Here is a 57,671-nt window from a genome sequence, read left to right as displayed (position 1 = left end):
CCCATGGGATTGGCAACACAACGGCTAATAGCACCGACAATAAATTGCTGTCGTGATGGATTAGTGACCAGTAGCTAAATGAAAATAAATCCGGCCCAGCAATGCCGCAATAACCGCAGCGCAGGGCTGAATAAAAATATTTAAGCCCTGCCTAAAAGCAGCTAGAATGCCTGCTCTTTTTGTTTGCTTGAATTGACTTAAAATACAGATGGGATTTTTAACATGACCACGGCCAATACCGCGCGCCTTCTGATTACTTGTGCTGACCGCTCTGGTATCGTTCAGGCAGTATCCGGGTTTTTGTATCATCAGGGCGCCAATATTACCGCACTGGATCAGTACGCCACGGAAGCACAGGGCGGCACTTACTTTATGCGGGTTGAGTTTGAAGTCAACCAGCTGGCAGCCCGCCGTGAAAGTTTAAGTCAGTCCTTTGCCGATACTGTGGCCGGACGGTATGAGATGACTTGGCAGCTCAGCGCAGTCAGTGACATCAAAAAAGTGGGCATTCTGGTGTCCAAGTATGACCATGCCATGCTGGAGCTGCTGTGGCGGCATGCGCGTGGCCTGTTGCCGTGCGAAATTACCCATGTGGTGAGCAACCATGAAGACCTGCGCGATGCGGTAGAAGGCTTTGGCATTCCCTTTACCGTGATCAAGGTGACCAAGGATACCAAGGCTGAAGCCGAAGCCCAGATTCATGAAATCATGGCAGGTAATGATCTGCTGGTGCTGGCACGCTACATGCAGATTTTAAGCAGTGACTTTGTGGAAAAATGGCCGATGAAGGTGATTAATATTCACCATTCCTTCCTGCCGGCGTTTGTGGGGGCAGATCCATACCGTCAGGCCTATGATAAAGGCGTTAAGCTGATTGGCGCCACAGCGCACTATGTGACGGCAGAGCTGGATCAGGGACCAATTATTGAACAGGATGTCGAGCGCGTGAGCCATCGCTATAGCGTGGCAGACTTGCGTGAACTGGGCGAGGATGTCGAGCGCAATGTGCTGGCCCGTGCCGTGCGCTGGCATCTGGAAGACCGTGTGATTGTGCATGGTAATAAAACAATAGTATTTGATTAAACACTTTTTATAGACTAAATAGAGGTCACTTAAAGTATTTTAAGATGGCCTCATTTTTACTTTGATAAATAATTTTTATTGCTTAATAGTTGATGGGAAATAGCTATTTTAATAAAAAAAACAGAAAATGGAGGTGCGAAATGGCTATTCATGCACAATTAGATATTGAATTTACATCAGCAATAATGCAATTGGATTTGATAAAACAGCTTATTGCTATTGGATGGACGTTCAATGATTATAATAATCAGCAAACATATTTACCTGTTCATGATGCTGATAATTATAACTGGCAAAGTGACACGCTAGATCAGGACACTTTATTTCAGATTTTCCAGAAAAAGTACGGGCTAAAAGAAAACATTGGAATTGTAATGACGTGGAAAGATACACAAGTAGGTGGAGAGTTTATATTTTCCATTAATGATGGAGTGCAAATATCACCTAGTATAAATAGACAACTCATCGCAGATTCCAGTATTACAAATATAAGTTGGTATCTTGAAAGAACAATTTACTTGCTTCACAAAAAAGGAATAAGTTTTATATCATTTAGCTATCTTGAGCATCTTTAAAAATTTGCTCTGCGTTTGAATATTTAACCTTTGGACATCGCATCACATCAACAAATAGCTTGATGTATGGTTTTCTTATCCAGCGCTTGCAATATGCATGCTATCAGGCCTAATTTATAGGCAGTGGATTGCATATCAACTGAATAATCAAGGAATGAGAAATGTCAGAGATCAAGCGGCTACATGTGGGCAAATGCTATTGCGATGTGACCATCTATCGGGATGTGGTGTATCTGGCTGGACAAGTGCCCCGGCATAGCGCAGATGAACAGGGTAGTGATATTGGGGTACAGGCACAGGAAGTCTTTGCACAGATTGATGCGCTATTAACAGAAGCTGGTTCCGACAAGCACCGGATTCTGTCCTGTCAGATTTTTCTGGCCAGTATGGCCGATTATGATGGGTTTAATCAGGCGTGGCGCGCGTGGGTATCACCACGCAATCCACCGCCGCGCGCAACGGTGCAGGCCCAGCTTGCCAATCCGGACTGGAAGCTGGAGATTGTGATTACTGCAGCCATTTACTAAGCCTGCTGTTTATTCTAGGGATAAGCTGATGGCTTGGTCTTAGCCTGATGCAGCTCGTCTATCAGGGTATGCATCAGTTCAGTGGCATTCAGCCTACGAATGCGTGCTACGTTGCTACCTGCCCAGTAGGCGGAAAAGTCATGGTTGCCCTGCTGGCTGGCCAGTGCATTTAACTGCTTGGCCAAGTCATACAGATAGGAGTAACTGCTTAAGGCCGGACGCTCCGGCTGGTCTACCTGCGTGTGCCATGCGCTCATCAAGCCACGTGCGGGCCGCCCGGAAATACTGGCAGTAATATGGGTGGCCTGAAAAGCAGGGTCTTGCAGGCGCTGGCGATATACCGGATCGGCGGCAGATTCATCACAAATGACAAAGGCCGTGCCCAGCTGGGCGGCACAGGCACCAAGTTCCAGTACATACTGAATGTCATGACCATCCATAATACCGCCTGCTGCAATGATGGGCAGGCTGGTATGAGCTGTAAACAGGCGTACCAGATCATGCGTACCAATTGCCGGATCAATATCCCGGTTAAAAATTCCCCGATGCCCGCCAGCTTCTATACCTTGCGCCACGATGGCATTTATTCCAGCCGCTTCAATGATTTTGGCTTCAGCCAGACTGGTGGCACTGGCCAGCAAAATAATACCTGCCTGCTGAAGCTGCCTAATGACATCCGGCATGGGAATGCCAAAGTGAAAGCTCACCACGGCTGGTTTTTCTTGCAGCAGCATGTCCACAATAGGCTGGTTGTCAATCAGGCTAAAATTCACCGGTTTTAGGGTTTTTGGTGGAAGGGCACCGAATGCCTGAAAATACGGACACATATACTCAAGCCAGACTTGCTCGGTGGCCAAATCCTGCTGTGGGGGCTGATGGCAAAAAAAGTTGCAGTTAAATGGCTTGCTGGTCAGTTGGCGGGTTTGCTGAATGGCTTGCCGGGCTAATTCTGCCGTGGCATTGGCCAGTCCCAGTGAACCCAGTCCGCCAGCATTGCTCACTGCGGCTGCAAGTTCAGGTGTACTGGTGCCTGCCATGGGTGCCAAAAGAATAGGATGCCGGATACCCAGTTGCTGTAAAAATTGCCGGGTTTTTATTGGGTAAGAATGGGCTGAGTCAAATTGATTGTTCATGGCAAATGTTCTCTGAATGTATGGTGCCAAGGAAATATTATTGAGTATTTTTAGCACGTCGTTTAAGGCAGCATAAGCTTGATTTCATGATATTCGTTATTCTTTGGTTGAATACAAACTGCCTATGGAGATTATGGCTTATCGTTTTGAGAAATTCAGATTTAAGAGGCATCGAGCCATAGGTAATGGCTTGCCTGTTTTTTATATGACTCTAGCTTTACTTCAATAGTAGCTTTAATTGGATAATAGCTTGGGCCGGGCACGCTCAAGGGCAGCCAGTAAGGCAGGCTTAAATTCCCCCGCCTTAAATTGCACCAGATCCGAATGTGCTGCACAAAAATTCTGGGTGTCCTGCCATTGATTGGCCAGATGCGTCACCCAGTCGCAATAAATAGCTGCGGCACTGGCTTCTGGTTTTAAGGCCCAGCGTGTGGCAGGGCTGATAAAAATTTCAGGCAGAAATTTTTCCAGCAATCCCCCTTGTGGCGGTGCGGCAAAAGTATCATCGACATGTAGGCTTTTGCTGGCCGGATGATAAGCCAGTAATGAACCAGCATGTACCCCGGGTTTGGCTGAAATGTACTCAATACCCTGAGTTATTGAAAACTCAAGCTCTGGATAACGTGCAGCCACTGCATCACTTTCAATCCGATCCGGTGACCACGGCAACTGGGGCAATTGTTGCTGATGGCGTGCCGAGCCATACAGGGTTGCCTGCGGAAAATCGCGCGCCATGGCTTCACAGTGCAGGGTATGAAACGGATGCAGGTTTAAAATCGCTTCAACCGCCTGTCCCTGACGGGTTAATGCCATGACCTGTTCACGTACTTCACCGCTGAGTTCGTAACTATCCAGAAAAATAAAGCGGTCTGTATCCAGTTGTAGCAGTGAGCAATGGGTTCCCACGTCAATCAGGCCGCCAATCCGGAACGCCCCGCGAATATTCCAGAAACCTTGTCCCAGATCGATCATTGCATGCGCCATATCATTACCTGCCTGTTTACCTGTCCGCGAAGAATTGAACCGTTGTTGACTTTATCTTTAGTTGTAAAGTGCCAAAATTTCAAAAACTGGTGCTTGAGCCTAATCCATTAATTTACCTGTTAAATCAGGAAGGCTGAATGGGATTATGAGTGACAAGTCGTTAGGTTCTGTAATCAGGAGCAGGTGATAACCGTATTGCTGCGGGCAGTGGCATACTTTCTTATACAAAAACAGCGCATAACTTTTTGATGGGTCTTTAAAATCAATGCAGTACCCCGATGTTATTGACAGCTAAACATTAGATATTGAGGCGTATCCATGGATAAAAATTATTACGAACTACTGGGCCTGCAACGTAGCGCCAGTACAGATGAGATTAAAAAAAGTTACCGCAAGCTGGTGCGCAAGTATCACCCGGATGTCAGCAAAGAAGCGGATGCTGCCGACAAGATGCAGCAGATTAATCTGGCCTATGAAACCCTGACTGATGCTGCCAAGCGTAGCGACTATGACCAGATGCTCGATCATCCGCAGGGCTTTGCGGGCGGCAGTGCAGGTGGCGCAGGCAACCAGTACCAGTATTATCGCGGGCAGGAAGGTACAGGCCAGCAGTTTACTGAAGAGGATTTACGCCGCCATTTTGGTCAGGGTTTTGGCAGTACAGGGGCAGGGGGTTTTGGTGGTTTTGAAGACCTGTTTGGTCAGTTTGGGGCTGGTTTTGGTGGGACGCGTGCACAGGGCGGCTATCAGCAAGGCAATTATCAACAGGATTACCGTGGCGAAGACCAGCATGCCAGTATTGAAGTGGATGTGCGGGTTGCCTATGAAGGTGCAACCCAGCAGCTTACCCTGCAAATGCCAGTGATTAATGCCAGTGGCCAGCAGGAAATCCAGCGCAAAACCCTACAGGTTAAAATCCCTAAAGGGATGAAACCGGGTCAGCAAATCCGGCTCTCTGGACAGGGACAGGCCGGGTTTAATGGTGGGCAAAATGGTGACCTGTACATCGAGATCCAGTATCGCAACACTGAGCAGTTGCGCGTGGAAGGCGGTGACGTATACCTGACAGTGCCTGTAGCACCCTGGGAGGCCGCACTGGGTGAAACCATTCAGGTAAGTACGCCGGCAGGTGTAGTGGATGTAAAACTTCCTGAAGGCTTACAAAGCGGACGCCAGTTGCGCCTAAAAGGCAAAGGGATTCCAGCCAAACAACCGGGCAACCTGTACCTGATTTTGCAAGTGGTGCTGCCACCTGCCAATAGTGATGCAGCCAAAGCGCTTTATCGGCAAATGGCCGAAAGCATGGCATTTAATCCACGTGCCTGATGAGTCGAACAACCTCATCGCTTAAAGAAAAATTTGGGAGAACAATATGCGACAGCTAATTATCCGTGATATTGCACTGGATCAGGAGCAACTGGATTGCACCGTGGTGGACAGCAGTGCATGTTTAAGCCTGAACGATTTTGCCCGTGCCTGTGGCCAGCCACATGACTGGGTGATTGCACTGGTTGAGCATAGCATTCTGGAAAAAAACGACACTATGCCGGAACACTGGCAATTTGTGGGTGAGGAACTGGTTCGTGCGCGACGGGCATGGCGTTTGCAGCGTGATTTTGATGCCAGTCTGGCCGCCGTGGCACTAATGCTGGACTTGCTGGATGAAGTTAAACACTTGCGGGCACAGGTGGCGTTGCATGGCCGCTAAAACTGCCCAGCTACACTATTAAAGTCGCGCTAGGCCACAGCTTAGAAAAACCTGATTCAGTGCATGGGTATAAAATGGATAGTGCGCAAGCTTTTGCAAGCGCTGTCATCGTAATTTGGCAGTACAAACGGCATAATCAGCGCAATCAACTACTGGATGCATGCCGTTTTGTTAGCCCCGTCCCAGCAAGGCCCAAGTCCTGATTCTGTACAACGCTTGCCTGTCTATAGCATTGGCCTGCTGCTTAGCCTGTATCTGGCACAGGGTTTGCCGATTGGTTTTTTGACTCAGGCATTGCCTGCCATCTTGCGTAAAAACAATGTATCACTGGCGGCGATTGGCGGTTTTGGCTTACTCATGGCACCGTGGGCACTCAAGTTTTTGTGGGCGCCCGTGGTAGACCGCTATTTTTCGCCACAGTGGGGGCAAAGCCGTAGCTGGATTATTCCAACCCAGTGTTTAACCCTGCTTTTGCTGGTGGTGATTAGTTTTTTAGAACCCACCCAACTGGCCAGTCCGGTTATTTTGCTCAGTTTTTTTATTGTCCTTTTTTTAATTAACCTGATGGGTGCCACTCAGGACATTGCCACCGATGGCCTTGCTGTGCGCTTGCTACACAAACAGCAGCAGCGTTGGGGCAATGCGGTACAGGTGCTGGGTTCGCGGCTGGGTTTTATCTTTGGCGGTGGTGCGGTATTGCTGTTGCTGGACGTATGGTCGTGGCAACTGGTGTTTCTGCTGCTCACCGGGTTTGTATTGCTCAACAGTTTGCCAATTTTATTGTTTAAAGAAACTAAAGTATTTAAGCCGCAAAGTCAGCCACAGCAGGTGCAGGCTGATGTGGTGCACGCCGCTCATGAGCCTGCCTTTGAGTTAAAAAAATGGCGAAAGTTTTTTATCATTGAATTTGCCTATTTCTGGCGTAACCCGCACATGCGGGCATGGTTGCTGGTGTTACTGACCTTTAAGCTGGGCGATAGTTTAAGTGGTGCCATGGTCAAGCCAATGATGGTAGACATGGGCTTTAGTCTGGCCGATATTGGCCTGATGGCCAGCATGCTGGGTTCGGTAGCTTCGGTGATTGGTGCGCTGCTGGCCGCATGGTGGATGAAGCATATGGCACGCAGTACAGCACTGTGGTGGTTTCATTTATTTCAAATTTTTAGTTTTATGCTATATGCCGCGTTGGCCTGGCAATTTGAGCATGGCCACTCAATGGTGGCGTGGCAGGTGTATGCGGTGAATGCCATTGAACATCTGGCTGGGGCCATGGCATTGGTCGCCATGCTCACGCTGATTATGGATTATTCGCGCAAGCAACAGGCGGGCAGTGACTTTACCTTTCAGGTGTCAGTGCTGGCGGTAACTGGTGGCGGCGTGCATATTGTGAGTGGGGTGCTGGCAGAATACTGGGGCTATAGCATTCACTTTGCTTTTTGTGCGTTGTTGGCTGGGGCCTGTTTGTGGCCTATTTTGCGGTGGCGGCGTGTAATGAATGAGTGAAAGGATAAATGATGAGTAAAAATATCAATACAGAAATCGTTTTCACTAAAGCAGAAGTTAGACGATCGGGAGTATTTATTTTCGTGGTTTTTGCTTCTGCTGCATTTGGCGGGCTACTTGTCGATTTTATAACAAACGATTTTTGGCAAGAAAACTTTGAGTATGGTCTTGTTTTTCTGACTATAGTGCTTTGTATTTTATATTTGCATATGATCGGTATAAGTCGTTGGGCAGGAAAATTATGTCAAACCCCAAGCGGTTTTTTAAAGTTATTATTTTTTATACTATTTCTACTGATTGCGAGTTGCTTGGTAAGTTTTCCAATAGTGCTAAAAACCCTGCCATCGTTGTATACAAAATTATTAGGGCAACCTACAGAGTTAGTTTTAGCCGCAAAAAAGCATATATTCAAAACTAACAAAGGTTATCAAGCATTTTTATATTTTGAAAATAATGAAGAACTTAGAATACAGAGTAACCATAATAAATATCCAGATACTGAATTTAAGGCAAAACTAATTGGTAAACAAAGCAAATTAGGATTTTTGGTGCAATCTATTGAGGTAGTAGAACAACCATGATTTTTGAACAACAACGTAGCGCGCACTCGACTCAAAATAAAAAAAAGGCTAAAAAAATTAAAAATTTAAAGCAAAAGAAAAAAAGTATAGGTCTAAATTTATTGTTTTTAATGATTCAAATTATCATTATTTCGCCCTTTATCCTGATATGGTTATATACAATATTTACAGCCGCCGCGCCGTTTTTAACCCATGAATATTGGTATGAATTCTCTAAATTTCCCAGCCTGATTCTTGCCTTGATATTAGGCTATACCATAGTCAGGCTGGCGATTCCGGATTTCTCTGAATTTCTCACTGAGTATACGCCTGCTGTATTGCTCGTTCATGTTGTGTTCTTTTTTGCACTCGGTGGTCTTTTAAGTATATTGATTATGCTGACAGTCCCAAAATCAATCACACAGATATTTGGAAAACCAGTACAGTTGACTGCTCACGCAAAAAAACTCTTTGATCAATACCCCGGTAGGGGTAGCACTTGCTATTATAAAATTTTAATTGATGGCCAGCAATTGAGTGGTGCAATGTGCATCAGCGAAGACTTATATAAACAGCTACCAGAAGGTTCATTTGATCTCAAGGTAAAAGGTAGCCAAAGCCAGTTTGGTATGCTAATTGCCAGTACACAAAGAATTCACATTGAATAATAAAAACAGCGCCGAAACGCTGCTTTTATTACATTTAAAACTTATTTTCCATCCCGCGCGGCCACGGCAGTATCTACAAAATCGGTAAATACACCATCGACACCCAAGTCATAAAACTTTTTATATTCGGCTTTGGGGTCGCCCTTGTAATCACTGGCTAGACGGCGCGGCTCATTGCGAAACGTGTAAGGTACTACTTGCAAGCCAGCCGCATGTGCATGTTTAATAAAATCCGTTGGTGCGCTTAAAGTGCGGTCACGCTCATCAACCAACCCATCACCGTTGACATCATCAGCCTTGCCATCATTGTTTTTATCTACCGCTTTACCGCCCACAATATAATTTTTCCATGGGCCAATAATATCGGCATATTTGGCAGCAGCCACCAGTCCCTCGGCGGTATTGAGTGGTTTTTCAGTAGTAATACCCTGTGCTACTAAATCATACGGGATCACATATTTGGTTGTCCCATCCAGATTGGCCGCCCCATCAATTAGCTGTACCAGCCGCACATCAGTTTTACCGTTTAAATATTTCAGGTTGCTCACTTCAAACGACTGGATAATGACCGGCGACTCTTTTTTGTTGTAGCCATTTTTAGCCAGAATACGCAGCACTTCATCTTCGATTTTATGCTGGCCAAAAATACTGGCATGAAACGTAGAGTGCTTGATTTCAGGAATAATGCCGACAGTTTTGCCCAAACGTTTATTTTCAGCCTGTACCGTGGCAATCATTTCCTCAAAAGTTGGGATTTCAAACTGGCCGTCAAATTCGGTGCTGCGATCCTGCGGGATGGGCTGAATGGCGCGCAGGGTTTTGAGTTCGGACAAGGTAAAGTCAGACACAAACCAGTCGTCTTTCACCATTACACCATCCACCATTTTGCTGGTTTTGCGGCTGGCAAATTCGGGATGTGCCGCCACATTGGTGGTGCCGCCAATATTGGGTTCATGGCGGCAGACCAGTATGCCATCCTTGGTCATTACCAGATCCGGCTCAACAAAATCGGCACCCAGCTCCATGCCTTTTTTATAGCCTTGCAGCGTGTGGTCGGGTAAATAGCCCGCCGCACCGCGATGGCCGTATACCAGCGCTTTTTTGGGTGTAGGGTTAATTACCGCAGGAGCGTCACTGCTATTGTCGTTGTCATCATTACAGCCAGCCAGTGTAGTTGCCAAAATGGAACCAATGACTGCACCAATCATTTTTTGCTTGTTAAACATCATGTTGCTTCCAGACTATTTAGATGGTTTTGCGCTAGTCTGCATTAGCGTGATGACAATCCCATGAATCCGGCACCAAGTTCAGTAGCCGCAAGCGCATTGAGGGCAGGGCCTGACAGATGACTTGCCTGTATAAAATCATTTATTTCAATCCGACAAGCGCCTAGAATAGCCAGCTTCTATTTGCCTGTGCCCAGATCAACACCTCCTGTTGTGTAAGCACTGCACTCATTACTCAATCCTGACGCTGGCCTGTTGTCCGGCCATTTCCAGTAAATTTATCCATGAACTCCTCCACACCCGCAAGCTCTCCGCCAAACCAGTCGACCAATCATCTCAAGCGCAGTATGCAAACCCGTCATCTGGTGATGCTATCGCTGGGCGGTGCCATCGGGACGGGCCTGTTTTTAAATTCCGGCGGCGTCATTGCCCAGACCGGCCCGGTGGGTGCCATGCTGGCGTATTTTATTGGTGGGGTAATTGCCTATCTGGTGATGCTGTGCCTGGGTGAGCTGGCAGTGCATGTGCCGGACAGTGGCGCATTTAGTACCTATGCGACGCGGTTTATCAATCCCGCCACGGGTTATATGATTGCATGGCTGTACTGGCTAACGTGGACAGCCACGCTGGGCACTGAATTTACGGCGGCTGGCATCCTGATGCAGCACTGGTTTCCGCAGGTGTCGGTGTGGATATGGTGCGCGCTGTTTGCGGCGATTATTTTTCTGTCCAATGTGTTTTCTACCCGGGTTTTTGCTGAAACCGAATTTTTTCTGGCCTTTATCAAGGTTGCCACGGTTTTAATTTTTATTATTCTGGGTGGCTGTGCCATTTTTGGTGTAATGCCCGGTTTTCAGCCTGCGCCATTGCTGCATAACCTGACCGCACAGGGCTGGTTTCCCAATGGTTTAATGCCTATTTTGGTGACCATGCTGGCAGTTAATTTTGCTTTTTCCGGTATGGAGCTAATTGGGGTGGCTGCTGGAGAAACAGATAATCCCGGCAAAACCATTCCCAAGGCCATTAATGCTGCGTTATTGCGCTTATTGATCTTTTTTGTGGGCACCATTTTTATTATTGCCGCGCTGATTCCCTTTGAGCAGCTTGGCCTGACGAAAAGCCCGTTTGTACTGGTGTTTGAGCGCATGGGCATTCCGTATGCCGCTGATATCATGAACTTTGTGATTATTACCGCGCTGTTGTCAACGGCCAATTCCGGCTTGTATGCCGCCTCACGCATGATGTGGTCATTGTCCCAGCAAAATATGCTGCCCAAGGCCTTTGGCAAGCTGACCCGGCGCGGCATTCCACTCAATGCACTGATGTTTAGCATGATTGGCGGCTTGGCATCGCTGCTGACTAGCGTGTTTGCAGCAACCACTATTTATACGCACCTGCTGTCGATTGCAGCGTTTACCATGGTCATTGTATGGATGAGTGTAGCCTTGAGTCATTACCGCTTTCGCAAGCAGTTTCTGGCACAAGGTGGCCAGCTCCATGACTTAACCTACCGTGCGCCGTTTTTCCCGGTAGTGCCCATTGCGGCCTTTGTGCTGTGTTTTATTACCTGTCTGGGCATGGCGTTTGATCCCAGTTTGCTGGGCGGGCTTATTGGCTGCCTGCTGTTTATTGCCGGGTGTTATGCCAGTTATTACAAATGGTATGCGCCAGCTCAGCAGTGATAAAATCTGGGTCATCACTGGGTTTGAATCAATAAAATCAGGCTGGAATATGCAGGATCAGTTCCAGTACCAGCTTGCTGCCAATAAAGCCCACCAATAGCAAACCAAAACCCCACAAGGTAAAGCTGATTGCACGCTGACCGCGCCAGCCCAGTCGCCAGTGACCAATCAATAGCGCGCCAAACACCAGCCACGACAAAATACTAAATACCGTTTTGTGCGCCAGATGCTGGGCAAAAAAGCTGTCAATGGTAAAAATCCCAAAACTTAACGCCAGTGTAAGCAGGCCAAAACCCAGTGCAATCATGTCAAACAGCAGTTTTTCCATGGTTTGCAGTGGCGGTAGCAGCGCCACCCAGATGCGTTTATCGGTTTTTTGTTTCAGCTCGCGGTTTTGTGCCCACAGCAAAATGGCCTGAATGCTGGCCATCCACAACACACAATACGCCGCCAGTGACAGGAAAATATGCACATCCAGCCACAACCCGCCCTGACTTAACGACACAAAGGGCCCATGCCAGATCACGCTAATGAGCAGGCCCACACAGGCCACTGGCGTTGCCAGCAGGTTTAATCCTAAAATGGGCCGATAGGTACTAAACAGAAAACTAAACGCCAGCATCAGCCAGCAGGTGAGCGAAATCAGGTTAAAAATATTGTAATTGATACCTGCTGGGGTAATCAGCGCCGGAAACAGCACCGAGGCATGCAGGATCAGCCCAAGGCTCAGCAATACCAGCGTCACCAGCTTGTGAGGTGGTATTTTTTGTAATAAATGAATCAGCAAATACCAGAATGTACTGGCATACGCAGCCGTCGCAAGCAGTGCTATAATCACCGGCAGGCTAGTCATGCCATTCAACCCTGATTCTGATGGTTTGGATTTTCATTATTAACGATTCGACCCTGTTTAACCGTCTGTTGCTGTGTAATATCCTATAGCATCTGGAGCGGTAATTTTCTATTCTAGGCAATATTTTTTGCAAAGTTACAAGCGGAATTCGCAATGTTTGATACTTTAACCGATCGTTTGACGCAAAGCCTGCGCAATGTCACAGGCACCGGGCAGCTTAACGAAGATAACATCAAGGATACCTTGCGGGAAGTACGCATGGCACTGCTGGAAGCAGATGTGGCATTGCCGGTAACCCGTGAGTTTATTGAAAAAGTAAAAGCCGAAGCACTGGGGCAGGAAGTCTTAAAGCAGCTATCGCCCGGTCAGGCTTTCGTCAAGATTGTCTACGACCAGCTCACTGAAATGATGGGCGAGGCCAACCAGAGCCTGAACCTGTCGGCCAAGCCACCTGTAGTGATTTTGCTGGCGGGTTTGCAGGGTGCAGGTAAAACCACCACCGCTGGCAAGCTGGCCAAGTTTTTAAAAGACCGCCAAAAGAAAAAAGTCGTCACCGTATCAGCCGACGTGTACCGTCCCGCAGCGATTGAACAGTTGCGCAGTGTATCGCATGACGTGGGTGTGGATTTTATTCCCTCTTCAGCAGATGAAAACCCGATTGTGATTGTGCAGCGCGCCATTGAGCAGGCCAAGATCAAGTTTGCTGATGTGCTGATTGTCGATACTGCCGGGCGTTTGCACATTGATGAATCCATGATGGATGAAATCAAGGCGCTGCATGCGGCGATTAACCCCACCGAAACCCTGTTTGTAGTCGATTCCATGACCGGGCAGGATGCCGCCAATACCGCCAAGGCATTTAATGATGCGCTGCCGCTAACTGGCGTGATCCTGACCAAAACTGACGGTGATGCGCGTGGTGGTGCAGCGCTGTCGGTGCGTGCCATTACCGGCAAGCCGATCAAGTTTCTGGGCATGGGCGAGAAGCTGGATGCACTGGAACCATTCCACCCTGAACGGATTGCCCAGCGCATTCTGGGCATGGGTGACGTGCTCTCCTTGGTGGAAGAAGTTGAACGCAAGATTGACCGCGAAAAAGCGGAAAAGATGGCGCAAAAACTACAAAAAGGCGGCCGCTTTAACCTGGAAGACATGCTGATCCAGTTTGAACAAATGAAAAACATGGGCGGTATGGCAGGTTTTCTGGATAAGTTGCCGGGCATGAGCGGCAGTGGCATTCAGCAGGCGCTGGAACAGGCCAAGCCGGAAAAAGAAGTGGGCAAGATGGAAGCCATCATTCGCTCCATGACCATTAAGGAGCGCCGTAATCCGGATATTATCAACCCGAGCCGCAAGCGCCGTATTGCTGCCGGTTGTGGCATGGAAATTCAGGACATCAACCGCTTGCTCAAGCAGCACAGCCAGATGGCCAAGATGATGCGGAAGTTTTCCAGCCCCGGCGGCATTGCCAAGATGATGCGCGGCATGAAAGAAATGCAGGGTGGCGGTGGCGGTGGTTTAGGCCCGCTGTTTGGTGGCGGTGGCGAGGGTGCAGACGGCGGTCAGGGTAGAATGCCCGGCAGTATGCCATTACCACCGGGTTTTGGTAAAAAGCGTTAAATAGTAGAAGTGAAAGTAAAAAAACGGCCTTTCGGGGTCGTTTTTTATTGGGTATTAGTTTTGATATTTCCGACGTTCTTCGCAATCTTTAAATATTTTTTCAAGTAAATTTTTATCTTGAATTTTACCAACTAGCCAGTTTGGATCATCGTCCCAGATTGCACCGTGGAAAAGTATTCTTTCAAGTAAGGGAGAAACAACATTTGCATGCTGTGAAAAATGATCAAAACTCGTATATCTATTAATTTTGGTTTTATTAAACATCGTAGTAATATCTTTTTCATTTATCTCACTATCAATAAAACTACTATTTTTCAGGTCTGCACCATCAAAAGTGACATTTTTAAATTTTGCATGTGAAAAATCTGCATATTCTAAATTTGAAGATGAAAAGTCGGTATTAATTAACTCAGCACTAATAAACTCTGAACTATACATATCACATAAAGAAAATTTCACTTCTTTAATTTTAGAAAAATTGAAAATTATCTTCTGCATATCTGAACTAAAGAAATTTGTATAAGTTAAAGAAGCGCCTGATAAATCACTTTTAATAAATCTACTCGAAGTAAAGGTACAATGTGAAAAGTTTGTATAGCATAAGGTCATTCCACAAAAATTTATTTTCTTTGCGGAAAACTGTTCTACGCTTAAACCAGTAAATTTTAAATTTTCTAAAGTAATTTCAAATAGTCTTAAATGATTACCTCCAGCACCAGTCAAGGCTTTATTTAAAGCAGTAATAATTGGATTTTTATGCAGTTGCTCTAGCACGTGCTTAAATTCTTCATCAGAATATCGAGCTTGCTGTTGGGTAATAATAGACTCCCAAATCGAATGAATCAGTAGAAAGGCAGGCTGCATAAACTGCTCACCATATTTGCCAAACATAAAGGCTTCTAGCTGGGCAATCGCACTGGCTTGTAACGCTTCGGCACCTTGACGACGGCTAATACTATTGGAGTTATCTGGCGCAATAAAATCTTCCTGACTGGTTGTGGTTTCTTCTGTGTTTTCCTGTCCATCTTTACCAGTTTTACTCATATTTTTAGTGCTGATAGCATGCTTGGGTTCTGGTAAATGAAAACCGCTTGCCCATTCACTGAGCTTTTGAAAATCTTTTAGATTAGTATCTTTACGGGCATTGGCAATTTGTACACGGTTATTTTTATCTCGAAATACCCATACCGTAAAAATAATCGGTGAGGTAATAATAGTTGTAATTAACGCTACTAAAACTGGGCTACGAGAGTTTTCTAGTAAATTTTTTATTCTGGCGACATTAAATTCCAGCCAGTAAAGTAGAGCAAAGAGAATAAGCAGTGAAAAGATGGCGGCAAAAAACATTTTTGTAATTCGAGATATAGTTTGCTTTCTACTATCAAGATTAGTATCAATATTCCGCTCTTTCCAACCCTTAAAATCTACTTGTTGGTACTCAATACTGGCTTTAACAAACTCATTAACCCGCGCTTTTAAATCAGTGATTTTTGAAAATTCTTCGTCATTCCAGCTAGGGCCTTTGTAATCTTTATCTCTGTTTTTCTTCTGATAGTATCCATAGCGCAAGTCACGATTAATTTCCTGAAATGCTTCTAAATATTCACGTGTGGTATCAGCCAAGGTATTAATGATTAGTGCAATGAGAAAAAGTATTTCAAAGATTAGGGCAATACTAATTAACCCTAAAGAAATAACTGGATTAAGTGATTTTTCGAAAAAGCTATAGATACCAAAGCACAAAGCAAATAAGGTTCCAAAAGCGCAAGTTAACCAAAAACGGTTAACAGGTTCATTCCAAAACTGTTTTAACTTATCTTTCATCTAATTTTTATCTCTATCCATGACCCATTATCTTTATTCAAACAAGTACGTATAAGCTAAGGCTTAATGCAAATCATCCGGCATATAGTGATAACTCGCCCTTAAAAACTTATTCTTAAAAACTCACCATCGGCAAACACATTATGGCCAAAGCCACATTCGCCTTGCGTGGTTTTTAAGGTTACACGTTCCGGTTTAAAAGCCATTTCCACCGTGCAGCCTTCACCAGCCGCCAGCCCTTCAGTTTTGCTTTCTTGCCACACGGCGCGGCCATTGTTAATGGGACTCAGCGTGGTAAATTCGCCCATATTCGGGCCGTAATACATGCTCATCATGCCCATATACAAGCCAGAAAAAGAAATCTCGTACTGCTTGCCTTTTTGCTTCACCCCAACCACATTCCATGCGCCATTGCCCGCATATTGCCAGTATTCACCCACCGGACTTTTTCTTTGGCTAGAGGTGTCCAGTTTGGCCAGCTCGGCTTTAATCAGGTTCAGGTTGTATTGTGATTTTTTATCATCCGGGTTAATCATCAGCCATACGCGGGCCTTGAGATAATCCTTTTGCTTGATATAAGTCATTGCCACATTATTGTCCGCCGTAGCAACTGCACTGTCGGAAATAGAAAAACCAGTTTGCTCACCCTGAAACCAAACCCGGCAGGCATGACTCCATGCAGCCTGATCTTCAAAAGAGGTACGTGCCTTGGCATAATGGCCGGCGTTATAGGCTTTTTGCCCAGCCCGCGCATAGCTGGTTATTTTCTGGCAGTCGGCAATTTGTTGCTGCTCTTGCGTTGCATCTGCTGCTTGTGCTGTGGTTGTTAAAGAAGTTATACCCAACACAACACTGAGTAAGCCAAGTAGTTGAACCGGCTGTGTTTTAATTATGGTTTTGGTTGCCGCTCGGGTCATCATTTTTATGCTCATCTAGAGTAGTTTTAAAATTGTCTGGATCAGTTTGTGTGATTTTAAAAGATGCGGCCAATAGGTTTAAACAGTGATCAATCTGCTGTTATTCAGGTGTCGCAAAAAAACGCATTAAGCCTTTTAATAGCAAATCCGGTTCTAAAATCAGCTCGGTTTTTTGTTGTAAAAAGCTGGCAAATACGCTTGCATCACCACCAGTCAGTACAATCTTGCGCGTGGGGTTATGTGCCATAATTTTTTCAATCGCGCCCAGCAAGCCCAGCAGAATGCCATGATGTACCGCGTCACTGGTATTGCGGCCCGGATACAGGTCACTAAAGGCTTGCTCGGGAATTTTGATGCCCTTGGTGCCTTGGGTGAGCGAATCGCGCTGCAAATACAGGCTGGGCAGAATATAGCCGCCTAAGTGCTGGTTATCGTCCAGCAAATCAATGGTGAGTGCTGTGCCGCAGCCGACAATACAGTATTGGTTCTGTTTACTGGGCTGTTGCCCGGATTGCGGTTGTCCAGCGAGCGCCAGCACCTGTAGCCAGCGGTCAATCCCCAGTTGTTTTGGGTTGTCATAGCCCGTGATCAGGCCCTGATGCTGCGCCTGCACACTGGCAAACCGTACCGGAATGTTCAGGCGTGACAAAATCTGTTGCACGCGCTGGTTTGAGCTGTCATCCAGCACCGAGGAAATACCAATTTCATGCGGGCTAAACTGGGCAAAGCGATCCACCAGCCCCAGCAGCAGGTCTGCCGGGGATTGCAGGTGCAGCTCGGCACCATTGGCCTGCATTTCCCCTTGTGAGGTCAGCCAGTATTTAAGCCGCGTGTTACCAATATCAAGCCAGAGCTGACGCATTAAATCCATTTCCTTTTTCATCAAGGGATAACAGTGAGTCGGGCAGAGTTTAATCATTTCAGCGGCTTATACGGCCCGAACTTGCCCACTATAAATGACTTTTGTACCATTTAAGGTATTTAGCAGCAGCGCACCATCCGGCTGAATGCCGATAATTGTGCCTTGTACATCGGTTTGCGCTGGGCTATGTACCACCACCTGCTGTTGCAGTAGCGCATCAAAGGCAGCAAAGCGGGTCGGCAGCTCCAGACTACCGTGGTCAAACTGCTGGCAGGCGTGAATCAGCGCCAGTGTGGTTTGCACCGCCAGTTCGGTCACATCCAGCGCCTGGCCGGTAATGGCTTGCAGGTCGGTTACCTGCTGGTCACTTACCTGTGCCTGCATGGATTGCAGGTTCAGCCCCACGCCAATGACCACCTGATTGTCATGCAGCGGTTCAATTAAGATGCCGCCCCATTTGGCCCCATTAAAGTACAGGTCATTCGGCCATTTGATTTGCAGGCCCGCATGGTGTGCCAGAATAGGCATATTGACCAGTGCCAGTGCCACTTCCAGCGCCAGACGGCCACTCACCGGGTGCTGGAGCGTCCAGCGCAGTGACAAATACAGGTTGCCCTTGGGTGATTGCCAAGTACGTCCGGCCTGTCCACGTCCGGCCTGCTGCTGGTTGCTGATGACTAAAGCACTAGTGAGGGCATGGCTATTTATAGCCTTGGCCACATCATTGGTAGAGCTGGTGGACGGCAGCCATACAATAGGGTCTAGTCCGGTTACCCCATGCAGCTTAAGGCCATAGCGCAGGGTGTTGCCGCGCGGGTCCTGTTGATCAGACGGCACAAGTGGGTCAGCAGGTATACTCATGATGATTACTCATTAGGCTTATCAAACGCACTGGCTACAAAGCGCAGGTGTCATTTTAACGCTGGATTAAAATGACGGATTAAAACGCCTTGTTAACGCATGACTTATAGGTTGGATCACACTGGCGTTACTGTCAAGTCATGGCTTTGGTTCAAAAATACAGCGTTTTTAGGTTGTTAAGCCTGCCTATTTGGCTAAAATAATGTAAAAATGTCCGACAATGTGACAGAGTACACGTGTAAACTCTGTTATATAAACATGTAGCTGTAAGGGCTGCAACCTGAGCATTTTTTAATTGATAACAACATAACAGGTATCACAATGGCATTTCAGGCGTCGATCAGTTTATCTGAGCAAATTGCAAAGCACATTAGTGAACAGATTATTACCGGTGAGCTGGTTGAAGGGGAGCGCATTCAGGAGTTACGCATTGCCAAAGAGCTGGATGTCAGCCGTGGCTCGGTGCGTGAGGCGCTGCTGATTTTGCAGCGTACTTACCTGATTGAAATTTATCCGCGGCGCGGGGCAGTGGTGTCGGAAATGTCGGCGCAGCAGGTTCAAAACCTGTTTGATACCAGCATGATGATACTGGGTTCACTGGTGCAACGAACCAGTGAACGCTGGCGCCAGCATGACAGCGAACAAATGAATGAGCTCATGCAGCAGCTGGATGAACAGGTACGGCTGGGTGATATTGAAAAATTTTATGATCATGTGTTTTTGTTCCTGCAAACCTGCAACGGGATTGTAGCCAATCCGTACCTGACCGATATTTTTGCCAACCTGTTGCCGTCATTGCGCCGCAGTTATTTTTTAACCTTGAATACCTCTCGGCGGGAGCTACAGGAAGCCTTTGTGCTGTTCCGTCCAGTCATTGATGCCATCCTGATTCGCAAGGGCGAGCAGGCTGCGCTGTTTATGGAAGATTTTTGCCGTCACCTGCGCAATCTGGTGCTGGATTCACTGGCCCGCATGAAACAAATTGAGCTGGCATGGGCACAGCGTTCACGGCGCTAAGCGGATAGTCAGCATCAGCTATATCTCGGCAGGCTAGGTGGGCTACACAGCCCATAATCCGGCAAGCAGCAAGTACAAAGACGCGGTAAATACAGTGATGCGATTTTAAGATATGCGGTTAATTAGTTTAAAACTGGCGGGTTTCAAGTCATTTGTGGACAGTACCACGCTGGTGTTTCCGGATAACCGGACGGCAGTGGTTGGCCCCAATGGCTGTGGCAAGTCCAATGTAATTGATGCCATTCGCTGGGTGATGGGCGAGTCTTCTGCGCGGCAGTTGCGTGGTGGCGCCATGACTGATGTGATTTTTGCCGGAACTGCACAGCGCAAACCCGTGGGGCAAGCCAGTGTGGAGCTACGTTTTGAAAACACACTGGGCAAGCTGGGCGGTGAATACAATGCCTATAGCGAGTTGTCGGTACGTCGACAGGTTAACCGCGATGGCCGCTCGGATTATTTTTTAAATGGTACCCGCTGCCGCCGCCGCGATATTACCGATATTTTTCTGGGTACCGGCCTTGGCCCGCGCTCCTATGCCATTATTGAACAGGGCATGATTAACCGGCTGGTGGATGCCAAGCCGTTCGAGCTGCGGGTTTTTATTGAGGAAGCCGCCGGTGTATCACGCTATCAGGCCCGCCGCCGCGAAACCCTGCAACATCTCGAGCATACCCGCCAGAACCTGAGCCGACTGGAAGATATCAATGATGAGCTACAAAGCCAGATGCGCAGCCTCAAGCGGCAAAGTCAGGCGGCTATCAAGTACCATGAGCTGGAACAGCAGCAACTGGCCCTGAAAGTTAAAGTATGGTCGGCGCATTACCGTCAGGCCGAGCAAAACCAGCAGCATTATACTGAGCAGCTCACTCAGATGGGTGAGCAATACCGCGAGCTGCGTAGCCACCGTAATCAGGCTGAAGCGGACTGGGAAAGCGGTAGCCAGCAACTCTCCGAATTACTGGCGCGGGCTGAACCAATTCAGCAGGCATGGCAGCAGGCCGAGCGTGAAGTGAGCCAGCTTGAAGCACGGGTGCAGCAATACCAGCAGGATCAGGCACAACGCGATACGCAAATCCGCCAATGGCAGGACAGCCTAAAAACCCTGACCAGTCAGATTGCACAGGATCAGGAACGACTCGCTACACTGGCGCAGCAACGGCAATCAGGTCAGCAACAACTGGCGGGGATTGATGAACAGCTTCAACACAAACTGGCACATTTGCGGCAGATAGAACAGCAATATCAGCAAGTTGAGGCCGACTGGCAAGACAGCCAGCAGCAGGCGCAGCAATTTAGCCAGCAACAGCAGCGCCTGCAGCAGCAAATTGACAGTACGGCACGGGCACAGTTAAGGCTGGAGCAGCAAATCCAGCAGGCCAGCGCCCAACTGGAGCGGCTGAAAAACAGTGTGCAACAGATTGAACTGGACGACCTCCTGATTGAGCTGCAAGATAACCAGCTGGAAAAAACCCGGTTGGAACAGCAACAACAGCAGGCACAGGCCACACTAAGTGAGCAACAGCAACAACTGGAAAAAATCCGGCAGGCGCTTCAGCAGCAGCAGGCTGAATACCAGCAGCATGATACCGAGTTGCAAGCCATTCAAAAGCTACAGGCCAATAAAGCCGGGCAGTCTAAACATGAAAACAAGGCCAGAACTGGAAAAAAACAGCCTGAAAAGTCTGGCCCAGCCGCTACTCTACAACTATTGCAGCAATTACAGCTTCAGCCACAGGCCCAGCCGCATTTGCCATTGATTGAAAAATTTCTGGGTGACTGGCTGAATGCCAATTTGCAGGACAGTTTTGCTAACACCTCTACCGTAGCGCGAGTTTATCTGGCGGATGCAGACCCGCTGGAAGACCCATCAGCACCGCATTGCCTACAGCATGAACAGGTCATTCCATTGGCACACTGGGTCACGCCGTGTTTAAGCTGCTGGCATGCCGTTGGTATTGTGGCGGATTATGCGATAGCCCTGCATCTCCAACCGCAGCTCCAGAGCCATCAAAGCCTGCTGAGTATGGATGGCTTCTGGCTGGGCCAAAACTGGCAAATCAACCTGAATATTGATGAACAGGCCGCGCGCCAGCAAGGCATATTGCAGCAGCAACTGCGCCAGCAGGAACTTCAGCAAATCTTGCACCAGTTGCAGCAGCACATTGAGCCACTGGAGTGCCAGCAGCAGGAACTTCAACAACAAGTAACCTTGCAGCAGGATAGTCTAAAACCGATTGAGCAAAAGCTGGCACAGACCAACCAGCAACAGCGCCAGCTCGAACTACAACGTGCCCGGCTGGAAAGCAGCGTGCAGGCCGAACAGCAACAAATGAACCAACTGTTGCGCCAACTGGAAGAATTGCAGCATAGCCAGCAGGATGATCAGGAACAGGTGACCGACTGGCAAATGGAACTGGCTGGCCTGAACTTGCGATTCAACCAGCTAAACCCGCGCCTGCAAGCCCAGCAGGACAGCCGCAACCAGCTGCAACAGGTATTACAGGACGCCCGCATTGCCCATCAGCTCATTCAGCAGCAACACCAGCAATTGCAGGCCAGCCAGCATAGCTTAACGGTACAGTGGCAGGCAGCCGAACAGTCCTTGCAGCGCGCCGAACCGCAGCAACAGCAAATTCATACACAACTGGCACAACTGGAACAAGCTACCCTACAGGCACAGGAGTTATATCCGGCCCAGCTCAAGCAACTGGAAGAATCCCAGCAAAAAGCAGCACAGGCCCATACCAGCTGGAGTCGCTGGCAGCAGCAACTGGAATGTCGCCAGCAGGAACAGCAACGCCTGAGCCAGTTGCGTCAGCAAGGCCAGAGCGGGGAAGACCAGTTGCGCGACAGCCTTGAGCAAACCCGGCTGCATTGGCAGGACTGCAAAAACAAAATGGAACAGGCACTGGAACAACTAAGTGCCTTGCAAACCCAAGCACCGACTAAGCCGCAGACTGAATCAGACAATGCTGAACCTGAGATTATTAAGTTAGAACAGGCCAAACCCGAACAAGTGGATATCAGCCAGCTGGCCAACTGGCAACAGCAACTGGAAAAGGTTCAGCAGCAGATCCAGAAGCTGGGCCACTTGAATCTGGCAGCCCCTGAAGCCTTGCAGGATGTGACCCAGCGCCATGAGGAACTGGCGCACCAGATGCATGACCTGCAACAGGCCGTGGAACAACTGGAACAAGCCATGAAAAGTATTGATCAGGAAACCCGCACCCTGTTTATGAGCACCTTTGATCAGGTTAATGCCGAGCTGAAAATCCTGTTCCCCAAGGTGTTTGGGGGCGGTGAAGCTTCCTTAAGCCTTGAGGATGACTGGCAATCCGGGGTCAAACTGATGGCGCGGCCACCGGGCAAGCGCAACAGTAGTCTGGCGCTGTTGTCCGGCGGGGAAAAAGCCCTGACCGCACTGGCACTGGTATTTGCTATTTTCAGGTTAAATCCTGCCCCATTTTGTGTGCTGGATGAGGTGGATGCGCCACTGGACGATGCTAACGTGCAACGGTTTTGTCATTTGGTAAAAGAGCTATCACAACAGGTTCAATTCATTTACATTACCCATAATAAACTTGCTATGACCATGGCAACGGATTTGTTGGGGGTAACCATGCCGGAACCCGGTGCTTCGCGTCTGGTGGCCGTAAATATTGAGCAAGCTGCAACATATAGTGCAACTTCGGAGTAGGACTCATGGATTTTTTAACCATTGTTGGTTATGTCATTGCTGCCTTGGCAATTGCTTTGGGCCTGTATTTAATGCTTAGAAAAAATGCGGCGAATGAAAATACAACAACGGCAAGCGAACAATTACTGCTGGATGAAAATGACAGCAACCCAGACAATGACCATAATGGCGGACGTATCCCGGTAGTTCCGCGCCATGTGCGTGACCAGATCAGGCAGCCGGAAAGTGCTGCACAGGTTGCCCCGGCAGTTTCCCCTACGCGCAGCACCGCACCGCAGCCAGCAAGCCCGCCAGCGGTCAATACAGCAAGCCCTGACGATGACTTGCTGGCCGAAGCGCCGGCTATCAAGGCTGACCGTACAACTGATTCACTGGCCGATGCGCTCAATGATGACCATGCTGATGCTATCCACAATGCGCCTGAAACAATCAGTAGCCAGCAGACGCAATCCCAGGTACAGGCACTGGCAGAAAGCAGCAAGCCTGATCAGGACCCGGTTGAAGATACCTTTGATCAGGCACTGGCTCAACTGGAAGCTGCCACCTCGGCTGACGATACAATCCTTGACGAAAATACAGGATCAGCTCAGCAGGCAGACACCCTTGCTACGGCTGATGTAGAGGAATGGCAGGGCGAAAGTGCGCTGCTGGATGCCCATCTGGAGGATCAGGAGCGCCGTGATGATGAAAGCGCACTGGCACAGGCCGAGCATATTGTGGCGCTGTATGTAATGCCCAACGCATCACGCACGCTATCCGGTGAACGTACCATTCAATTGTTACGCCAGTTTGGCTTGCGCTATGGTGAAATGTCACTGTTTCACCGTTTTGCCGACTCTGATGGCACTGGCCCGCTGATGTTTAGTGTGCTGCGTTATACCAGTGAAGGCCCATCCGGTTTTGATCTGGAAACCCTGCCCACTGAACAGGTGGAAGGCTTGGCATTTTTTCTGGCCCTGCCCAGCAAGCATGCCGTTGCAGGCTATGACACCATGGTGAGCATTTCTACACTACTGGCGCGTGAGATTCACGGGCAGGTTTATGATGAACACATGAACCAGCTTAGCCCGCAGTTGCGCGAACATTATCGTCATTTTGTACTGGAATACCGCACACCCGCTTAATCCGGCTGGTTGCATTGTGATTGAGCCAGGCGGGTATAGCCTGATAGAGAAGCCTTGCCATTGTTGCGCTGCAATGATGGCATTTTTGTTTTACCATTCCATGTTGGAACTCTTGCGAAACCTCCTTGCGCTTTGCTCATTCCCTGACAAGGGAAAAGGGATTGTTATACTGTCTCAAGTGTTCATTTAATCGTTAATTTTTGATAATTCTGGTTTTTTATATGATGCAGCCATCTACCGATTCCCAGCACGAGACTCAGTCCATGATCCGGCGCATGCGAGAACTGATTAGCATACTGGCCAAGCATAATCATGCCTATTATGTGATGGATGCGCCCAGTATCAGTGATGCAGAATATGACCAGCTGTTTCACCAGCTCAAGGCACTCGAACAGGAACATCCTGATTTGATTCAGCCGGATTCACCCACCCAGAGGGTCGGTGGCGAGGCGCTGGCCAAGTTTCAAAGTGTGCAACATACCGTGCCCATGCTGTCACTGGGCAATGTGTTTAATGAGGATGACCTCAAGGCATTTGACCAGCGTGTGCGTGAACGGCTGCCCAACCAGCCGTATGAGTATGAGGTTGAACTCAAGTTTGATGGCTTGGCAGTGTCACTGTGGTATGAACAGGGTCGTTTTGTGCGTGGCGTTACCCGTGGTGATGGTGAAACCGGTGAAGACATTACCCATAGCGTTAGTACCATTCGCAACCTGCCTAAAGTGCTGTGTGCGACTGACCAGCAGCCATTGCCTGAGTTCCTGGAAGTACGCGGCGAAGTGGTGATGCCCAAAAGTGGCTTCTTAAAGCTTAACCGTGATGCTGAGGCACGGGGTGAAAAAACCTTTGCCAATCCGCGCAATGCCGCAGCCGGTAGCCTGCGCCAGCTAAACCCCGGGATTGCCGCTGCCCGTCCACTGGCGTTTTATGCCTATGGCATTGCCCAGTGTACGCCGCATCATGGCTTTGCCACCCAGTCCGATAGCATGCAATGGCTGACCCGCTTGGGTTTTGCAATTGGCGAGCAGCATTTTGTGGCGGCCAGCGTACAAGAGGTACAGAAAGCCTATGAACAAATCCAGCAGCAGCGGGCGGACTTGTCGGTAGAAATTGATGGCATGGTGATTAAGGTGAATGCCTTAAGCCAGCAAAAGCAACTGGGCTTTTTAAGTCGTGAACCACGCTGGGCCACGGCGTATAAGTTTCCTGCACAGGCTGCACTTACTACCGTTGAAAACATTGAATGGCAAATTGGCCGCATTGGTACGCTCACGCCTGTCGCACGCTTAAAGCCGGTGTATGTGGGCGGCGTAACGGTGAGCAATGTAACCTTGCATAATATTGGTGAAATCCACCGGCTGGATGTGCGTATTGGTGACACCGTAAGCGTGTACCGCACTGGCGATGTCATTCCCAAGGTTGAACGGGTCTGGCCAGAGTTTCGTCCGGCAGATAGTGTGCCAATAGAGTTGCCAGCGTGCTGTCCGGTGTGTGATTCACCTGTCGTCATGCCAGAGGGCGAGGCACTGGCACGGTGCAGCGGTGGCCTGTATTGCCCGGCGCAACGCATGGAAGCCATCCGGCATTTTGTGTCACGCAAGGCCATGGATATTGAAGGCCTTGGCGAACGCTGGGTGGAATCCTTGCTGGAAAAGGGCCTGATTAACAATGTAGCGGATATTTACCACTTGCATGCGCATCAGGACGTATTGCTCAGCCTTGAAAAAATGGGTGAAAAATCACTGCAAAACCTGCTGGCTGCCATTGAAGCCAGTAAGGAAACTACCTTGAGCCGTTTTATTTACGCGCTGGGGATTCGCGGCGTAGGGGAAACCACGGCCCGCATGCTGGCGGATACTTTCCAGACACTGGATAACCTGAAATTTGCCGATCTGGAGGCGCTGAAAAAAGCCCCTGAGGTTGGCGAAATCACTGCTGAATGGATTCATGATTTTTTTCGCGCCGAACACAACATGGAAGTGATAGACCGGTTACTGGCTGCTGGCGTCCACTGGCCATTGCCCGCGCCGCGTACCCGTCAACCCTTAACTGGTGAAAGCTGGGTACTGACCGGCACCCTTACCCAGTTTACCCGTGAAGAAGCCACCCAGCATCTGCAAGCCTTGGGCGCACGGGTGAGTGGGAGTATATCCAACAAGACCCGCGCACTGGTGGCTGGCGAAAAAGCTGGCAGTAAACTGGACAAAGCGCAAAAGCTGGGTGTGCGGATTTTAACTGAAACCGAGTTTGTTGAACTGATGCAAAGTTATGGGCAGGACATTTAATGGTATAAAAGGTTTTATTGGCCAATATTTATTTACAAAATAAATACATTGAGGGTTAATTCAGCAATTAAATTCATGCTTGAAAGATTATGGATGAATCTGGTAGAAACACTGGTATCAAAGGTTTTCATCGTTACAAAAATGGCTGGATAAATTGTAAAAACCAGATGTATTAAAGTTGTAATTGGATATAATCTCGCCAATCAGGAAGCCCTTGCTGAACTGTGGAAAAGGCTATTTTTTCTACCCATCAGCAGGGGTTTTTCTATTGGCTAAGCGCGTGGATGAACTACCGGTTAGCTGGACAATAGGTCTTCTTTCAGGGTGGTGACACGCGACTATGTTACTTTTCAGAACTGCTGGTGTTGACAGCACCGCTCTCTTAAGCGCACAACGGGTTTCAACCCGCTTGAATTTCTTTGCTCTGGGCTTTGGCACAGCGGCGTGGGCGCCGTTAGTACCTTTTGCCCAGCAACGCCTGCATTTAAACCATGCGGACTTTGGCCTGCTGTTGCTGTGTGCCGGTATTGGTTCCATGGTGGCCATGCCTGCTACCGGTGCTTTGGTACAGCGGGTGGGTTGCCGTGTGCTCATTGGCTTTGCCTTGCTGTTGTTGCTGGCAGTGCTACCGGGTCTGGCCATCTGGGGCACCTCACTCATGATGGCCATTTCCCTGTTTTTGTTTGGAGTGGCCGCAGGTAGTTTTGGTGTGGCACTAAACCTGCAAGCCGTTATTGTTGAAAAAAACAGCTTGCGTGCACTAATGTCCAGTTTTCATGGCATGTGTAGTCTTGGCGGGTTGGCAGGCGTGATGACCATGACCTGTTTGCTGGCTGCTGGCGTGTCGCCATTGGTGAGCGCAGTTGCCATTAGTATTCTGTTATTAGCCATTAGTGTAATGGCAGTGCCTGCGTGTCTGGCAGAAATTGAAAAAGAAGAAACACCGGTTGCGCAGAAAAAAACCGGCTGGAAATTGCCTAACCGGGTCATTCTGATGATTGGCGTGATGTGCTTTATTGCCTTTTTGTCCGAAGGTGCTGCCATGGACTGGAGCGGGATTTACCTGACTTCCAAATATCAGGTGAGCACGGCCTATGCTGGTCTGGCATATACCTTTTTTGCCATTGCCATGACACTGGGGCGTTTTTCCGGGCGTTACCTGCTGAAATCACTGGGCGAGAAAAATATTGTGTCCTATAGCGCTGCCTGTGCTGCGCTAGGGCTAGTGGTGGTGGTGACTGCACCGCACTGGTTTGTGGTACTGCTGGGTTATGCGCTGGTTGGCTTTGGCTGTTCCAACATTGTACCGGTAATGTTTTCTCGGGTTGGCCGCCAGTCCTTAATGCCGCGAGCCGCTGCTTTGTCCTGTGTTTCCACCATAGCCTATACGGGTTCACTGACCGGCCCGGCACTGATTGGCATTCTGGGGCATGCCACCAGCTTGACCATCATGTTTGCCATTGTGGCGGCCATGCTGTTAATGATTGCCTTTTTCAATAAATTTACCCGGGTTGATCCGGCTTAACTTCAGCAATATTTTAAATCTAACCAGTAAAACCAGCTTTAGATAATTCACAACAAGCTGGTTTTAGCATTTTTCTTGCTTAAGCCAAATTTATAACTAGCTAAAATGCTGTAGCTTTAACTTTTTACAACAACTGATAGGCTGTATTCACTGCCCGTATGGGTTGCTTAAAATTTTCCAGTTGATGGTTCTTGCGCAAGTCACTCAAAAACTGGTTGCGCCAGTCATTAATATCAAACGTGGTTAAGCCTTGCATCAATTGCTGGTAACGGGAAAGGCGTTCTTCCAGCGGCATATCAATGGCTGTTTTCAGGGCATTCACCATATCTTGGGTATCAGTAGGATCAACAATCAGCGCTTGCTGCATTTGTTCCGCTGCACCGGCATATTTGGATAAAATCAGCACGCCGGGGTTTTCCGGGTCTTGTGCGGCAATGTATTCCTTGGCCACCAGATTCATGCCATCCCGCAGTGAGCTAATCCAGCAAATATCGGTCAGCCGATATAATCCCATCAGGGTTTCATGCGGAACGACCTCGTTGGTACAGTCAATCGGTAGCCAGTCATGCTGGGCAAAGGTGTCATTAATTTTTTCTACTGTCTGGTTCACCTGCCGAAACAGGCGCTGATACGCCAGAATATCCATGCGGCAAGGGCAGGCAATTTGTAGCTCGGTAATGCGCCGGTGATACTGCGGATACTGTTCTAAAAATGCAGCAAATGCATCAAAGCGTTCCAGAATGCCCTTGGAGTAATCAATACGGTCGACCCCAATAATGGTTTTCTGATGTTTTAGGGCTTTAAGGTCAAACACATCCTGCCGGTCATTGGCATGTTTTTTTGCCACCTGCTGAATCTGTGCAGGGTTAATACCAATCGGATAGCATTTAATGGTAGTAATGCGTTGCTGGTAACTGACCAGTGAATGCTGGATTTTTTGTGCTTTTAGCAACGTTGTACAGGCTTGCATGCACAGTGACTGGTCATAATCAGTTTGCAGGCCTACCAGATCATAATGGCACAAGTCCTGTATAAGGCGCTCAGCTGTTGGGATGCATTGCCAGATGGACAGCGGTGCAAACGGAATATGCAGGAAAAACCCGATTTTGTTGTCCATGCCAAGCTCACGGCAGTAACGGGCCACGCTAAAGAAATGGTAGTCATGCACCCAGATCACATCATCGGGCTGGGCAATGGCTTTAAGTTGCCGGGCAAACAGTGCGTTAACCTGCTGGTAGGTTTCAAACTCTGCCGGATTGTATTCAAGCAAGTCCTGCCGTTCATGCATAGCAGGCCACAGCGTATTGTTGGCAAAGCCACAATAATACTGGTCATACTGGTTCTGGGTAAGGGGGCAGGTCAGGTATTCAATCTTGCCATCCACCACCTGCCCAAACTGGGGCTGGTAAGCTGCGTGGCTGGTATTTTCATCTGCACTGGTATCCCTGCTGTCAGGGATGATGTCACCATTCCAGCCCAGCCAGATACCGCCTGTTTCCGTCAGGGCATCCTGTAGCGCTACGGCAAGGCCACCAGCCGCAGGTTTGTCAGGATTTGGCAGGCTGACCCGGTTTGACAATACAATTAGTTTTGACATGTTTCTTCTCCGTGTTGTGCCTGAGCGCGACGTCCAGCCTCATTACTCACAGCACCGCGATACAAAAACTGGTGAAACTGATTTAAAAACTCTGCAACGGTTGCAGTATCTTTTAAGCGGTAAATGGCATCAGTACTACCGGTACCTACCTTAATACTTATCCCCTGTTGTGCATTAACCGCCCTAAAACCGGACTCATCGGTTACGTCATCACCAATAAACAACGGGATAACATGCTCAAGCTGAAGATGGGCCAGAATGGTTTGTATGGCATGGCCCTTGTCAGCCTGCTTTGGCAGGATTTCTACCACACACTTGCCATGGTTCAGCTTCATGTGAGGATAGCTGGCCTGTAACTGCTGCATAATGTCATGGGCTACTGGTTCCAGTTCAGGGCACTGGCGGTAATGCAGGGCAAAAGAATGCTGTTTATCTTCCAGCAACAACCGGGGATATTCAGTGCAGGTGTGTTCAAGCTTCTGCCTTAAGCGAACAAAATCAATATGGCTTAAATCAGGACTCAGGCTGTTATTGCGATCCAGCATAATATCCAGTCCATGCAGGCCCGCTACTGGCAGGCTAATCTGCTTAAATAGCTGCTGTGCCACTTCAATATGCCGCCCAGTCACGGCAATCACTGGCACCTGATAATGCATAATGGCTTCAATGGCCGCCAGCGTACTTTGCGGAATAAAACTTTGTTCCGGGTCATCACAAAAATCAGCCAGCGTGCCATCAATATCCAGAAATAAACAGTATCCGGTGGTATTGGTTTTGAGCTGCTGGATTAATTCGGCTGGCTCATTAAATACGGGTTCATTACGCACTGGTTTATCCAGCCTTGTTGGGCAAGAAGCCATGTTATGACTGGCGGGCGCCGGATGCTGAGACTGCGTGTGATGATGAATCAGGTTGTCAATTGAATCTTTACTGGATTGGCTAGTCATTGTGGCACCCTCGGCTAGGTCTTTTTTTTATCATCAAAATTCATGTTTTTGCCGGAATTTATTATTTGCACTACATAATATTAAGGTTCTACACATAAATTTTTCACAATATTACGTATATTGTTCTGGCCACAAATTTTGCCTGCCTTGTCATTCAAAGAATGCGCTGATATCCATAAGCTTTATCAATAACCAGCCTAATTGGATTATCAAGTTTAACTTTATAAAAAAATTGCAGTCTTTACTTTTATATAACCTGTATTCACCTACGTCGCCCAAGCCACTATGACAACACAGTGCTATAAGCTTTTTTTGTAAAAATGTCTTGGGTAGCAATGCACCTTAATAGACAGGCTGATGCCAAAATGTAGCTTTAAAACAAGATGTTATGGCATCAAAAAATAGTGCGAATGCGTATGCTTCTCATTTTTAGTTGTTAAAAATCATAAACTTACACAATTATTCACTTTGAAAATACAGCAGTCTGCGCCATAATGGCACCAGTTTTGAGGAGAAACATCATGCGCGGCGATACCGAAGTGATTAATTATTTAAATATGCTGATAGGCGGCGAACTTGCTGCGCGTGACCAGTACCTGATCCATTCCCGTATGTATGAAGACTGGGGACTGCATAAGCTTTACGAACGGCTGGATCATGAATCACAGGAAGAAGGTGGCCATGCTGATGCGTTAATTCGCCGTGTGCTGTTTCTGGACGGCACGCCAGATATGTCACGGGATAGCCTGAATATTGGCACCGATGTGATTTCGTGCCTGGAAGCAGATCTTGCGCTGGAATACAAGGTTCGCAAGGATCTGGCCAAGGGTGTACAACTGTGTGAAGCCAAGGGTGATTATGTCAGCCGCGACATGCTGCGTGCGCAAATGGCCGATACCGAAGAAGACCATACCTATTGGCTGGAAAAACAGTTGGGCCTGATTAAGAAAATTGGCCTGCCAAACTATCTGCAATCACAGATGTGACTAGGTAAAGGTAAATAAGCGTTAACTTCATGATTGACGCTTGTTTGTCAATTTTTCAGGTAACTGAATAGAGGAGTCAAGTTGCCAGTGTTTAGCTAAAATTTGTAAAAATTGTTTGGATTGTTTTTTAGAAAATAATCCAAGCCATAGGTACTATAAAGGCTGATTGAGCAAAGTAAAGGACTGCATTTCTGGACTTGCTGCAAAGTAAATACCAAATTTATCTTGCCAGAATTTTTGAAAATCCTGTTTCAACAGTTTTCTTTGCCATTCATATTTTTTAAACGTGTGCGGTGGAATAGTAAGGTAAGGCGAGTGTGCGATTCTGTTTAAGTTAATCGTTCTCGTGATGAGAAAAATTCTTAAAAATATACGCTGGTTAGCAATCGTAATTTTATTAAAACTCTTCAATAGCATGAATAAAATCAGGAAAATATACAGGTTAAGACAAGTATCTAATAGCAAGCTTGTTGGAAAAATAATGATTAAGCCCAGTAGGTTGGCAGCCATATAAAAAATTTTACTTAAAGAATTAAAAGGCATGGCCTGAAATAATATGATTTCATCGGGTGCTAATGACTGCATTGTGAATTACTTGCCATTAGTATTTAAAAATAAGTTGAGTAATTAGGCCAAACGATAGTCGGAATTCTTTCCTCAACGCCAGCAATATAGATGTAAAAAAAGCCTGTTTAACGATTAAAACAGGCTTTTTTGATTCAGCATAAAAAGTTATTTAACGCTGGTATCCCGCTTTTGCTGACGTAAAAATCCACCCCGACGCGCTGGCAGTGGGTTTTCCACCTGACGCTCGGCGCGACGCTTGGCCATGCCATACAAGCCAGTACCAATACGGGGCTTTAGCTCTACCGATTTTACCAGATTATCAATGTCATGCTTGTCCAGTTCTACCCAGCGGCCAGTACGCAGCTCACGCGGCAGAATGACCGAACCATAACGGGTACGCAGCAGGCGGCTTACCTTAAGGCCCTGTGATTCAAACAGGCGGCGTACTTCGCGGTTACGGCCCTCTTTGACCACCACCTGATACCAGCGGTTAATGCCTTCGCCGCCAATTTCACTAAACGATTCAAACTTGGCTGGGCCATCTTCCAGTTCCACACCGGCTAACAGGTTTTTGCGTGCCTCAGCAGTGACTTCGCCCATCACGCGTACCGCGTATTCACGCTCAACTTCATTGGACGGATGCATCAGGCGATTGGCCAGCTCACCATCATTGGTAAACAGCAGCAGGCCGGTACTGTTAATGTCCAGACGGCCTACCATCACCCAGCGGTCATTGGCAATTTGTGGCAGATGCTCAAATACAGTAGGACGGCCTTCCGGATCGTTGCGTGAACAGATTTCACCTTCCGGCTTGTAATACACCAGCACACGGCGGCGCACTTCATCTTCCAGTTGAAACTGAACCTTGCGGCCATCAATCCGCAGCTCATCACCCGGTTCAATACGTTCACCCACTTGGGCAATGCGACCATTAACACTGACACGCCCGGCAGCAATGACTTCTTCCATATAGCGGCGTGACCCCAGGCCAATTCTGGCCAGTACTTTTTGTAACTTTTCACTCATAGCAAACACAACCTTAATAAAAAAACCGCTTTAACCACGCTGGTGTATCTGTCCGGGCCTATCACGATAAAGCATCGTTAAAGGTATCCAGCACTTCCTTGACATCTTCTAGCGGTGGTAAAGCTTTCAATGACACGAGGCCAAAAGCATTTAAAAAATGTTTCGTGGTCACCAGTAAGGCAGGCCGCCCTGGAATCTCACGAAAACCGGATTCGGTAATCCACTGACGGTCAAACAATGTTCTTAAAATCTGACTGTTCACGGATACACCACGAATATGTTCAATATCAGCACGGGTCACCGGCTGATGGTAGGCAATCACGGCCAGTGTTTCCAGCAAGGCGCTGGATAAACGTACCGGACGCTCGGGCCAGACCTTGGCAATCAGGCTGCTGTAGTTTTCACGCACCTGAAAGCGGTAGCCCTGCGCGGTTTCAATCAGTTCAATGGCACGGTTATTCTGGCGCGCTGCCAGCAGTTCCAGCCAGTGCCTGATTTGCGCAGTACTAATACTGTCCTCAAAGGCCTGTTTAAGCTGGGACAAGCTCACAGGCCCTTCACTGGCAAAAATCAGGGCTTCCAGTCGCAGCAGGGCATCGTCAATAATATTGACTGGATGTAGCGAGGCAGGCTGCTGGAGATGCGGATCAGGCAGCATGGCTGTGCCGTCCTTCAACCGCCAGCGGTTGCTCAATCCCGCAACCCCGGATTTCAAGCTCACCCTGACGCACCAGCTCCAGCACCGCCATAAACGTCACCACAATGCCCATGTGACCTTGCGCGGGATTAATGAATTGATGAAACGACAATACGCCACCCTTCATGATCATCTGACGGATAAAGACAATGCGCTCTTCCAGCTGTACCGGCTCTACTTCCACCTGATGGGTTTGCAGGCGTGGCCGCTTTAGCAGCAGGGCCATGGCGTCATGCAACAGGCTGGCCTCAAAGCGCTCATCATCATGGCAATACACAGCAGCCACTGTACTGTTGGCATCAAAGACATCGCGTTCCAGAATCTGGCAGGCACTGAGCCACATGGCACCCTGTTTGACTTTGGCATAGTTTTGCAGACGACTAAGCAAATCCTGACGCGGATCATCTTCAGGTTTGGCAACCTGCGGTTTAGGCAGTAACAGGCGTGACTTAATATCAGCCAAGGACGCCGCCATAACCATGTAGTCAGCTGCCAGCTCAATATTGAGTGCCTTCATGCCCTGAATATAATGCAGATACTGGGTAGCAATTGGCGCAATATCCAGTTCAACCAGATTGAGGCCATTTTTATGGACGAGATACAGTAAGAAATCCAGCGGCCCTTCAAAGTATTCCAGCAATATCTGGAACGCTTCAGGCGGGATATATAAATCATCAGGGATATGGGAAAACCTTTCATCATGAATACGGGCAACCGTAGTCTGAGCAGGCTCACCAGCAGTTTGTTGTTGGTTCATTTAATTAGGCCACGCGAATTTATACAAAAGGCATGAGATAGAGTTACCGTAATCTGAGCAATACCACAGCGCAGATCTGCACACTTCACAAAAAGCCGATGCTTTAAAAAAGCAGTACAAGACTTTATTGATGAAGATAGACAGGCGCGTTTAGAGAGCATTTTTTATGCCAACTTTCTGCATTTACAAAAAGTGACAGTTTTGCAGTCATAATGAGAGGATTGTACAGCAAAGCGGATGCTTAAGTGTGAACGATCAGTCAGTTTTAAAACTATATTACTTATTGGAAAATAATGCTCAGCCTGTGTGCCAATTAATGGCAAACAGGCTGAATTATGAAAATGAAAATAGACAGAGTGGTCTATTGAGTTTTGCGGTTATGCGAATGCGCTCACATTTCCCATGCCTTCACGTACCACCACCGGGTAATCGCCAGATAAATCAATAATACTGGTCACACCACGGCTGCATACGCCGCCATCAATAAATACATCAATTTGCTTGCCCAACTGCATTTCAATGTCATAGGGATCATCAAAAGGCATATCCTGACCTGGTAAAATCAGGGTGCTGGTAAGCAATGGTTCATTCAGCTCTTCAAGCAGTGCCTGACAAATCGGGTTGGTGGGAATACGAATACCAATGGTTTTTTTCTTGGGGTGCAGCAGGCGACGGGGCACTTCACTGGTGGCCGGCAGGATAAAAGTACAAATACTGGGTGTATTGGCTTTCAATAAACGGTAGGTACTGTTGTCTACTTTCGCATAAGTGGCAATATCGGACAAATCCCGACACAAAATGGCATATTGGTGCTGCGCGGGTAAACGCCGGATCATGCCAATTTTTTCCATGGCGGTTTTATCGCCAATATGACAGCCAATGGCATAACAGGCATCGGTGGGATATACCGCCACATCACCGGCACGGAAGCGGTCAACCGCCTGCTGAATCAGACGTGGCTGTGGATTTTGCGGATGAATACGTAAATGCAGCATGTTCATGTTCCTTATTGGTTTATTTAAACAATCCCATGAAGTGGTGTTCTATTACCTTAGCGTAAGCCTGCATGTAGTCTAGGCAGTTTTGATCCATTTCACTTTAAAAAATGTAAATCAGTAAACCAATGAGGATATAAAGCTAAAAAGTAATATGCAATACAGAGGTAAAATAGTTGCGTTAACAGGTCAGCAGTGCTGTATCCTGTTTAATCCGGCTCATAGTATTGAGTGGGGTAGATACTGTGTTCTGGCAGGATTAGTAATGCCAAGCGTTTGTGGTCAATAAGACACTCAGCCTAAGCTGGCAGGCTTAACAGTTCATCGTCTATTTGCCAGCCTGATCTATGAAAATTTACCAATAGCGGTTAAAATTATATCTTATTCTTTGACAGCGCTCTCACAACTTTGTAGAATTGCCGCCCTGTATATGTTAGCAAATCATGTCAGCAAATAATTTTTCATCAAATCAAGGGTCACCGGCTTCTGCGCCATCAAGCGCGTCGCAGTTACCGTCTCGCATTGAGCCCTTCAAGTGGGCAGAGCAAGGCTTTAGCTGGTCGGGGCAGGTGCCGTTAAGCCGTTTTAGGCGTATCGCCAGTGAAGCGACTGTGCCTGCGGGTCAGCCTAACACTGACGAGATTCTGGTGCAGGTTGATTGCCGTCTGTATATGGATGACTATCAGCGTGTGGCATGGCTTGATGGAACGCTTGCTGCCACAGTGCCCATGACTTGCCAGCGTTGTCTGGAACTGGTTGAGGTTCCTGTGGCAACACAGGTTCATCTGGCCCTGTTGACAGATGAAAAACAGGCTGCGCGCCTGGATGAAGATGCTGACTTTGTCGTTCTCAGTGAAGAACAGGTGGTTCATGGGGTGGATGATGCCCAGACCATTGACCTGATTGAGCTGCTGGAAGACGAATTATTATTGTCGGTGCCTATTTCACCACGTCATGAGGCGTGTGAAAACAAGCATCAACCTGTGGTAGAGGATGAACCAGAGTTGATCAAGCGTGATAATCCGTTTGAGGCACTGGCCAGTCTTAAAGGTAAACTGGATTCTTAACATTTTTTAAGTGTCTGGGCCAGATTAAAGTTATTGTCGATCTATTTGATCTATTGTTAAGGAGCCTCTCATGGCCGTTCAGCAAAACCGTAAAAGCCGTGCTCGCCGTGACATGCGCCGTTCGCACGATGCACTTATCGCCAACACTGTATCAGTTGATAAAACAACTGGTGAAACTCACCTGCGTCACCACGTTACCAAAGATGGTTTCTATCGTGGCCGTCAACTGTTTGCCACACCGGCGACAACTGAATAATTGATCCAGGGTGTGCACTTTTATGCCACCGTTGATCACCCAAGTGGGAGCTTAGGCTCCCATTTTTATTGACCATTTATTGTGTTGACTTTAAATCCTGATACTGTCTGACGGTAAATCAGGATAAAAAAGACAAGAGGTCTTAAGGAATCTTGCACATGACAGCGTCTATCAGTCTTCCCAAGCTTCAGGGACATACCGCATTTGTTTTTCCGGGGCAGGGCTCACAAAAAGCAGGCATGCTGGCTGAACTGGCTGAACAGTTTGGCCTGATCCGGCAAACCTTTGATGAAAGCAGCAATGCACTGGGTTTTGATGTCTGGCACATTGCCCAAAGTGGCGAACAACTGGACCAGACTGCTTATACCCAGCCAGTATTGCTTACAGCCAGTATCGCCCTCTGGCGGCTTTGGCAGGAACTGGGCGGGGTCTGTCCTGCTGTGCTGGCGGGTCACTCTCTGGGCGAGTACAGCGCACTGGTGGCTGCAAACAGCTTAAGCCTTAATGATGCCGTCAAGCTGGTACATTTGCGCGGTCAGCTTATGCAAAATGCGGTGGCTGAAGGTCAGGGTGCCATGGCGGCTCTGCTGGGCAAAACAGATAGTGAAGTCGAAGCCCTGTGTAAACTGGTTGCACAGCAAACAGGAAAGGTTGTTGAAGCCGCCAACTATAATGCAGCCGGACAGGTCGTGATTGCCGGGACTAAAGATGCCGTAGCACAGACAATTATTCAGGCCAAGGAACAGGGTGCCAAAGCCATTGTGTTACCCGTCAGCGTGCCATCACACTGTGCGCTGATGCAGCCCGCCGCCGAAAAACTGGCTGAAGCGCTAGCAAATACCCGCTTTAATGTACCGGTTATTCCGGTAGTGCAAAATGTTAATGCCCAGATTGAAGCTGATGTGGACAGCATCAAGACTGCCCTGATTCAGCAGTTGTATCGTCCGGTACGCTGGACGCAAAGCATGCAAATGCTGACCAGCCTGGGTACTGCGTATGTGGTGGAATGTGGTGCTGGCAATGTACTGGCGAATCTGTCCAAGCGCTTGCCCAATGTTAAGGGTGCCTACGCCACCGATACCCGTACCCGTCTGGAAGATGCATTAAGCGCTATTTCTATGGCAGAAGGAAAACTGGCATGAGTATCAGTGTAGACAGCACACAAAACAGCAGAAAAGTAGCACTGGTAACCGGAGCAACCCGGGGTATTGGTGCAGCCATTGCTGGGCAACTGGTACAGGATGGCCTGTTTGTGGTAGGCACGGCAACTACCGCAGAAGGCGCGGCACAAATTCGTGAAAAACTCGGCGAGCAGGGTATAGGCATGGTGCTCGATGTGCGTGACAGCGTGGCCATTGACCAGTTAATAGCGCAGGTTGAAGCCCAGTTTGGCCCGGTTGCGGTACTGGTCAACAATGCCGGGATTACCCGCGATAACCTGTTGCTGCGCATGAGCAATGATGACTGGAGCGATATTTTGTCCATTCATCTGAATGCCGTATTTCAGTTATCCAAGCGGGTGTTGCGTGGCATGACCAAAATGCGCTTTGGCCGTATTATTAATATTAGCTCTGTAGTGGCACAAATGGGCAATGGCGGGCAGGCCAATTATGCAGCTGCAAAAGCGGGCATGGAAGGCTTTAGCCGAAGTCTGGCCCGTGAAATGGGCAGCCGTAATATTACGGTTAACTGCGTAGCACCGGGTTTTATTGCAACTGACATGACTGAAGAACTCAGCGCTGAAGCCAAAGCAAAGATGCTGGCACAGATTGCAGTAAACCGCTTGGGAACGCCGGAAGACATTGCCCGTGCGGTAAGTTTTCTAGCCAGTGACAATTCTGGTTACATAACTGGTACGGTTTTGCCCGTCAATGGCGGCTTATACATGCACTAAAAACCATTTTGGTTCTTTGTAATTGATCAAGTTTAGTCTAAACTAGGCCGGTACATTTAATAACGCCACATGCATGAGGAGAATTCCTGTGAGCGATATCGAACAACGCATTAAAAAAGCTGTGGCTGAACAGCTCGGTATGCGTGCTGAAGACATCAAGAATGAAGCATCTTTCATGGACGATCTGGGTGCAGATTCATTAGATTTGGTAGAACTGGTAATGTCATTTGAAAATGACTTCGGTATTACTATTCCTGATGAAGATTCTAATGCCATTACTACCGTTCAATCCGCCATTGATTATGTTGGTGCGAAGGTAGGCGAAGCCTGATTTGTTGCATTAAGGCTTGCATCAAAACCGCGCTCGTCGCGGTTTTTTATTGCCTGTAAATCTGGTTTGTAGTTTTGGCTTAGTGCTTATGCTACATATAGCATGCTGTGAGTATTACGCTTTTAACAGTAGCATTCATATTGTTATAAATATGAATGCGTGACTTAAAACAACACTCCAATGACTACAACGTGACTTACACACAGCATGGCTAAAAACGCTCTAGGCTGGAAATTCATAAATTTTCTGCCAAAGCGCAAATAGGTTAATCCAGGTTTGCGTCATAAAAGATGGAGAACACAGCATGGGCATTTTTAATTTTACCAAAGGCATTGGTGAGAAACTAAGCGGCCATAAGCAACAGACTACACCAGCAGCCAATCCCAACACCACACAGCAGGCAGCACCTGCGGCACCACAGCAGGCTACACCCCGTGCGCCTGTACATTCCAGCGAACCGAATCCGCAAGTGATTGCCAATGCCCTGTTAAACCGGGTAAATAGCCTGGGTTTGGGCATTGATGGGCTAAGCATTCATTATGAAGGCAATACTGATACAGCCACCATTAAAGGCAAGGCCAAAACACAGGCAGACCGTGAAAAAGCAATTTTAGCGGCTGGCAATGTGGACCACGTGGCTAAAGTAGATGATCAGATGACGGTGCAGGCTCCTGCGCCAGAAAGTAAATTTTATACCGTTAAGTCAGGTGATAACTTATCCAAGATTTCCAAAGAAGTTTATGGAGATATGGATCAGTACCAGAAAATCTTTGAAGCCAACCAGCCATTGCTCAGTAGCCCAGACAAGATTTATCCGGGTCAGGTTCTAAGAATTCCATCCTGATTCATTAAACCTCAAATTTATTCATGTTAGTGAAAAAAGCCCTGAATAATGATCAGGGCTTTTTATTGTTTAGCTCAAGATATAAAAATGAATGACATGATGCTTAGGCCAAGCCCAGACTGCGCCAGATTCGTGGGTTCATCAGGCGCATAGTACGCTGTAAGGTATGTTGTGCCTGCTGTCGGGTCAGCCGCTCATCATTTTGAGTTAATAGCTGTAGCATAATAATGGATTGCCGCTTAAGGGCAGTGCTTGACGTGTGCTGAATCAGTCGGCCTAGCATCAACGGAACCTGAGCACGATGTGGCCCCTCAGTGTTATCTTTTAAATATTGTATCAGCCGCCATGCCGCTTTATTGGCCAGTTTCTCACCAATAATTTCATTAATTACCCGCCATACATCGGGCTGCTGATAGTTGGCGTAATCAGCTTCAATTCTGCTTAGCAGTTGTTGCTGTTGAGACAAGTCTAGGTTTAGCCAGTTATTGGATAAAAAGACATATAAATTAAAAGTGCTGTCCGATTTAACAGCCAGTGGATGCGCCAGTAGCTCAAAAACCGTTTGAGTAAGCTGATTAAAATAAACTGGCTGGGTGTAGTACTGAAACTCTAGTTGATCCAGTAACAGGCTGAAAGCATCCTGCTTCTCTGTGATCAATAACTGGCAAAGCTGATGAAGTTGCTGCTCAAAATAAGACAAAGATTCCATGATCAGAGCAATCCGGTGATTGCGATAAAGGTGGAAGCAATAGTGTAGCAAAATAATAACTGGAGAAAAATTAATCAGCCTGCATTTTTAATTGTTGTTGTTGAATCGCCCAGTCTACATGCACTTGTACCACTTCATCATGCTGGCTGTGCTGCAATGCTGCAATAATGGCCGGGTCAAAATCCGCATTGCCAAGACCAATCGCCACATTACGCATAAATCCCTGATAACCAGTACGCCGGATCGCACTACCTTCGGTTTTACTTAAAAATTCCTGCTCGCTCCATTGCCACAATTCTAGCAAGGTGACCTGATTTAAGTTATGACGCGCCTTAAAGTCATCTTCTTTACTTAACTGGGCAAAACCATTCCACGGGCAAATCAGCTGGCAATCATCACAGCCAAATACCCGGTTACCAATAGGCTTTCGAAATTCTTCAGGAATAATGCCCTGATATTCAATGGTTAGATAAGCAATGCATTTGCGCGCATCCAGACGGTAAGGCGCCACAATTGCTTGTGTAGGACAAATATCAAGACAGGCCGAGCAACTGCCACAATGTGCGGTGGCAGGCTCATCAAACGGCAAATCAAGGCTGGTAAACAGCTCACCCAGAAAAAAGAATGAACCGGCTTTCTTGTTAATGAGCAGGGTATGTTTGCCTGTCCAGCCCAGCCCGCTTTTTTCCGCCAGCGCTTTTTCAAAAATAGGCGCAGAGTCAGCAAAAGGCCGTGATTCAAATGGGCCGATTTGTTCTTCAATCAAGCGCGCCAGTTGTTTGAGACGACCGCGCACTACCTTGTGATAATCACGACCACGGGCATAACGCGCAATAATGGCCTGATTGGGTTCATGCGGCACATAACGGTGTGGCGGTGCTTCCGCCAGATAATCCATCCGTACGCAAATAATACTGCGGGTATTGGGTACTAACAGCGCAGGATTGGCACGTATGGAAAGATTGGCGGCCAGATAATCCATGTCGGCATGAAAGCCATCGTCAAGGTATTGCTGCAAGTGCGGGATCTGGTCACAGGTGTCTGGTCGTGCAATCCCACAATCTGAAAAACCAAGCTGGCGTGCCTGTGCCTTAATCCAGTCTTTTAGTGCCTGTGGATTTTGCCTAAGCGATTCATCAAGCAAAACAATGCTGGCCTTTTTATGTGTCATAAAATCTAACCAAGATGTGCTTGATGCAGGAATGACAAGCGGCCTGAAAAAGTGTCATGATCAAAACAGTTAACAATAAATATCACGATGGAATGGGAGTGGCGCATGCGTGCAAAGGTATTTAGCCGTGAACAGGTGCAGGCGTGGGAGCAGCGCTGGTTTGCTGCCGGAAACAGTAGCTATGGTCTCATGCAGCAGGCCGCATGGCAAATGATGCAGCATATTGTGCAATATATCGACAGCTTAAAACAAGAGCGGTGCATACTACAATCAGGGGCAGACAACAGTATTGGAGTATGGTGCGGGGCAGGCAACAATGCTGGCGATGGCTGGCTGATTGCGGCCTACCTGAAACAGGCCGGGCTGAGCGTTTGGGTGCATGAGGTAGAGCCGCCCCGGAGTAATATGGCCAGACAGGCCAAAGCCTATGCTGTGGCACAGCAAGTCAGGATTTATTATGCCATTAGCCAGTTGCCGTCAGCTACCCTGCATATTGATGCCCTGTTTGGGATTGGCTTAAACCGTGAGGTTGGCGGGTTGTATCAGACGGCAATTCAGCAGTTTAACCAGAGTACAGGTTACAAGGTGGCGGTGGATATTCCCAGTGGTATTGAGGCCAATAGCGGGGCTATGCTGGGCATTGCCTGTGAAGTCCAGTTAACCCTAACGGTACTGGGCCTAAAAGCAGGATTGCTGACCGGACAGGGGCCAGCCTATGCGGGTAAGGTCATTCCACTGGCACTAATTCCGCCTGATGATGATTTGCAGGTATTGGCACAACTGGATCAGCTCAAGCCCCAGCTCACCAAACGCCGTAAAACCGGCCATAAGGGAACTTATGGGCATGTATTGATTGTTGGTGGTGATGAAAATATGGGCGGTGCGGCAATTATGGCTGCTGAAGCTGCACTGGTTGCAGGGGCAGGCAAGGTGACATTGCTCACTCATGAAAAACATCATGGCGCTGCGCTGAGCCGTTGTCCCAATGTAATGACGCTGGCTATGCCAATGCAGGCACAAATCAATCCGGAATTTGCCGCACAAATCAGTCAGGCCATGGATTGTATTGTGATAGGAATGGGCTTGGGACGCCATAAATGGGGCAAAACCGTCTGGCAGGCATTTTTACCGGTGCTTGAGAGAATTGATACAGTAAATCGTGTAGTGATTGACGCCGATGCGCTGTGGCATTTAGCAGCAGAACAGTTGGCTGAGGGGCAGCAAATAAAGCCTGAGTTACATCAGCACTGGTACTTAACGCCCCATTCTGGCGAAGCCGCCCGCGTGCTGGGAACAACGGCGCAAGCAGTAGAGCAGGATCGTATTGCTGCCATTTATGCCTTAAAGGAAAAATTTGGCGGTAACTGGCTATTAAAGGGCGCAGGCAGTTTAAGTCTTGATAGCGTTAATAATTCCGGCTTAAGCATTTGTGGCTTGGGCAATCCCGGCATGGCCACTGCCGGCATGGGTGATATTCTGGCGGGCATGGCTGGTAGTTTACTGGCCCAGCTACCCGATTTGCCACTGCATGAGATTGTGGCCCTGCATGCAGCAGCAGGGGATATTCTGGCACAAAATGGTGAGCGTGGCTTACAGGCCACCGATATGCTTGAGGTGATTAAACAGGTGGTGAATTAAACCGGTTGCCGTGGTTAGTCTTAGTGGTTTTTAAAATAAGCCTAGCGACGTCTGGCACTGCGGCTTCGGCCGCGTGCCATGCCACTGCCAATCAAGTTCATCACTGCAAGCCGGTCAAGGCTACCCGACGTATGCGCATGACAAATGGCACAGGCCAGTGCATCGGCGGCATCGGCTTGCGGCTTGATACTGAGGCTGAGCAAGCGCATTACCATCATTTGTACCTGTTCTTTTTCGGCAGCCCCATAACCCACCACAGACTGCTTGATTTGCCGTGCGGTATATTCTGCCACACTCAAATTCTGATTCACCAGTGCCGTAATAGCCGCGCCACGCGCTTGACCAAGCTTTAAGGCTGAGTCCGGGTTTTGTGCCATAAAAATTTGTTCAACTGCCGCCTCGGTAGGCTTATGGAAGTCAACAATACGACTAATGCCATCAAAAATCCGTTTTAAACGCTCGGGCATGTCCATGGTTTCGGTGCGAATAGTACCGGCATCCACAAACAGCAGCTTGGAACCCTCTTTTTCGACAATGCCATAACCCGTCAGGCGTGAACCCGGGTCAATCCCGATAATTAATGGCATGACGATCCTTTAAAAAACTTAATTCGCCCTTATTTTTACATAGATTGCTGAAGAATTGCTGCACTAATCTGCTAAGGTTTGCCATAAAACGCAGACTAGTCGTTTATATACTGGAAGAAAAACATGTTAAACCCTATATTAATTTTACTTGCCGGCATTGTGCTTGAGGTTCTGGCCTGGATTGGTGTTGCCCAGTTCATGAGTGGCTGGTGGATTTTCCTCTGGACTGCCATTGCCTTTGTATGGGGCTTAAGCATTTTGCGCAGTAGCGTGGGTGGCATTATGCCGCAATTGCAGCAAATGCAAATGACGGGTCAACTGAGCGGTGAGCCGCAGGTTCAGCAAAGTTTGCCCAAGGCGCTGGCTGGTTTTTTATTGCTGCTACCGGGTCTGATCAGTGATGTACTGGCCTTGCTGATTCTGATTCCGGCGGTGCAAACTGTAGTGCGCAATGCACTGACCAATATTATGATGAAGCGCCAGAATGCCATGATGCAAAACATGATGAAAGGCATGGGCGGAATGAGTACAGGTGGTGGCTTTGGGGGCGGTAATAGCAGCGGCCAGCCGGACATGATGGCAGAACTCATGCGCCGTATGCAGGAAATGCAGGGACAAGGCCCAGCCTCTGGTACGACACAATCTGGTCAGGCACACCGTCCTACCGTGATTGATGGGGAAGCCCGGCATGTAAACCCTGAGGTGAAAAAAATAAAGCCAGCCAATGATTAACCCTTAACTCAAGCTGCTTTACGCATCAATATGCATAAAGTGATTGGGGTTGATCAGAGGCGTATCCAATAAGCTTAATTTATCCACCAGAAAATGGGGCAGCAAATTAACTGAAGAAAGCTGATGAATGTTCACCCAGCTAAAAAGATGGATTTTATGATGATCCATCTTTTCAAAGGTGTCTAATTCTAGCAAAGGGCTATTGGGGTCAAGTTCAACCAAATAAAACAGGCATATTTCATGAAACTGCTTTTGCCTGTCAATAAAGAAATTTTCTACCGTCCACAAGAATTGCATGCGTGTAGGGGATTCATGCAATTCTTCAAGTAATTCACGTTGCAGTGCTTGCTCACTGGTTTCATGGAGTTTGATCCGGCCACCCGCTAGATAAGCGTAAGGTAAACTGGGCTAGCTCATGACCAGCAGACGTGATTGATGCAAAATTACCGCAGCAACCCGTAAATTAAAGCTACCAGTTACTGTATCAAAGGTAATATCTATGGGTTTTAACCCTTATTCTGCATCAGCCTGTGGATCATAAATCAAGATCGCCTTGCCTTCGGTTTCAATCATGCCCTGTTCTTCTAACGACTTAAGAACGCGCCCTACCATTTCACGTGAACAGCCTACCAGACGGCCAATTTCCTGACGGGTAATGCGAATCTGGCGGCCATTGGGCAAAATCATGGCTTCAGGCTGTGACGCCAGATCCAGCAGGCAGCGTGCAATACGGCCAGTCACATCAATGAAAGCCAGATCAGTGACCTTGCGCGTGGTATTGCGCAGGCGGCGTACCAGTTGGGCAAAAACCGCATAGCTCAGGTCAGGATAAATCTTGGCCAGTTCATGAAAAGTTTCATAGCTGATTTCTGCAATTTCACACATGGCCCGGGTGCGTACTTCGGCAGAGCGCTGGGATTTTTCTTCAAATAGGCCCATTTCGCCAAAAAAGTCACCCGCATTGAGGTAAGCCACCACAATTTCACGCTCTTCATCTTCTTCAATGATGATGGAAACAGAGCCTTTTAAAATCAAATACAGGGATGATGATTCAGCACCCGCCTGCACGATAGTGGTGCGGTTTGGATAGCGGCGGATTTGCGCATGCTTTAGCAACATTTTCAGCGAGGCTGGTAGCTGCATGGGTGAAAAAACATCGGTGCTTAACGAAGAGCCAGAAGACGCATACATATTTTAAATTCCCAAAAGTTGACGCCTCAAACCATTACCGTCATGCAATGTTGACTAAAAAGTTGATTTGCTTGCACCAATACTGAATATCATCCATGCAGTATTTATGCTAGGGTAGAGGCAAGCCCTAACTTTAAAACCTTTACGCAGGAGTTGCAATGCACGCCAGTGTCCGTTGGCTTGAAAATGTTGCTTTTGAAGCCAAATCTGCAAGTGGTCATTCCATTATTATGGATGGTTCACCCGAATATGGTGGTAAAAACCGTGGTGCACGTCCCATGGAGCTTATCTTAATGGGTCTTGGTGGCTGTGCCTCGTTTGATATTGTAACCATTCTCAAAAAAGCCCGGCAGGACATCACTGATGTGCGTTGTGAATTGCAGGCAGAACGGGCAGATAGCATTCCGGCAGTGTTTACCAAGATTCACCTGCACTTTGTGGTATCTGGTCGCAAAGTGAAGCCCAATCAGGTTGAAAAGGCGGTGCACTTGTCTGCAGAAAAATACTGTTCTGCCAGTAAAATGCTGATGGATGGTGGGGTGGAAATTAGCCATGACTTTGAAGTCATCGAAGTCGAGTAAGCGTTCACAGTTTTAGGGAATAGCGTGCTATAGACTAACTTGTCTAGTTTGTGGTTTTATTATCCGGTGCTGTAGAAATAATAAACCGCACAGAAGTAGATTTATCAAAAGGCTGCCTTTTACGCAGCCTTTTATTTTTTTAGGGTAGAACAATCTAGAAGCGGCGTGGAATGCGCTGACCGTCAGCGTGTGGCATATCGGCGCATTTTAAGGCCCCATGCAGCCACAATTCACCTTGTTGCACGGCATCTTTCAAGGGCGTACCTTGGGCCAGCCGCCCGGCAATATAGCTGGCCAGACTACAACCGGAACCATGAAATTCGGCATTAAGCCGTTGCCAGCGTGATTCTGCTACACACTCACCATTAATATACAGCCAGTGGCGAATCCGGTGCGGTTCATGCTCGTGTGCGCCTTTCACCAATAATGCATTGGCTCCCAGATCAAATAAGGCTTTGACTGCATCAGCAAGCTGCTTCTGGCCAGTCAAGGCACGTAGCTCGACGGTATTGGGGGTGATTAGGCTAGCTTTGGGAATTAAGGCAGCAAAAGCTTTTACCAAAGTAGCCTGATCACCCAAGCTGCCACCGCTATTGGCTACCAGCACTGGATCAAGCACGTACGGAATATCAGGTTTATCCTGTAAAAATTCACCCAGCATGGCAATATTAGTGGTTGTGCCCAGCATGCCAGACTTAAATGCTTTAACCGGCAGATCATGATAAACCGCATTGGCTTGCTGTAATAGCAGTTGACTGGATACGGCTTCAAAGCCATACACCTGCTGCGAGTCCTGTACCGTAATGGCCGTGCAGGCAATGGCCGCATGCGCCCCACTTTGGCCAATGGCTTCAATATCAGCCTGCAAGCCTGCGCCACCCGAAGGATCAAGACCGGAAAAACATAAAACGGTAGGGCGCATGCTCATATCAAAATTACTCATATAAAGTACATTTAAGCTTTTAAAAAGCCTAGTTCATATACCATTGGTCGTAATTTATCACCAAGTTGCTTGTATGCAGCTTCTAAGTTTACAAACGATACGGGTACATAATCACCGCTTGTATTGCGTGCTTTTAAAGCATTGCGGATTTGATACCAGCCAACATCAGCACGATTTAATTTTAATTCATTTCTAACAGTGTGATTATCAGTGTGGACAAAATAGGCTTGCCATAGTTTGCGCCCTTCTTCTAAAACCTTTTTTGCTTCGTTACTTAATTTTTTATCGCGTAAGTATTGCACCATGAAGTCACTTTCAAAGCGTTCTGAGCTGCCGACTTCTTGTTCTGTGAAGGGAATAAAATGATTGACGATAGACCACTTTTGGTTATTCCATTCAAGGTCATTTGCACTGGCGGTTAAGTTGTAGCTGTTGAATAACATCCAGATGAGGCAATCTGCTTTAAATTCGCCACTAAGTGCTTCACTCGGCTGTAAAAACTGGTCGCGGTCATTGAGCCAAGTGGGTTTAATTAATCGACGAACTGAAAAAACTATTGCTGCTTGCCATAGATTATCTAAAGTTATGAATATACCGTGACCGCCATTGAATCCAGAGGAAAAAAGAGCTGTTCTTGCTGCTTGCTGTAAATCATTGCTATTGCACCACATATAAGCAATTGCGCCCTCAGACCAATTTGTACCTCGTAAATCTTTTGTTGCTGTGGCAGGCGTTATAGCATTTTTTAGAGGAATAACTTTAAATTTGTTTGCCCTTGGTCTAGATATCCAATCAGTTAAAAGTAAATAATTTTGTGAGTTAAAATATGTTTTATCTCCGATGGGAGTTGCATTTTTATCAAGAACTTCAGTAGAAATTTCATTAATAACCCATTTTTTATCTCTATTTTGATCCGTTTTCCACAACAGAAATCCAATTGGAAACTCACCTTTTAAACCATCAAATGCTTTACTATGCACCACAAAACCACCTAAATATTGCGCACTCCATACCTGCCGAAAAACTCCAAGTGTTGGTGCATTCACATATTTTAGTGTCGAAAACATTGCTAAAGTAGCCATAGGTATTTCTTTGGCAATGCGTGCTACAAATTGGGTAAATAACTCATTGCTCGCTTTACCATAATTGTTCATTAAATAAGCTGCTGTTTTAGTTTTAGCAACGCCTATTTTACTCGCTGCAGCTTTTCCACCACTAACAACATTATCTGAACTCGTAGCCTCAGCATAAGGCGGATTAATCAGCACCAAAATCTTTTTACCTGATGCAATGGCATCACGCAATGCTTGAGGCAGCTTGTTTGTCAAACTATAATCAATTTTACCATCATCAGTGATGTCATCATTTAAGTAATCATACTGAAAGCGCGTTGCAGCCACACAGGTTTTGGTGGCTTTCATCACGTCAATATCGGCCTGATCCAGCGTACTCATAAAGATGTTACGATGATTAGAGTGTTTCACCTCAAGGTTGCCCACTCCACAACACATATCCCAAATGATGTAATCTTTTTGCCAGTTTTTGCCTAAAGTTTCACTCAATTTATCATAAGCTTTATCCACCACATGTAGCGGCGTATAAAACGCACCCTTAAAGCTGCGCTCATCTATGGGAATTAAACTATCACGACGTTCGAGTAAATAATTGCGGTATTCTGCTTTGGGTGGTCTATCATAAATCGCCCAAAACTGACGATAGCCTTCTTTGTTGCCTAATTCATAAATTTGACCAGCCAACATAAATGCAGGTTTATTATCAACAAAAATTAGTCGGGCGGGTAAATCTTTATGCGTGCTGACAATCCCATCATTCATAATGTCGGCAAAAAACAGCAAGGCATAATCTTCATTTCTGACACCGACCAGTTCTTTGCCAATCATTGTCACCCATTTATCAAACACTTGTTTTAAGTTATCAGGCGTAATTGACGTGCGAATAATATCGCCTGACTTGATGGCAACTTTAACCGTTGAAATGAACTCTTCTTCATGGGTCGCTAGCTTGAATGACACAAAGTATGTGCCAATATAAGCAGAAATAGCTTCTAAGGCTTCTTGGGTATATTGACTGGCAGACTTGCCCCATTTTACAGTTTTCTTTTCTAAAAACGGGATTACATCACTGCTTTTCATAATGGCAGCTTTTTCAGTATCAATTACCGCAAGAAACGGCGGAACAGTTTCGCCTTTATTGAGTGACTGCTGAACATAGTGCAAAAGTTGGGTAAACATGGCGTAGCTGCTGTGCTTGCCTGTATCTTTGGCTTCAAACCAAATTTCTTTTGTTTGGATATCAATCAAGCCTTTGGTATAGCTTTTTAGCCCTAATGCCTTGATATAAAAATCTTTGACGTCTTCTTCGCTTTTTGCTGTTTTAAGTTCCTGATATAAACTCATAATTTCCTTTATAAAGGCAATTGCCTATAATTTTAATGTTTTAAAGCCCTTAAAACAAAGGCTTGACCACCACCAGAATCACAATAATAATCAAGGCGATGGTCGGTACTTCATTAAAGTAGCGCCAGAACACATGGGTTTTGTAGTGGGCATTGCCAATCAGTTGCTTGCGGTAATAGCCACATAGCAAATGGTAAATCACCAAAAAAAACACCAGACTAATTTTTAAATAAAACCACAGCGCGTCATGGTAATGCCGGTAGGGGTCACCAATATCGACCAGAAAATGGCCGGTAATGGCTACTCCAATCAGTGAAGGCCACATAATGCCGCGGTATAGCTTACGCTCCATCACTTCAAAGCGCTGATGGCTCACCGTATCTTCACTCATGGCATGATAAACAAACAGGCGTGGTAAATAAAACAGCGCTGCAAACCAGCAGATAATGGCAATGATATGCAGCGCCTTTATCCACAAAAAGCTTTGCGGCATCACCAGCGTTTCCAGAGCCATGGTTAGTCTTCCCAGCGCTTGATAATCAGGCTCGCGTTAGTACCGCCAAAGCCAAAGCTATTGCTCATGATGGCATTTAGCCTGGCTGGACGTGCCTGCTGTACAATGTCAAATTCTGCTGCTTCTGGATCAAGCTCGGCAATATTAATGGACGGGGCAATAAATTCATCCTGCATCATCAGCAGGCAATAAATAATTTCCTGCACACCTGCTGCACCCAGACTATGGCCTGTCATGGACTTGGTAGAGCTAATGGCCGGGCAGTTTTCACCGAATACTTCTTTGATGGCCTTAAGCTCGGCAGTATCGCCAAGTGGCGTACTGGTGCCATGAGTATTAATATAATCAATTTTTTCAACACCATGCTGGCGTGCCTCATCCAGCGCCATGCGCATGCAGCGTACTGCACCCTCACCGCTGGGGGCTACCATGTCATGGCCGTCACTGCTGGCCCCGTAGCCCACCAGTTCTGCCAGAATTCGGGCCCCGCGTTTCTGCGCATGTTCCAGTGATTCAACCACCACCACACCGCCACCACCAGCAATGACAAACCCGTCACGATCTACCGAATAGGGGCGTGATGCCGTTTGTGGCTGCTCATTAAAATGACTACTCATGGCACCCATGCCATCAAACAAAATTGATTGCGTCCAGTGGTCTTCCTCACCACCACCTGCCAGCATCAAATCCTGTTTGCCAAGCTGGATCAGCTGTGCCGCATAGCCAATTGCATCGGCGGAAGTGGCACAGGCTGAAGAAATACTGTGGCTAATCCCTTGCAGCTTCAAACCAAGCCCAATGGCAGCAGTAATGGTATTGCTCATATTTCGCGGGACTAGCGTTGCCCCGACCTTGCGTGCACCCTTTTCACGCAGCACATCCGCAGCTTCAACAATCGTGGCTGTGGAAGCACCACCAGTGCCAGCAATCACGCCATAGCGTGGATTCTGGCCAACCTCTTCAGGCTTAAGCCCTGCATCTTCAATAGCCGCCAGCGCCGACAGATAGGCAAATGCCGATGCATCGCCCATAAAGCGTTTTAACTTGCGATCAATCAGCGTAAAGTCAGCCACAGCCGAGGCACTCACCTGACTGCGCATTCCCAGTTCGGCATATTTTTCATTAAAGCGGGTACCGGACATACCATTTTTGAGAGAATGCGTCACCGTTTGCCGATCATTTCCTAAGCAAGAATAAATACCTAATCCAGTGATGACAACACGAGTCATATTTTTAATCCCAAGAGTCAATGATTGAAGTCAGCGAGCAGCGCATCCAGCGGCAGTACATCGGTCTACAGGCGCAAGTGGGCTATCATACAAAAACCTATGCTATAAACCAAAAGTGTTTATAAATACACAAGCATCTCTATAGTAACGGCGCTGTAATAACACAGCAATAACGTATCTTGCACAGAATACGACACAAACACTATGGCGCAGGGTTGCGATACAAATAAACTCCTTGCTATTGTGGTTTCAATCAAAACAAATGTTTAGAAACCAATTGCAACGAGGAAATGCATTATGACTGATTCAGTTAATAGTGCGCAGACTAAACAATCTTCGCATGACTTGAAACATGGCTTTGCGCACCATTCACCATCATCCAGAGCCAACGCGTCACCCGATCTGTTTGATAGCTTGCGTAAAGGCAGTAAAAGTTTATCAGATATAGGGCAAAACTTACTTAAACAACTGGCTAAAAATTCAGTAAGCCGTTTATCCGAAATTCCTGCAGCTAATAGTGTGATTAATATGACTACCGATAAGCAAACGCTAAGTACCAATACACCAATCCGTGCCAATCAGCTGTTCCGTCAGCAGTTACCCGGCATTACCAAACAAATTCTGGGCAAGCGCTTTAATACCATCAATAAGCTGGCCAATCTGGTTATGCCAACAGGCAGCTTTGACAAGGCTTCGGACCAGATTCTGGAACTACTGGCCGATTTTGCCTCAACCGTAAGTGCCAGTGATCATATTATCGATGAAGCCGGGGTAAAAACTCTGGCTGAGCTGCAAGGCGATACAGCCCGTTCAGGCCGTCTGGCACGTGCCCTGAATGAAAAAAACCGTTATATCGGGATGGCACAGGGGGCGATTAGTGGGGCAACTGGCGTAGTTGGTGCTGCGGCAGATATTCCACTGTCCATGATTCTGGCTTTGCGTACCGTTTATCTCACTGGCCGTGCCTATGGTTTTGAACTAAACCAGCCAGAAGACCGCGCCATGATTTTTGAAGCGCTCTCGAATGCCGACCTCAGCCTGATTACCGAAAAGCAGGCTATTTTAATTGGCTTAAACAGTGTCAGCGGCATGCTGGGTACAGGCAATATTCAGGGCCTGCAAACCATGCTGGGTTCCAGCAACGATTTTGAACCATTGTTCAAATTGCTGTCTGATGCTAATGGCCAGCTCAAATGGCGTATCAGTGCTGCCTTGCTTGATAAAGTAACTCCCGTTATTGGCGGTGCAGTAGGTGCTATTTATACTAGTCGTTTGCTAAAAGAAGTGAGTGACAGTGCCAAGCAAGTGTTTGAGCATGCCCGTCAGCAGGGTGCAGGTCAGGGTATTGGACAGGACAGCAGCCAGCAAGCGGGCAATCAGCAGCCTTTAACCATTGAAGATAAACTGGTGAATGCTGAAACCCCAGCCACTAAAGAAGAGCAGGCTGCACAGAAAGAAGCCCAGCAAGCACTGCTAAACAATGAAGATATTGCTAAAGTAGAAGTCAGTACCCGTACTGAACATGATGCCCAGCAGGTTGATGAAGCAACCAAGGATGAGCAAATCCATGATCAACTGAGCGCCTTGGCCAATGAAATGATTGATGATAGCAGTGCCGGTGAAGATAGCGATTCTAGCCAGAAGAGCAAAGGCACGAATGCTTCTGCGCAGGAAGGTGATGCTGATGCGTCTGATGAAGATAGCACAGCGCAGAATGCCGCCCCTAAAAAGACTAGCCGCACCAGCAAAGCCAAGGCAACTGATGGGGCTGATGAAAGTGCTGCCACAGCGAGTTCAGCGCAAGACACTGACAGCAAAGCAGACGATAAAACTGATTCTGCCAAACCTGCCCGTCGCTCTACCCGTAAGACTGGTAACACAGCAACCAACAGTGCTGCAACGGCTGATAATGCCCAGTCGAGTGCCAATACCAATCGTTAATACACCTGTTGCGCGTGAACTGCTAAACTTAAAGCATCAGTAATTCATAGCGCAAAGTCTGTTTACTCTCCAGAAAGCCTGATCCAGTGTTCAGGCTTCTTTTTTTACCTGTGGGCTGGCATTGCTTTTTAATCTGGCCCGAATCTGTTGGGCATATTGTCAGCGCTTGATATTGGCCAGAATGCCCCCATTTAGTTTGCCTGTTTAAATCATTTCACTTCAAATTTGGATAGGAAGAAAGGGATAGTCATCAGCAAATACAATAGTGATGAAATCTTGACCCTTCACCGCTTATCCTCTACAATTTGATGCCCTCAAAAAGGGATGAACCTTTTTGAGGTTTTTTGTTTACGGGAGAGAGTGCCATATGGCAACTACGAATCAATTGATCCGCAAGGGTCGCAGCACTTTGGTTGAAAAGTCCAAAGTTCCTGCACTCAAAGCGTGTCCACAGCGCCGTGGCGTTTGTACACGTGTTTATACCACTACCCCTAAAAAGCCAAACTCTGCAATGCGTAAAGTTTGTCGTGTACGTTTGACTTCAGGTTTTGAAGTATCAAGCTACATCGGTGGTGAAGGCCATAACCTGCAAGAGCACAGTGTTGTGTTAATCCGTGGCGGTCGTGTTAAAGACTTGCCAGGTGTACGTTATCACACCGTTCGTGGTTCTTTAGACTGTGCCGGTGTTAAAGGCCGCAGCCAGAGTCGTTCTAAGTACGGTACTAAACGTCCTAAGAAGTAAGTTATTTGACACCGTTGATGCTTGAGACTGACTAAAAGTTTTTAGCCTTGCGGCGTTTTATAGTAAGGCCAGCGTACAGTACAGATGACACTTGTACAATCTGCTGGATTATCCTGAAGTGTCATAAAAGGTTGTTATCATGCCAAGACGTCGCGTCGTCGCCGCTCGTGAAATTCTGCCGGATCCAAAATTCGGTAGCCAAACCATCGCCAAGTTCATGAATCATGTCATGCAGGATGGTAAGAAATCTGTTGCTGAAGGAATCGTTTACGGTGCCCTTGAGCGTGTACAGGAAAAAGCAAAAGTTGAACCTGTTGAGTTTTTCGAAACTACGCTAGAAAAAGTTCGCCCAATGGTTGAAGTTAAGGCTCGCCGTGTTGGTGGTGCTACTTATCAGGTGCCAATGGAAGTACGCCCCTCCCGTCGTACCGCCCTGGCTATGCGCTGGTTGGTAGATGCTGCTGTTAAGCGTTCCGAAAAAACCATGGCACTGCGTCTGGCTGGTGAATTGCTGGATGCTGCTGAAGGCAAAGGCGCTGCCATCAAAAAGCGTGAAGATGTGCATCGCATGGCAGAAGCCAACAAAGCCTTCTCGCACTACCGCTTCTAAGCGGGCAAAACAGGCCGTTGTTGAACAAACAATCAGGAGAAGAATGATGCGTGTTGCTGCTCGTTTTAATATCGCGCTCCTTGCGAGCGGGGGATTTGCCGGCATTTAAGGCAAACGCACTTCTTTTTAGTCGCATTAAACGCCAGCATTTTTACAGGCTCGTTTAATGCGTCCTGTTTTGACTTAATTTTTAGGAAAGCAAGCAATCATGGCTCGTACTACCCCCCTAGAACACTATCGTAACATTGGTATTTCTGCGCACATTGATGCGGGTAAAACAACGACTACCGAGCGTGTTTTATATTACACCGGCGTAAGCCACAAGATTGGTGAAGTGCACGAAGGTGCAGCGACCATGGACTGGATGGAACAAGAGCAAGAGCGTGGTATTACCATTACCTCGGCTGCGACCACCTGTTTCTGGTCTGGCATGGCAAATAACTTTGCTAAACACCGTATCAATATTATTGATACCCCAGGACACGTTGATTTCACCATTGAAGTAGAGCGCTCCATGCGCGTACTTGATGGTGCATGTATGGTTTACTGTGCAGTAGGTGGTGTTCAGCCTCAGTCAGAAACTGTATGGCGTCAGGCTAATAAATATAAAGTGCCACGCATTGCATTTGTGAACAAGATGGACCGTACCGGTGCCAACTTCTTCCGTGCTGTTGAACAAATGAAAACCCGTCTGGGCGCGAATCCAGTACCCATTGCTATTCCTGTCGGTGCCGAAGAATCTTTTGAAGGGATTGTTGACCTGATCAAGATGAAAGCAATCATCTGGGATGAAGCATCTCAGGGCATGAAATTCGAATATGGTGATATCCCGGAGCATCTGGTTGATACCGCTAACGAATGGCGTGAGAAAATGGTTGAGTCAGCCGCTGAAGCGTCTGAAGAGCTGATGAATGAATATCTGGAAAACGGTGACTTATCCGAAGACCAGATTAATGAAGCGCTGCGTATCCGTACCATTGCATGTGAAATTCAGCCAATGCTGTGTGGTTCTGCATTTAAGAATAAAGGCGTTCAGGCAATGCTTGATGCGGTTATTCGTTACTTGCCAGCACCGAACGACGTTGAAGCCATCAAGGGTATCCTTGACGACAAAGACGAAACCGTTGGTGAGCGTATTGCATCTGATGACGAGCCATTTGCGGCCCTTGCATTCAAAATCATGAATGACAAGTTCGTAGGTAGCTTAACCTTCATCCGTGTTTACTCTGGCGTGTTAAAAGCTGGTTCTGCGGTATGGAATCCGGTTAAGGCCAAGAAAGAGCGCGTAGGCCGTATCGTACTGATGCATGCCAATGACCGTGAAGACGTTGAAGAAATCCGCGCTGGCGATATCGCAGCGGTTGCTGGTCTAAAAGACGTAACCACTGGTGATACCCTGTGTGATGAAAACAATGTCATTACCCTTGAGCGCATGCAGTTCCCGAATCCGGTAATTTCTCTGGCTGTTGAGCCAAAGACCAAAGCCGACCAGGAAAAAATGGGTATTGCGCTGGGTCGTCTGGCAAAAGAAGATCCTTCATTCCGTGTTCACACTGATGAAGAATCTGGCCAGACCATTATTGCTGGTATGGGTGAATTGCACCTTGAGATTCTGGTTGACCGCATGAAGCGTGAGTTTGGCGTTGAAGCAAACATTGGTAAGCCAATGGTTGCCTATCGCGAAACCATCCGCAAAGTGGTTGAGCAGGAAGGCAAGTTTGTACGTCAGACTGGTGGTCGCGGTAAATTCGGTCATGTATTCTTACGCTTGGAGCCATTAGGTGACGATCGTGAAAAAGACTACGAATTTGCTGAAGAAGTTGTCGGCGGTACTGTTCCAAAAGAATTCTTTGGCGCTGTTGACAAAGGTATTCAGGAACGCATGAAGAATGGTGTACTGGCTGGCTATCCGGTCGTTGGTGTAAAAGCCGTACTGTTTGACGGTTCTTACCACGACGTGGATTCTGACGAATTGTCGTTCAAGATGGCAGGCTCCATGGCTTTCCGTCAGGGCTTCATGAAAGCTGATCCTATCCTGCTTGAACCAATCATGAAGGTTGAAGTAGAAACACCAGAAGACTATATGGGTGATATCATGGGCGACCTGAACCGTCGTCGTGGTGTGATTCAGGGTATGGACGATCTGCCAGGCGGTACCAAGCAGATTCGCGTTGAAGTGCCATTGTCTGAAATGTTTGGTTATGCAACGTCCATGCGTTCTATGTCGCAAGGTCGCGCAACCTATTCCATGGAGTTTGTTAAATATGCTGAAACCCCACGTAACGTGGCTGAAGGCATCATTTCCAAGTTCCAGAATGGTGGTAAAGCTGGCGACGACGAATAAGTCTTTGCAGCAATAATTTAAAACTAATCTAAAAACCTACCAGTCCACTGTCCATGTTTCATGGCAGTGGGCTGATTGATGAGGAATGACATCATGGCAAAGGCCAAGTTTGAACGTAACAAGC

51 protein-coding genes and 3 pseudogenes (1 of these 54 running past the window's edge) are annotated in these 57,671 nt (G+C 47.5%); 30 read left to right on the top strand and 24 right to left on the bottom strand.

The annotated features are described in order from the left end of the window. From BKE30_RS00875 to BKE30_RS00860, 4 genes are all read left to right on the top strand, one after another. Nucleotides 1–56: the final stretch of a TetR/AcrR family transcriptional regulator gene (locus tag BKE30_RS00875; RefSeq protein ID WP_076876783.1), read on the top strand. 670 nt of this gene lie to the left of the window's left edge; only the last 56 of its 726 coding nucleotides appear in the window; its start codon lies off the left edge, out of view; its stop codon occupies nucleotides 54–56. Nucleotides 57–222: 166 nt separating this feature from the next. Beyond that, nucleotides 223–1,083, top strand: a complete 861-nt coding sequence (gene purU / locus BKE30_RS00870) for a formyltetrahydrofolate deformylase (protein WP_076876782.1) — start codon at nucleotides 223–225, stop codon at nucleotides 1,081–1,083. A 140-nt stretch (nucleotides 1,084–1,223) separates the two neighbouring features. Then, nucleotides 1,224–1,658: a hypothetical protein gene (locus BKE30_RS00865; protein ID WP_076876781.1), complete on the top strand. Its 435-nt coding sequence runs from the start codon at nucleotides 1,224–1,226 to the stop codon at nucleotides 1,656–1,658. A 161-nt stretch (nucleotides 1,659–1,819) separates the two neighbouring features. Beyond that, nucleotides 1,820–2,185, top strand: coding sequence for a RidA family protein (locus BKE30_RS00860; RefSeq protein ID WP_076876780.1), 366 nt, complete (start codon nucleotides 1,820–1,822; stop codon nucleotides 2,183–2,185). A gap of 14 nt (nucleotides 2,186–2,199) precedes the next feature. On the opposite strand, the gene BKE30_RS00855 is transcribed toward BKE30_RS00860, so the two are convergent. Next, a complete protein-coding gene (locus tag BKE30_RS00855) occupies nucleotides 2,200–3,318 on the bottom strand; it encodes an NAD(P)H-dependent flavin oxidoreductase (RefSeq protein ID WP_076876779.1) in 1,119 nt (372 codons plus the stop codon). A gap of 234 nt (nucleotides 3,319–3,552) precedes the next feature. Next, on the bottom strand, nucleotides 3,553–4,302 hold the full coding sequence (locus BKE30_RS00850) for a hypothetical protein (protein ID WP_076876778.1): 750 nt from the start codon (nucleotides 4,300–4,302) through the stop codon (nucleotides 3,553–3,555). Nucleotides 4,303–4,620: 318 nt separating this feature from the next. Here BKE30_RS00850 and BKE30_RS00845 point away from each other — a divergent pair, with 318 nt between their 5' ends. The 5 genes from BKE30_RS00845 (at nucleotide 4,621) to BKE30_RS00825 (ending at nucleotide 8,741) form a co-directional block, all read left to right on the top strand. After that, complete coding sequence (locus BKE30_RS00845; protein WP_076876777.1) at nucleotides 4,621–5,628, top strand: DnaJ C-terminal domain-containing protein; 1,008 nt, start codon at nucleotides 4,621–4,623, stop codon at nucleotides 5,626–5,628. 46 nt (nucleotides 5,629–5,674) lie between these two features. After that, the gene (locus tag BKE30_RS00840) at nucleotides 5,675–6,010 is read left to right on the top strand and encodes a chaperone modulator CbpM (protein WP_076876776.1); all 336 of its coding nucleotides are present in this window, start codon (nucleotides 5,675–5,677) and stop codon (nucleotides 6,008–6,010) included. Nucleotides 6,011–6,178: 168 nt separating this feature from the next. Beyond that, nucleotides 6,179–7,513: an MFS transporter gene (locus BKE30_RS00835; protein WP_319822923.1), complete on the top strand. Its 1,335-nt coding sequence runs from the start codon at nucleotides 6,179–6,181 to the stop codon at nucleotides 7,511–7,513. Between the two features lie 11 nt (nucleotides 7,514–7,524). Next, nucleotides 7,525–8,094: a hypothetical protein gene (locus tag BKE30_RS00830; protein WP_076876775.1), complete on the top strand. Its 570-nt coding sequence runs from the start codon at nucleotides 7,525–7,527 to the stop codon at nucleotides 8,092–8,094. Then, the gene (locus tag BKE30_RS00825; protein WP_076876774.1) at nucleotides 8,091–8,741 is read left to right on the top strand and encodes a hypothetical protein; all 651 of its coding nucleotides are present in this window, start codon (nucleotides 8,091–8,093) and stop codon (nucleotides 8,739–8,741) included. The genes BKE30_RS00830 and BKE30_RS00825 overlap by 4 nt, the downstream gene beginning before the upstream one ends. A gap of 41 nt (nucleotides 8,742–8,782) precedes the next feature. On the opposite strand, the gene BKE30_RS00820 is transcribed toward BKE30_RS00825, so the two are convergent. Next, a complete protein-coding gene (locus BKE30_RS00820) occupies nucleotides 8,783–9,970 on the bottom strand; it encodes a glycerophosphodiester phosphodiesterase (RefSeq protein WP_076876773.1) in 1,188 nt (395 codons plus the stop codon). A gap of 281 nt (nucleotides 9,971–10,251) precedes the next feature. Between BKE30_RS00820 and BKE30_RS00815 the strand changes: the two genes are divergently transcribed. Then, nucleotides 10,252–11,649: an amino acid permease gene (locus tag BKE30_RS00815; RefSeq protein ID WP_076876772.1), complete on the top strand. Its 1,398-nt coding sequence runs from the start codon at nucleotides 10,252–10,254 to the stop codon at nucleotides 11,647–11,649. A gap of 37 nt (nucleotides 11,650–11,686) precedes the next feature. On the opposite strand, the gene BKE30_RS00810 is transcribed toward BKE30_RS00815, so the two are convergent. Then, nucleotides 11,687–12,502, bottom strand: a complete 816-nt coding sequence (locus tag BKE30_RS00810; protein ID WP_076876771.1) for a cytochrome C assembly family protein — start codon at nucleotides 12,500–12,502, stop codon at nucleotides 11,687–11,689. A 153-nt stretch (nucleotides 12,503–12,655) separates the two neighbouring features. Between BKE30_RS00810 and ffh the strand changes: the two are divergent. Next, nucleotides 12,656–14,056, top strand: a pseudogene (gene ffh, locus BKE30_RS00805) (signal recognition particle protein); the annotation flags it as partial. 120 nt (nucleotides 14,057–14,176) lie between these two features. On the opposite strand, the gene BKE30_RS00800 reads toward ffh, so the two are convergent. From BKE30_RS00800 to BKE30_RS00785, 4 genes are all read right to left on the bottom strand, one after another. Then, nucleotides 14,177–15,946 (bottom strand): pentapeptide repeat-containing protein, encoded by a 1,770-nt coding sequence (locus BKE30_RS00800; protein WP_076876770.1) that lies wholly within the window; start codon nucleotides 15,944–15,946, stop codon nucleotides 14,177–14,179. 101 nt (nucleotides 15,947–16,047) lie between these two features. Further along, complete coding sequence (locus BKE30_RS00795; protein ID WP_143253611.1) at nucleotides 16,048–16,866, bottom strand: tetratricopeptide repeat protein; 819 nt, start codon at nucleotides 16,864–16,866, stop codon at nucleotides 16,048–16,050. A gap of 97 nt (nucleotides 16,867–16,963) precedes the next feature. Next, on the bottom strand, nucleotides 16,964–17,725 hold the full coding sequence (locus BKE30_RS00790; RefSeq protein ID WP_076876896.1) for a type III pantothenate kinase: 762 nt from the start codon (nucleotides 17,723–17,725) through the stop codon (nucleotides 16,964–16,966). Nucleotides 17,726–17,791: 66 nt separating this feature from the next. Continuing rightward, nucleotides 17,792–18,586 carry a biotin--[acetyl-CoA-carboxylase] ligase gene (locus BKE30_RS00785; RefSeq protein ID WP_083698375.1) on the bottom strand — a complete coding sequence of 265 codons (795 nt, stop codon included), beginning with the start codon at nucleotides 18,584–18,586 and terminating at the stop codon, nucleotides 17,792–17,794. 321 nt (nucleotides 18,587–18,907) lie between these two features. Here BKE30_RS00785 and BKE30_RS00780 point away from each other — a divergent pair, with 321 nt between their 5' ends. The 5 genes from BKE30_RS00780 (at nucleotide 18,908) to BKE30_RS00760 (ending at nucleotide 28,234) form a co-directional block, all read left to right on the top strand. Beyond that, complete coding sequence (locus tag BKE30_RS00780; protein ID WP_076876769.1) at nucleotides 18,908–19,603, top strand: GntR family transcriptional regulator; 696 nt, start codon at nucleotides 18,908–18,910, stop codon at nucleotides 19,601–19,603. 112 nt (nucleotides 19,604–19,715) lie between these two features. Further along, nucleotides 19,716–23,300: a chromosome segregation protein SMC gene (gene smc, locus BKE30_RS00775; protein ID WP_076876768.1), complete on the top strand. Its 3,585-nt coding sequence runs from the start codon at nucleotides 19,716–19,718 to the stop codon at nucleotides 23,298–23,300. A gap of 5 nt (nucleotides 23,301–23,305) precedes the next feature. Further along, on the top strand, nucleotides 23,306–24,424 hold the full coding sequence (locus tag BKE30_RS00770; protein ID WP_076876767.1) for a cell division protein ZipA C-terminal FtsZ-binding domain-containing protein: 1,119 nt from the start codon (nucleotides 23,306–23,308) through the stop codon (nucleotides 24,422–24,424). A gap of 224 nt (nucleotides 24,425–24,648) precedes the next feature. Beyond that, on the top strand, nucleotides 24,649–26,709 hold the full coding sequence (gene ligA / locus BKE30_RS00765; RefSeq protein WP_076876894.1) for an NAD-dependent DNA ligase LigA: 2,061 nt from the start codon (nucleotides 24,649–24,651) through the stop codon (nucleotides 26,707–26,709). Between the two features lie 340 nt (nucleotides 26,710–27,049). Next, complete coding sequence (locus BKE30_RS00760) at nucleotides 27,050–28,234, top strand: MFS transporter (RefSeq protein ID WP_076876766.1); 1,185 nt, start codon at nucleotides 27,050–27,052, stop codon at nucleotides 28,232–28,234. A gap of 124 nt (nucleotides 28,235–28,358) precedes the next feature. On the opposite strand, the gene BKE30_RS00755 is transcribed toward BKE30_RS00760, so the two are convergent. Continuing rightward, nucleotides 28,359–29,831: a trehalose-6-phosphate synthase gene (locus tag BKE30_RS00755; RefSeq protein WP_076876765.1), complete on the bottom strand. Its 1,473-nt coding sequence runs from the start codon at nucleotides 29,829–29,831 to the stop codon at nucleotides 28,359–28,361. After that, nucleotides 29,819–30,691, bottom strand: a complete 873-nt coding sequence (otsB, locus tag BKE30_RS00750; RefSeq protein ID WP_076876893.1) for a trehalose-phosphatase — start codon at nucleotides 30,689–30,691, stop codon at nucleotides 29,819–29,821. The genes BKE30_RS00755 and otsB overlap by 13 nt, the downstream gene beginning before the upstream one ends. 608 nt (nucleotides 30,692–31,299) lie before the next feature. Here otsB and bfr point away from each other — a divergent pair. Beyond that, nucleotides 31,300–31,764, top strand: coding sequence for a bacterioferritin (gene bfr / locus BKE30_RS00745; RefSeq protein ID WP_076876764.1), 465 nt, complete (start codon nucleotides 31,300–31,302; stop codon nucleotides 31,762–31,764). A 153-nt stretch (nucleotides 31,765–31,917) separates the two neighbouring features. Here bfr and BKE30_RS00740 read toward each other — a convergent pair whose 3' ends face one another. The 5 genes and pseudogenes from BKE30_RS00740 to BKE30_RS00720 form a co-directional block, all read right to left on the bottom strand. Next, complete coding sequence (locus BKE30_RS00740) at nucleotides 31,918–32,349, bottom strand: hypothetical protein (protein ID WP_076876763.1); 432 nt, start codon at nucleotides 32,347–32,349, stop codon at nucleotides 31,918–31,920. A gap of 162 nt (nucleotides 32,350–32,511) precedes the next feature. After that, nucleotides 32,512–33,357, bottom strand: a pseudogene (gene rluB / locus BKE30_RS00735) (23S rRNA pseudouridine(2605) synthase RluB); the annotation flags it as partial. A gap of 61 nt (nucleotides 33,358–33,418) precedes the next feature. After that, complete coding sequence (gene scpB / locus BKE30_RS00730) at nucleotides 33,419–34,015, bottom strand: SMC-Scp complex subunit ScpB (protein WP_076876762.1); 597 nt, start codon at nucleotides 34,013–34,015, stop codon at nucleotides 33,419–33,421. Beyond that, nucleotides 34,005–34,811: a segregation and condensation protein A gene (locus BKE30_RS00725; protein ID WP_076876761.1), complete on the bottom strand. Its 807-nt coding sequence runs from the start codon at nucleotides 34,809–34,811 to the stop codon at nucleotides 34,005–34,007. Before BKE30_RS00725 ends, scpB begins: the two co-directional genes overlap by 11 nt. Before the next feature lie 377 nt (nucleotides 34,812–35,188). Beyond that, nucleotides 35,189–35,806, bottom strand: coding sequence for an L-threonylcarbamoyladenylate synthase (locus BKE30_RS00720; RefSeq protein ID WP_076876760.1), 618 nt, complete (start codon nucleotides 35,804–35,806; stop codon nucleotides 35,189–35,191). A 443-nt stretch (nucleotides 35,807–36,249) separates the two neighbouring features. On the opposite strand from BKE30_RS00720, the gene BKE30_RS00715 reads away from it, so the two are divergent. The 6 genes from BKE30_RS00715 to lysM all read left to right on the top strand — a co-directional run bounded on the left by BKE30_RS00715 (nucleotide 36,250) and on the right by lysM (nucleotide 40,198). Next, nucleotides 36,250–36,873 carry a YceD family protein gene (locus BKE30_RS00715; protein WP_076876759.1) on the top strand — a complete coding sequence of 208 codons (624 nt, stop codon included), beginning with the start codon at nucleotides 36,250–36,252 and terminating at the stop codon, nucleotides 36,871–36,873. Nucleotides 36,874–36,943: 70 nt separating this feature from the next. Continuing rightward, nucleotides 36,944–37,129 (top strand): 50S ribosomal protein L32, encoded by a 186-nt coding sequence (gene rpmF / locus BKE30_RS00710; RefSeq protein ID WP_076876758.1) that lies wholly within the window; start codon nucleotides 36,944–36,946, stop codon nucleotides 37,127–37,129. Nucleotides 37,130–37,287: 158 nt separating this feature from the next. After that, nucleotides 37,288–38,271, top strand: a complete 984-nt coding sequence (gene fabD, locus BKE30_RS00705; protein WP_076876757.1) for an ACP S-malonyltransferase — start codon at nucleotides 37,288–37,290, stop codon at nucleotides 38,269–38,271. Beyond that, complete coding sequence (gene fabG / locus BKE30_RS00700) at nucleotides 38,268–39,023, top strand: 3-oxoacyl-ACP reductase FabG (protein ID WP_076876756.1); 756 nt, start codon at nucleotides 38,268–38,270, stop codon at nucleotides 39,021–39,023. Before fabD ends, fabG begins: the two co-directional genes overlap by 4 nt. Nucleotides 39,024–39,111: 88 nt before the next feature. Continuing rightward, nucleotides 39,112–39,354, top strand: a complete 243-nt coding sequence (gene acpP / locus BKE30_RS00695; RefSeq protein ID WP_076876755.1) for an acyl carrier protein — start codon at nucleotides 39,112–39,114, stop codon at nucleotides 39,352–39,354. A gap of 304 nt (nucleotides 39,355–39,658) precedes the next feature. Then, the gene (gene lysM / locus BKE30_RS00690; protein WP_076876754.1) at nucleotides 39,659–40,198 is read left to right on the top strand and encodes a peptidoglycan-binding protein LysM; all 540 of its coding nucleotides are present in this window, start codon (nucleotides 39,659–39,661) and stop codon (nucleotides 40,196–40,198) included. A gap of 103 nt (nucleotides 40,199–40,301) precedes the next feature. Here the strand turns inward: lysM and BKE30_RS00685 are convergent, their stop codons facing one another. Together BKE30_RS00685 and queG are read right to left on the bottom strand one after the other, a co-directional pair. Beyond that, nucleotides 40,302–40,907 carry a hypothetical protein gene (locus BKE30_RS00685; protein ID WP_076876753.1) on the bottom strand — a complete coding sequence of 202 codons (606 nt, stop codon included), beginning with the start codon at nucleotides 40,905–40,907 and terminating at the stop codon, nucleotides 40,302–40,304. 70 nt (nucleotides 40,908–40,977) lie between these two features. Next, nucleotides 40,978–42,078 (bottom strand): tRNA epoxyqueuosine(34) reductase QueG, encoded by a 1,101-nt coding sequence (gene queG, locus BKE30_RS00680; protein ID WP_076876752.1) that lies wholly within the window; start codon nucleotides 42,076–42,078, stop codon nucleotides 40,978–40,980. A gap of 105 nt (nucleotides 42,079–42,183) precedes the next feature. On the opposite strand from queG, the gene BKE30_RS00675 reads away from it, so the two are divergent. After that, the gene (locus tag BKE30_RS00675; protein WP_076876751.1) at nucleotides 42,184–43,716 is read left to right on the top strand and encodes a bifunctional ADP-dependent NAD(P)H-hydrate dehydratase/NAD(P)H-hydrate epimerase; all 1,533 of its coding nucleotides are present in this window, start codon (nucleotides 42,184–42,186) and stop codon (nucleotides 43,714–43,716) included. Nucleotides 43,717–43,757: 41 nt separating this feature from the next. Here BKE30_RS00675 and ruvC read toward each other — a convergent pair whose 3' ends face one another. After that, on the bottom strand, nucleotides 43,758–44,303 hold the full coding sequence (ruvC, locus tag BKE30_RS00670) for a crossover junction endodeoxyribonuclease RuvC (RefSeq protein ID WP_076876750.1): 546 nt from the start codon (nucleotides 44,301–44,303) through the stop codon (nucleotides 43,758–43,760). Nucleotides 44,304–44,426: 123 nt separating this feature from the next. On the opposite strand from ruvC, the gene BKE30_RS00665 reads away from it, so the two are divergent. After that, on the top strand, nucleotides 44,427–45,035 hold the full coding sequence (locus BKE30_RS00665; RefSeq protein WP_076876749.1) for an FxsA family protein: 609 nt from the start codon (nucleotides 44,427–44,429) through the stop codon (nucleotides 45,033–45,035). Between the two features lie 18 nt (nucleotides 45,036–45,053). On the opposite strand, the pseudogene BKE30_RS16560 reads toward BKE30_RS00665, so the two are convergent. After that, nucleotides 45,054–45,410, bottom strand: a pseudogene (locus BKE30_RS16560) (NUDIX domain-containing protein); the annotation flags it as partial. 138 nt (nucleotides 45,411–45,548) lie between these two features. Further along, on the bottom strand, nucleotides 45,549–46,226 hold the full coding sequence (crp, locus tag BKE30_RS00655) for a cAMP-activated global transcriptional regulator CRP (RefSeq protein WP_076876747.1): 678 nt from the start codon (nucleotides 46,224–46,226) through the stop codon (nucleotides 45,549–45,551). A 158-nt stretch (nucleotides 46,227–46,384) separates the two neighbouring features. Between crp and BKE30_RS00650 the strand changes: the two genes are divergently transcribed. Beyond that, nucleotides 46,385–46,807 (top strand): OsmC family protein, encoded by a 423-nt coding sequence (locus BKE30_RS00650; protein WP_076876746.1) that lies wholly within the window; start codon nucleotides 46,385–46,387, stop codon nucleotides 46,805–46,807. A gap of 154 nt (nucleotides 46,808–46,961) precedes the next feature. Here BKE30_RS00650 and BKE30_RS00645 read toward each other — a convergent pair whose 3' ends face one another. The 4 genes from BKE30_RS00645 to BKE30_RS00630 are packed head-to-tail and all read right to left on the bottom strand — an operon-like array spanning nucleotide 46,962 to nucleotide 51,910. Continuing rightward, nucleotides 46,962–47,729: a hydroxymethylpyrimidine/phosphomethylpyrimidine kinase gene (locus BKE30_RS00645; protein ID WP_076876892.1), complete on the bottom strand. Its 768-nt coding sequence runs from the start codon at nucleotides 47,727–47,729 to the stop codon at nucleotides 46,962–46,964. A gap of 32 nt (nucleotides 47,730–47,761) precedes the next feature. Further along, nucleotides 47,762–50,167 (bottom strand): hypothetical protein, encoded by a 2,406-nt coding sequence (locus BKE30_RS00640; RefSeq protein WP_076876745.1) that lies wholly within the window; start codon nucleotides 50,165–50,167, stop codon nucleotides 47,762–47,764. A gap of 49 nt (nucleotides 50,168–50,216) precedes the next feature. Continuing rightward, nucleotides 50,217–50,660 carry a CopD family protein gene (locus BKE30_RS00635; RefSeq protein WP_076876891.1) on the bottom strand — a complete coding sequence of 148 codons (444 nt, stop codon included), beginning with the start codon at nucleotides 50,658–50,660 and terminating at the stop codon, nucleotides 50,217–50,219. Nucleotides 50,661–50,683: 23 nt separating this feature from the next. Continuing rightward, complete coding sequence (locus BKE30_RS00630; RefSeq protein WP_076876744.1) at nucleotides 50,684–51,910, bottom strand: beta-ketoacyl-ACP synthase II; 1,227 nt, start codon at nucleotides 51,908–51,910, stop codon at nucleotides 50,684–50,686. Nucleotides 51,911–52,207: 297 nt separating this feature from the next. Here BKE30_RS00630 and BKE30_RS00625 point away from each other — a divergent pair, with 297 nt between their 5' ends. The 4 genes from BKE30_RS00625 (at nucleotide 52,208) to fusA (ending at nucleotide 57,547) form a co-directional block, all read left to right on the top strand. Further along, a complete protein-coding gene (locus tag BKE30_RS00625; RefSeq protein ID WP_076876743.1) occupies nucleotides 52,208–53,851 on the top strand; it encodes an EcsC family protein in 1,644 nt (547 codons plus the stop codon). Nucleotides 53,852–54,218: 367 nt separating this feature from the next. Then, nucleotides 54,219–54,593: a 30S ribosomal protein S12 gene (gene rpsL / locus BKE30_RS00620; protein WP_076876742.1), complete on the top strand. Its 375-nt coding sequence runs from the start codon at nucleotides 54,219–54,221 to the stop codon at nucleotides 54,591–54,593. Nucleotides 54,594–54,732: 139 nt separating this feature from the next. Further along, a complete protein-coding gene (gene rpsG, locus BKE30_RS00615) occupies nucleotides 54,733–55,203 on the top strand; it encodes a 30S ribosomal protein S7 (protein ID WP_026472083.1) in 471 nt (156 codons plus the stop codon). 208 nt (nucleotides 55,204–55,411) lie between these two features. After that, a complete protein-coding gene (gene fusA, locus BKE30_RS00610) occupies nucleotides 55,412–57,547 on the top strand; it encodes an elongation factor G (RefSeq protein WP_076876741.1) in 2,136 nt (711 codons plus the stop codon). Nucleotides 57,548–57,671: the final 124 nt, after the last annotated feature.

Source organism: Alkanindiges hydrocarboniclasticus, from assembly GCF_001982605.1.
GTDB classification, from domain to species: domain Bacteria; phylum Pseudomonadota; class Gammaproteobacteria; order Pseudomonadales; family Moraxellaceae; genus Alkanindiges; species Alkanindiges hydrocarboniclasticus.
This window is presented reverse-complemented; position numbering and strand designations above follow the sequence as displayed.

Excerpts from the sequence above, each read along its gene's own strand:
- ruvC (WP_076876750.1), bottom strand. The coding sequence starts at position 44,303 with ATGCCATTAATTATCGGGATTGACCCGGGTTCACGCCTGACGGGTTAT.
- BKE30_RS00855 (WP_076876779.1), bottom strand. The coding sequence starts at position 3,318 with ATGAACAATCAATTTGACTCAGCCCATTCTTACCCAATAAAAACCCGG.
- BKE30_RS00740 (WP_076876763.1), bottom strand. The coding sequence starts at position 32,349 with ATGCAGTCATTAGCACCCGATGAAATCATATTATTTCAGGCCATGCCT.
- BKE30_RS00635 (WP_076876891.1), bottom strand. The coding sequence starts at position 50,660 with ATGCCGCAAAGCTTTTTGTGGATAAAGGCGCTGCATATCATTGCCATT.
- BKE30_RS00780 (WP_076876769.1), top strand. The coding sequence starts at position 18,908 with ATGGCATTTCAGGCGTCGATCAGTTTATCTGAGCAAATTGCAAAGCAC.
- BKE30_RS00850 (WP_076876778.1), bottom strand. The coding sequence starts at position 4,302 with ATGGCGCATGCAATGATCGATCTGGGACAAGGTTTCTGGAATATTCGC.
- otsB (WP_076876893.1), bottom strand. The coding sequence starts at position 30,691 with ATGGCTTCTTGCCCAACAAGGCTGGATAAACCAGTGCGTAATGAACCC.
- BKE30_RS00785 (WP_083698375.1), bottom strand. The coding sequence starts at position 18,586 with ATGAGTATACCTGCTGACCCACTTGTGCCGTCTGATCAACAGGACCCG.
- rpmF (WP_076876758.1), top strand. The coding sequence starts at position 36,944 with ATGGCCGTTCAGCAAAACCGTAAAAGCCGTGCTCGCCGTGACATGCGC.
- BKE30_RS00795 (WP_143253611.1), bottom strand. The coding sequence starts at position 16,866 with ATGATGACCCGAGCGGCAACCAAAACCATAATTAAAACACAGCCGGTT.
- BKE30_RS00630 (WP_076876744.1), bottom strand. The coding sequence starts at position 51,910 with ATGACTCGTGTTGTCATCACTGGATTAGGTATTTATTCTTGCTTAGGA.
- BKE30_RS00625 (WP_076876743.1), top strand. The coding sequence starts at position 52,208 with ATGACTGATTCAGTTAATAGTGCGCAGACTAAACAATCTTCGCATGAC.
- BKE30_RS00675 (WP_076876751.1), top strand. The coding sequence starts at position 42,184 with ATGCGTGCAAAGGTATTTAGCCGTGAACAGGTGCAGGCGTGGGAGCAG.
- BKE30_RS00725 (WP_076876761.1), bottom strand. The coding sequence starts at position 34,811 with ATGAACCAACAACAAACTGCTGGTGAGCCTGCTCAGACTACGGTTGCC.
- BKE30_RS00685 (WP_076876753.1), bottom strand. The coding sequence starts at position 40,907 with ATGGAATCTTTGTCTTATTTTGAGCAGCAACTTCATCAGCTTTGCCAG.
- BKE30_RS00715 (WP_076876759.1), top strand. The coding sequence starts at position 36,250 with ATGTCAGCAAATAATTTTTCATCAAATCAAGGGTCACCGGCTTCTGCG.
- fabG (WP_076876756.1), top strand. The coding sequence starts at position 38,268 with ATGAGTATCAGTGTAGACAGCACACAAAACAGCAGAAAAGTAGCACTG.
- BKE30_RS00640 (WP_076876745.1), bottom strand. The coding sequence starts at position 50,167 with ATGAGTTTATATCAGGAACTTAAAACAGCAAAAAGCGAAGAAGACGTC.
- smc (WP_076876768.1), top strand. The coding sequence starts at position 19,716 with ATGCGGTTAATTAGTTTAAAACTGGCGGGTTTCAAGTCATTTGTGGAC.
- BKE30_RS00650 (WP_076876746.1), top strand. The coding sequence starts at position 46,385 with ATGCACGCCAGTGTCCGTTGGCTTGAAAATGTTGCTTTTGAAGCCAAA.
- BKE30_RS00845 (WP_076876777.1), top strand. The coding sequence starts at position 4,621 with ATGGATAAAAATTATTACGAACTACTGGGCCTGCAACGTAGCGCCAGT.
- BKE30_RS00865 (WP_076876781.1), top strand. The coding sequence starts at position 1,224 with ATGGCTATTCATGCACAATTAGATATTGAATTTACATCAGCAATAATG.
- fusA (WP_076876741.1), top strand. The coding sequence starts at position 55,412 with ATGGCTCGTACTACCCCCCTAGAACACTATCGTAACATTGGTATTTCT.
- ligA (WP_076876894.1), top strand. The coding sequence starts at position 24,649 with ATGCAGCCATCTACCGATTCCCAGCACGAGACTCAGTCCATGATCCGG.
- lysM (WP_076876754.1), top strand. The coding sequence starts at position 39,659 with ATGGGCATTTTTAATTTTACCAAAGGCATTGGTGAGAAACTAAGCGGC.
- BKE30_RS00665 (WP_076876749.1), top strand. The coding sequence starts at position 44,427 with ATGTTAAACCCTATATTAATTTTACTTGCCGGCATTGTGCTTGAGGTT.
- rpsL (WP_076876742.1), top strand. The coding sequence starts at position 54,219 with ATGGCAACTACGAATCAATTGATCCGCAAGGGTCGCAGCACTTTGGTT.
- BKE30_RS00810 (WP_076876771.1), bottom strand. The coding sequence starts at position 12,502 with ATGACTAGCCTGCCGGTGATTATAGCACTGCTTGCGACGGCTGCGTAT.
- bfr (WP_076876764.1), top strand. The coding sequence starts at position 31,300 with ATGCGCGGCGATACCGAAGTGATTAATTATTTAAATATGCTGATAGGC.
- scpB (WP_076876762.1), bottom strand. The coding sequence starts at position 34,015 with ATGCTGCCTGATCCGCATCTCCAGCAGCCTGCCTCGCTACATCCAGTC.
- BKE30_RS00815 (WP_076876772.1), top strand. The coding sequence starts at position 10,252 with ATGAACTCCTCCACACCCGCAAGCTCTCCGCCAAACCAGTCGACCAAT.
- BKE30_RS00755 (WP_076876765.1), bottom strand. The coding sequence starts at position 29,831 with ATGTCAAAACTAATTGTATTGTCAAACCGGGTCAGCCTGCCAAATCCT.
- queG (WP_076876752.1), bottom strand. The coding sequence starts at position 42,078 with ATGACACATAAAAAGGCCAGCATTGTTTTGCTTGATGAATCGCTTAGG.
- crp (WP_076876747.1), bottom strand. The coding sequence starts at position 46,226 with ATGTATGCGTCTTCTGGCTCTTCGTTAAGCACCGATGTTTTTTCACCC.
- BKE30_RS00760 (WP_076876766.1), top strand. The coding sequence starts at position 27,050 with ATGTTACTTTTCAGAACTGCTGGTGTTGACAGCACCGCTCTCTTAAGC.
- BKE30_RS00800 (WP_076876770.1), bottom strand. The coding sequence starts at position 15,946 with ATGAAAGATAAGTTAAAACAGTTTTGGAATGAACCTGTTAACCGTTTT.
- BKE30_RS00860 (WP_076876780.1), top strand. The coding sequence starts at position 1,820 with ATGTCAGAGATCAAGCGGCTACATGTGGGCAAATGCTATTGCGATGTG.
- fabD (WP_076876757.1), top strand. The coding sequence starts at position 37,288 with ATGACAGCGTCTATCAGTCTTCCCAAGCTTCAGGGACATACCGCATTT.
- BKE30_RS00790 (WP_076876896.1), bottom strand. The coding sequence starts at position 17,725 with ATGCGTCAGCTCTGGCTTGATATTGGTAACACGCGGCTTAAATACTGG.
- purU (WP_076876782.1), top strand. The coding sequence starts at position 223 with ATGACCACGGCCAATACCGCGCGCCTTCTGATTACTTGTGCTGACCGC.
- BKE30_RS00830 (WP_076876775.1), top strand. The coding sequence starts at position 7,525 with ATGAGTAAAAATATCAATACAGAAATCGTTTTCACTAAAGCAGAAGTT.
- BKE30_RS00820 (WP_076876773.1), bottom strand. The coding sequence starts at position 9,970 with ATGATGTTTAACAAGCAAAAAATGATTGGTGCAGTCATTGGTTCCATT.
- BKE30_RS00720 (WP_076876760.1), bottom strand. The coding sequence starts at position 35,806 with ATGCTGCATTTACGTATTCATCCGCAAAATCCACAGCCACGTCTGATT.
- BKE30_RS00645 (WP_076876892.1), bottom strand. The coding sequence starts at position 47,729 with ATGCGCCCTACCGTTTTATGTTTTTCCGGTCTTGATCCTTCGGGTGGC.
- BKE30_RS00825 (WP_076876774.1), top strand. The coding sequence starts at position 8,091 with ATGATTTTTGAACAACAACGTAGCGCGCACTCGACTCAAAATAAAAAA.
- BKE30_RS00840 (WP_076876776.1), top strand. The coding sequence starts at position 5,675 with ATGCGACAGCTAATTATCCGTGATATTGCACTGGATCAGGAGCAACTG.
- rpsG (WP_026472083.1), top strand. The coding sequence starts at position 54,733 with ATGCCAAGACGTCGCGTCGTCGCCGCTCGTGAAATTCTGCCGGATCCA.
- BKE30_RS00770 (WP_076876767.1), top strand. The coding sequence starts at position 23,306 with ATGGATTTTTTAACCATTGTTGGTTATGTCATTGCTGCCTTGGCAATT.